This window comes from Rhizobium sullae, assembly GCF_900169785.1.
GTDB lineage: Bacteria > Pseudomonadota > Alphaproteobacteria > Rhizobiales > Rhizobiaceae > Rhizobium > Rhizobium sullae.
The window spans coordinates 1-57671 of record NZ_FWER01000028.1; the positions used below are offsets into that span (position 1 = coordinate 1).

At 59.8% G+C, this 57671-nt stretch carries 50 protein-coding genes and 6 pseudogenes (1 of these 56 running past the window's edge); 29 read left to right on the top strand and 27 right to left on the bottom strand.

Annotated features, from left to right (window positions below; translation table 11 throughout):
* Window positions 1-221 precede the first annotated feature (221 nt).
* From BN1800_RS22915 to BN1800_RS22930, 4 genes are read left to right on the top strand one after another with little or no spacing between them, the layout of a single operon-like run.
* Window positions 222-527, top strand: coding sequence for a sensor histidine kinase (locus BN1800_RS22915; protein WP_179213868.1), 306 nt, complete (start codon window positions 222-224; stop codon window positions 525-527).
* Window positions 524-1177, top strand: coding sequence for a response regulator (locus BN1800_RS22920; RefSeq protein ID WP_027511268.1), 654 nt, complete (start codon window positions 524-526; stop codon window positions 1175-1177). Before BN1800_RS22915 ends, BN1800_RS22920 begins: the two co-directional genes overlap by 4 nt.
* Window positions 1174-3519 (top strand): ATP-binding protein, encoded by a 2346-nt coding sequence (locus tag BN1800_RS22925; protein WP_087001341.1) that lies wholly within the window; start codon window positions 1174-1176, stop codon window positions 3517-3519. Before BN1800_RS22920 ends, BN1800_RS22925 begins: the two co-directional genes overlap by 4 nt.
* Entirely contained in the window at window positions 3510-3974 is a 465-nt protein-coding gene (locus tag BN1800_RS22930; protein ID WP_179213869.1) for a response regulator, read from the top strand. The genes BN1800_RS22925 and BN1800_RS22930 overlap by 10 nt, the downstream gene beginning before the upstream one ends.
* A 53-nt stretch (window positions 3975-4027) precedes the next feature.
* On the opposite strand, the gene BN1800_RS22935 is transcribed toward BN1800_RS22930, so the two are convergent.
* Both BN1800_RS22935 and BN1800_RS22940 read right to left on the bottom strand, forming a co-directional pair.
* Window positions 4028-4588, bottom strand: coding sequence for a hypothetical protein (locus BN1800_RS22935; protein WP_027511271.1), 561 nt, complete (start codon window positions 4586-4588; stop codon window positions 4028-4030).
* 131 nt (window positions 4589-4719) lie between these two features.
* Entirely contained in the window at window positions 4720-5364 is a 645-nt protein-coding gene (locus BN1800_RS22940; protein WP_027511272.1) for a transcriptional regulator, read from the bottom strand.
* Window positions 5365-5481: 117 nt separating this feature from the next.
* On the opposite strand from BN1800_RS22940, the pseudogene BN1800_RS22945 reads away from it, so the two are divergent.
* The 3 pseudogenes from BN1800_RS22945 to BN1800_RS42650 form a co-directional block, all read left to right on the top strand.
* Window positions 5482-6259 (top strand): annotated as a pseudogene (locus tag BN1800_RS22945) (acyl-CoA carboxylase biotin carboxyl carrier protein subunit); the annotation flags it as partial.
* Window positions 6259-6613 (top strand): annotated as a pseudogene (locus BN1800_RS22950) (MaoC family dehydratase); the annotation flags it as partial. The pseudogenes BN1800_RS22945 and BN1800_RS22950, both read left to right, overlap by 1 nt.
* Window position 6614: 1 nt before the next feature.
* Window positions 6615-6833 (top strand): annotated as a pseudogene (locus tag BN1800_RS42650) (CoA ester lyase); the annotation flags it as partial.
* Between the two features lie 36 nt (window positions 6834-6869).
* On the opposite strand, the gene BN1800_RS44000 reads toward BN1800_RS42650, so the two are convergent.
* The 6 genes from BN1800_RS44000 to BN1800_RS22985 all read right to left on the bottom strand — a co-directional run bounded on the left by BN1800_RS44000 (window position 6870) and on the right by BN1800_RS22985 (window position 12262).
* On the bottom strand, window positions 6870-7166 hold the full coding sequence (locus tag BN1800_RS44000) for a BA14K family protein (protein WP_084606528.1): 297 nt from the start codon (window positions 7164-7166) through the stop codon (window positions 6870-6872).
* 81 nt (window positions 7167-7247) lie between these two features.
* A complete protein-coding gene (locus BN1800_RS22965; protein WP_027511275.1) occupies window positions 7248-7604 on the bottom strand; it encodes a hypothetical protein in 357 nt (118 codons plus the stop codon).
* 75 nt (window positions 7605-7679) lie between these two features.
* Window positions 7680-8519 carry a DUF3313 domain-containing protein gene (locus tag BN1800_RS22970; RefSeq protein ID WP_027511276.1) on the bottom strand — a complete coding sequence of 280 codons (840 nt, stop codon included), beginning with the start codon at window positions 8517-8519 and terminating at the stop codon, window positions 7680-7682.
* A gap of 148 nt (window positions 8520-8667) precedes the next feature.
* Complete coding sequence (locus BN1800_RS22975) at window positions 8668-10122, bottom strand: efflux transporter outer membrane subunit (RefSeq protein ID WP_027511277.1); 1455 nt, start codon at window positions 10120-10122, stop codon at window positions 8668-8670.
* Window positions 10123-10262: 140 nt separating this feature from the next.
* Window positions 10263-11573 (bottom strand): HAMP domain-containing sensor histidine kinase, encoded by a 1311-nt coding sequence (locus tag BN1800_RS22980; RefSeq protein ID WP_027511278.1) that lies wholly within the window; start codon window positions 11571-11573, stop codon window positions 10263-10265.
* A 2-nt stretch (window positions 11574-11575) separates the two neighbouring features.
* Window positions 11576-12262 (bottom strand): response regulator, encoded by a 687-nt coding sequence (locus BN1800_RS22985; protein ID WP_027511279.1) that lies wholly within the window; start codon window positions 12260-12262, stop codon window positions 11576-11578.
* A 234-nt stretch (window positions 12263-12496) separates the two neighbouring features.
* Here BN1800_RS22985 and BN1800_RS22990 point away from each other — a divergent pair, with 234 nt between their 5' ends.
* From BN1800_RS22990 to BN1800_RS42660, 4 genes and pseudogenes are all read left to right on the top strand, one after another.
* Window positions 12497-13570: an efflux RND transporter periplasmic adaptor subunit gene (locus BN1800_RS22990; RefSeq protein ID WP_027511280.1), complete on the top strand. Its 1074-nt coding sequence runs from the start codon at window positions 12497-12499 to the stop codon at window positions 13568-13570.
* The gene (locus tag BN1800_RS22995; protein WP_087001342.1) at window positions 13570-16716 is read left to right on the top strand and encodes an efflux RND transporter permease subunit; all 3147 of its coding nucleotides are present in this window, start codon (window positions 13570-13572) and stop codon (window positions 16714-16716) included. Before BN1800_RS22990 ends, BN1800_RS22995 begins: the two co-directional genes overlap by 1 nt.
* A gap of 213 nt (window positions 16717-16929) precedes the next feature.
* A complete protein-coding gene (locus tag BN1800_RS23000; RefSeq protein WP_051336663.1) occupies window positions 16930-18066 on the top strand; it encodes a patatin-like phospholipase family protein in 1137 nt (378 codons plus the stop codon).
* A gap of 264 nt (window positions 18067-18330) precedes the next feature.
* A pseudogene (locus BN1800_RS42660) lies at window positions 18331-18563 on the top strand (IS66 family transposase); the annotation flags it as partial.
* A 163-nt stretch (window positions 18564-18726) separates the two neighbouring features.
* On the opposite strand, the gene BN1800_RS23010 reads toward BN1800_RS42660, so the two are convergent.
* The 11 genes from BN1800_RS23010 to BN1800_RS23060 all read right to left on the bottom strand — a co-directional run bounded on the left by BN1800_RS23010 (window position 18727) and on the right by BN1800_RS23060 (window position 27517).
* Window positions 18727-19803: a GlxA family transcriptional regulator gene (locus BN1800_RS23010; RefSeq protein WP_027511283.1), complete on the bottom strand. Its 1077-nt coding sequence runs from the start codon at window positions 19801-19803 to the stop codon at window positions 18727-18729.
* 20 nt (window positions 19804-19823) lie between these two features.
* The gene (locus BN1800_RS23015) at window positions 19824-20126 is read right to left on the bottom strand and encodes a hypothetical protein (protein WP_027511284.1); all 303 of its coding nucleotides are present in this window, start codon (window positions 20124-20126) and stop codon (window positions 19824-19826) included.
* On the bottom strand, window positions 20123-20848 hold the full coding sequence (locus tag BN1800_RS23020) for a CbtA family protein (RefSeq protein ID WP_027511285.1): 726 nt from the start codon (window positions 20846-20848) through the stop codon (window positions 20123-20125). Before BN1800_RS23020 ends, BN1800_RS23015 begins: the two co-directional genes overlap by 4 nt.
* A 12-nt stretch (window positions 20849-20860) precedes the next feature.
* A complete protein-coding gene (locus BN1800_RS23025) occupies window positions 20861-21049 on the bottom strand; it encodes a CbtB domain-containing protein (RefSeq protein WP_027511286.1) in 189 nt (62 codons plus the stop codon).
* A 59-nt stretch (window positions 21050-21108) separates the two neighbouring features.
* Entirely contained in the window at window positions 21109-21435 is a 327-nt protein-coding gene (locus BN1800_RS23030; protein WP_027511287.1) for a nitrile hydratase accessory protein, read from the bottom strand.
* An 11-nt stretch (window positions 21436-21446) separates the two neighbouring features.
* Window positions 21447-22064 carry a nitrile hydratase subunit alpha gene (gene nthA, locus BN1800_RS23035; RefSeq protein WP_027511288.1) on the bottom strand — a complete coding sequence of 206 codons (618 nt, stop codon included), beginning with the start codon at window positions 22062-22064 and terminating at the stop codon, window positions 21447-21449.
* Window positions 22065-22091: 27 nt separating this feature from the next.
* The gene (nthB, locus tag BN1800_RS23040) at window positions 22092-22835 is read right to left on the bottom strand and encodes a nitrile hydratase subunit beta (RefSeq protein ID WP_027511289.1); all 744 of its coding nucleotides are present in this window, start codon (window positions 22833-22835) and stop codon (window positions 22092-22094) included.
* Between the two features lie 26 nt (window positions 22836-22861).
* Complete coding sequence (locus BN1800_RS23045) at window positions 22862-23362, bottom strand: DUF1097 domain-containing protein (protein WP_027511290.1); 501 nt, start codon at window positions 23360-23362, stop codon at window positions 22862-22864.
* A 46-nt stretch (window positions 23363-23408) separates the two neighbouring features.
* Window positions 23409-24383 (bottom strand): CobW family GTP-binding protein, encoded by a 975-nt coding sequence (locus BN1800_RS23050; protein ID WP_027511291.1) that lies wholly within the window; start codon window positions 24381-24383, stop codon window positions 23409-23411.
* A gap of 667 nt (window positions 24384-25050) precedes the next feature.
* Complete coding sequence (locus BN1800_RS23055; RefSeq protein ID WP_027511292.1) at window positions 25051-26673, bottom strand: MFS transporter; 1623 nt, start codon at window positions 26671-26673, stop codon at window positions 25051-25053.
* Between the two features lie 13 nt (window positions 26674-26686).
* Complete coding sequence (locus tag BN1800_RS23060) at window positions 26687-27517, bottom strand: alpha/beta fold hydrolase (RefSeq protein WP_027511293.1); 831 nt, start codon at window positions 27515-27517, stop codon at window positions 26687-26689.
* Between the two features lie 260 nt (window positions 27518-27777).
* Between BN1800_RS23060 and BN1800_RS42665 the strand changes: the two are divergent.
* Together BN1800_RS42665 and BN1800_RS23065 are read left to right on the top strand one after the other, a co-directional pair.
* A pseudogene (locus tag BN1800_RS42665) lies at window positions 27778-27936 on the top strand (sigma-54 interaction domain-containing protein); the annotation flags it as partial.
* Window positions 27937-28134: 198 nt separating this feature from the next.
* The gene (locus BN1800_RS23065; protein WP_244564608.1) at window positions 28135-29130 is read left to right on the top strand and encodes a sigma-54 interaction domain-containing protein; all 996 of its coding nucleotides are present in this window, start codon (window positions 28135-28137) and stop codon (window positions 29128-29130) included.
* A gap of 8 nt (window positions 29131-29138) precedes the next feature.
* Here the strand turns inward: BN1800_RS23065 and BN1800_RS42670 are convergent.
* The 7 genes and pseudogenes from BN1800_RS42670 to BN1800_RS23100 form a co-directional block, all read right to left on the bottom strand.
* Window positions 29139-29261: pseudogene (locus BN1800_RS42670) on the bottom strand (sugar ABC transporter ATP-binding protein); the annotation flags it as partial.
* Window positions 29262-29531: 270 nt separating this feature from the next.
* The gene (locus BN1800_RS23075) at window positions 29532-31154 is read right to left on the bottom strand and encodes a GMC family oxidoreductase (protein ID WP_027511295.1); all 1623 of its coding nucleotides are present in this window, start codon (window positions 31152-31154) and stop codon (window positions 29532-29534) included.
* A gap of 161 nt (window positions 31155-31315) precedes the next feature.
* The gene (locus BN1800_RS23080) at window positions 31316-32212 is read right to left on the bottom strand and encodes a dihydrodipicolinate synthase family protein (RefSeq protein WP_027511296.1); all 897 of its coding nucleotides are present in this window, start codon (window positions 32210-32212) and stop codon (window positions 31316-31318) included.
* An 18-nt stretch (window positions 32213-32230) separates the two neighbouring features.
* The gene (locus BN1800_RS23085; RefSeq protein ID WP_027511297.1) at window positions 32231-33850 is read right to left on the bottom strand and encodes an ABC transporter ATP-binding protein; all 1620 of its coding nucleotides are present in this window, start codon (window positions 33848-33850) and stop codon (window positions 32231-32233) included.
* Window positions 33847-34782: an ABC transporter permease gene (locus BN1800_RS23090; protein WP_375714162.1), complete on the bottom strand. Its 936-nt coding sequence runs from the start codon at window positions 34780-34782 to the stop codon at window positions 33847-33849. The genes BN1800_RS23085 and BN1800_RS23090 overlap by 4 nt, the downstream gene beginning before the upstream one ends.
* Window positions 34779-35720 (bottom strand): ABC transporter permease, encoded by a 942-nt coding sequence (locus BN1800_RS23095; protein ID WP_027511299.1) that lies wholly within the window; start codon window positions 35718-35720, stop codon window positions 34779-34781. Before BN1800_RS23095 ends, BN1800_RS23090 begins: the two co-directional genes overlap by 4 nt.
* A 62-nt stretch (window positions 35721-35782) precedes the next feature.
* Complete coding sequence (locus tag BN1800_RS23100; RefSeq protein WP_084606530.1) at window positions 35783-37393, bottom strand: ABC transporter substrate-binding protein; 1611 nt, start codon at window positions 37391-37393, stop codon at window positions 35783-35785.
* Window positions 37394-37935: 542 nt separating this feature from the next.
* Here BN1800_RS23100 and BN1800_RS23105 point away from each other — a divergent pair.
* The 6 genes from BN1800_RS23105 (at window position 37936) to BN1800_RS23130 (ending at window position 44601) form a co-directional block, all read left to right on the top strand.
* Window positions 37936-39369 carry an amidase gene (locus BN1800_RS23105; protein ID WP_027511301.1) on the top strand — a complete coding sequence of 478 codons (1434 nt, stop codon included), beginning with the start codon at window positions 37936-37938 and terminating at the stop codon, window positions 39367-39369.
* Entirely contained in the window at window positions 39281-40633 is a 1353-nt protein-coding gene (locus tag BN1800_RS23110) for an NAD(P)/FAD-dependent oxidoreductase (RefSeq protein WP_084606531.1), read from the top strand. Before BN1800_RS23105 ends, BN1800_RS23110 begins: the two co-directional genes overlap by 89 nt.
* A 101-nt stretch (window positions 40634-40734) precedes the next feature.
* Window positions 40735-42264, top strand: a complete 1530-nt coding sequence (gene pdxR / locus BN1800_RS23115; protein ID WP_027511303.1) for a MocR-like pyridoxine biosynthesis transcription factor PdxR — start codon at window positions 40735-40737, stop codon at window positions 42262-42264.
* A 150-nt stretch (window positions 42265-42414) separates the two neighbouring features.
* On the top strand, window positions 42415-42633 hold the full coding sequence (locus BN1800_RS23120; protein WP_051336665.1) for a rubredoxin: 219 nt from the start codon (window positions 42415-42417) through the stop codon (window positions 42631-42633).
* 60 nt (window positions 42634-42693) lie between these two features.
* On the top strand, window positions 42694-43338 hold the full coding sequence (locus BN1800_RS23125; RefSeq protein WP_027511305.1) for an FMN-binding negative transcriptional regulator: 645 nt from the start codon (window positions 42694-42696) through the stop codon (window positions 43336-43338).
* A 30-nt stretch (window positions 43339-43368) separates the two neighbouring features.
* Window positions 43369-44601, top strand: a complete 1233-nt coding sequence (locus BN1800_RS23130) for an NAD(P)/FAD-dependent oxidoreductase (protein WP_165928329.1) — start codon at window positions 43369-43371, stop codon at window positions 44599-44601.
* Between the two features lie 63 nt (window positions 44602-44664).
* Here the strand turns inward: BN1800_RS23130 and BN1800_RS23135 are convergent, their stop codons facing one another.
* A complete protein-coding gene (locus BN1800_RS23135) occupies window positions 44665-45327 on the bottom strand; it encodes a nitric oxide reductase activation protein NorD (protein ID WP_087001343.1) in 663 nt (220 codons plus the stop codon).
* A 511-nt stretch (window positions 45328-45838) separates the two neighbouring features.
* Here BN1800_RS23135 and BN1800_RS23140 point away from each other — a divergent pair.
* From BN1800_RS23140 to BN1800_RS23185, 10 genes are all read left to right on the top strand, one after another.
* Complete coding sequence (locus BN1800_RS23140; protein WP_165928330.1) at window positions 45839-47011, top strand: PAS domain-containing protein; 1173 nt, start codon at window positions 45839-45841, stop codon at window positions 47009-47011.
* Entirely contained in the window at window positions 47008-48408 is a 1401-nt protein-coding gene (locus tag BN1800_RS23145) for a sigma 54-interacting transcriptional regulator (RefSeq protein WP_051336668.1), read from the top strand. Before BN1800_RS23140 ends, BN1800_RS23145 begins: the two co-directional genes overlap by 4 nt.
* A gap of 29 nt (window positions 48409-48437) precedes the next feature.
* A complete protein-coding gene (locus tag BN1800_RS23150; RefSeq protein ID WP_244564606.1) occupies window positions 48438-49496 on the top strand; it encodes an ABC transporter substrate-binding protein in 1059 nt (352 codons plus the stop codon).
* 70 nt (window positions 49497-49566) lie between these two features.
* Window positions 49567-50673: an ABC transporter ATP-binding protein gene (locus BN1800_RS23155; RefSeq protein WP_027511308.1), complete on the top strand. Its 1107-nt coding sequence runs from the start codon at window positions 49567-49569 to the stop codon at window positions 50671-50673.
* Window positions 50670-51539, top strand: a complete 870-nt coding sequence (locus BN1800_RS23160) for an ABC transporter permease (protein WP_037142533.1) — start codon at window positions 50670-50672, stop codon at window positions 51537-51539. The genes BN1800_RS23155 and BN1800_RS23160 overlap by 4 nt, the downstream gene beginning before the upstream one ends.
* Before the next feature lie 9 nt (window positions 51540-51548).
* Entirely contained in the window at window positions 51549-52343 is a 795-nt protein-coding gene (locus tag BN1800_RS23165; protein ID WP_244564607.1) for an ABC transporter permease, read from the top strand.
* Window positions 52344-52359: 16 nt separating this feature from the next.
* Window positions 52360-53865: an aldehyde dehydrogenase gene (locus tag BN1800_RS23170; RefSeq protein ID WP_027511311.1), complete on the top strand. Its 1506-nt coding sequence runs from the start codon at window positions 52360-52362 to the stop codon at window positions 53863-53865.
* A 102-nt stretch (window positions 53866-53967) separates the two neighbouring features.
* Complete coding sequence (gene gabT / locus BN1800_RS23175; protein WP_027511312.1) at window positions 53968-55275, top strand: 4-aminobutyrate--2-oxoglutarate transaminase; 1308 nt, start codon at window positions 53968-53970, stop codon at window positions 55273-55275.
* A gap of 185 nt (window positions 55276-55460) precedes the next feature.
* Window positions 55461-56576, top strand: a complete 1116-nt coding sequence (locus BN1800_RS23180) for an acyl-CoA dehydrogenase (RefSeq protein ID WP_244564609.1) — start codon at window positions 55461-55463, stop codon at window positions 56574-56576.
* On the top strand, window positions 56576-57671 hold the 5' portion of the coding sequence (locus BN1800_RS23185; protein WP_027511314.1) for a CaiB/BaiF CoA transferase family protein. Its footprint extends 74 nt past the window's final position; the window shows 1096 of its 1170 coding nt (coding positions 1-1096); the start codon lies at window positions 56576-56578; its stop codon lies beyond the right edge, outside the window. The genes BN1800_RS23180 and BN1800_RS23185 overlap by 1 nt, the downstream gene beginning before the upstream one ends.

Consider the following 57671-nt stretch of genomic DNA (forward strand, 5'->3'; position numbering starts at 1 on the left):
GGCGCAATCGGTGCCCTTCGTCCCGCGGAACTGGACGATCTCGGCCTCGAAGCAGCACTTCGCGCCCGCCTGGACGATATCCAGTCGGTCCAGCTTTGCTTTCATTCGGACCTGAACGGCTACCGCTTGCCCGGCGCGCTCGAGGTGAGCCTTNTATCCAGTCGGTCCAGCTTTGCTTTCATTCGGACCTGAACGGCTACCGCTTGCCCGGCGCGCTCGAGGTGAGCCTTTACAGAGTGGCGCAGGAGGCCTTGGCAAATGCCGTAAAACACTCCGGCTGCAGCCGGATTGACCTGCGGCTTACGTTGGACGAGCCGCAGTTTGTTACCCTCTCCGTCGCGGATAACGGCTGCGGCATCGCTGACGCTCTCGTCGTCAAGCAAGATGGAAGGGGCGTCGGTATGTCGGCCATGCGCGAACGAATGGCACTGATCGGCGGCTCCATATCAATCCGATCGGGTCCCGGCCAAGGAACGGTTGCCGTCGCTCGAGCGCCTATTTCCGGTCCCGCAAAGGAACTCGCTTGAAACGCTACCGAATATTGATTGCAGACGATCATGAGCTAGCTCGGTCGGGTCTTGTCGCCGTGCTTGCAAGCGCTCCCGACCTGGAGATCGTTGGCGAGGCGCCAGACGGCATGAGCGCGGTAACTCTCAGCGAGAGTCTCCGACCGGATATTGCCCTGCTCGACATACGGATGGGCAGCATGGATGGCCTCGAGGCCGCAGCGGAGATTGGAGTCCGATCGCCCGAAACCCGCATCATCATGCTGACCATGCATGACAGCGTGGACTATCTTGAAGCCGCCATCAAGGCTGGGGCCAGCGGCTATGCATTGAAGGACATACGGCGCGACGAGTTGCTGCAGGTGATTGCCAATGTCGCGGCGGGGCAGTCTTTCTTCAACGTCGACCTGATGCGTCGCCTGCTTCGGCGTGTTTCTCCCGAAACACCCGGTGAAACCACCATTGAGCGGCTGACCGTTCGCGAGCGTGAAATCCTAGTCCGGCTCACCACCGGCGAAACGAACAAGGAGATCGCCAAGTCGCTCGACATTTCACCCGGCACCGTTAAGGTGCACGTCGAACGCATCCTCTACAAATTACGGGTGGCCGATCGAACGCAGGCGGCGGTCATGGCGGTAAGGGCCGGCCTTGTGGATCGGGACCGCCTATGATCGCTTCACGCTTTTCCGCCTCCATCTCCAAGCGGTTTCTGGACCAGCCGCTTGCCTACAAAGGTCTTATCGTCATTGCCGTGCCGCTGATCTGCTTCCTGATCGCGCTGGCTTCGGTTTTCCTTGCCGACCGGGAAAGTCGCCGGGCGGAAAACTATGTGCGCGTTACTTTCGCCATCCAGTCAGATATCCTGGAGCTGCACGCACTGCTTGCTGAGGCGGCCTCGGGGGTGCGCGGTTTCCTTCTGACCGGCAACGAGGCGTTCTTGGCGCCCTTCAACAAGGCAAGCGTAGAACTGCCAACGGTGCTTTCCAGCATGCGTCCTTTGATCAGGGACAGCGAACAGCGTGCACGGCTCGACGAGATGGAACCGCTGGTGCGCCAGAAACTGGCAGGCCTCAGCGCCTTGCGTGACGGCAGCGGACGACCGGAAAAACCGGCCCTGGACGACATTCGCAAAACCCTCCTCGACAACAAGGTCTTGCTGGACACGCTTCGGACAAAGATCAACGAGATGCGCGAACGGGAAGATTTTCTTTTGGCCGCGCGCACCGGTGAAGCAGACGCCATCCGTGACCGCTCCAAATGGATCACTTTGGTTGGCGCCTTGTTCGGTCTGCTCGGGGGCGTCAGCGCAATTATGCTGATGTCGAACGGCATTGTTCGGCGCGTGGGCGCACTGCAGAAGGAGGCGCACAAGCTGGCCAGCGGACAGGATCTCCAATCGATTCCGGCAGGACGCGATGAGCTTGGCTCGCTTGCAACGGCCCTTCAGGAGGCAAGCCGCTTGCTCAAGGCGCGCGAAGAAGCTTTGCGCGAAAGCGAGGAACGGTTCCGCCTACTGGTCGACGGCGTGCATGACTACGGCATTTTCGGCTTGGACGAAACGGGCCGTGTAGTCAGCTGGAACGTCGGCGCTGAGCGGATTACGGGTTATAGGGCAGACGAGGTCATAGGCGGGCATTTTTCCAGATTTTATCCGGAGGATACACGCCAAACACATCCGGCGCAGGAACTGGCACAGGCGCTCGCCTTCGGCCGGGTCGAGAACGAGGGGTGGCGCATTCGCAAGGATGGAGAGCGCTTCTGGGCCAATGTCGTCGTCACAGAGTTGAAGGACGAGCATGGCAATTCACGAGGCTTCTCCAAAATCACCCGGGACATGACCGATCGAAAGAAATCCGAGGAAACCCTGCAGGCGGCACGCCGGGAAGCTGAGCGGGCAAGCCAGGCCAAGAGCGAGTTTCTTTCGCGGATGAGCCACGAATTGCGTACGCCGCTCAACTCGATCCTCGGCTTCGGCCAGATCCTCGAAATGGACATGGAAGATCCGGACGCTCAGTTTTCTGTCAGGCAGATTCTGACAGCCGGCCGGCACCTGTTGAGCCTGATCGACGAGATCCTCGACATGGCGAGGATCGAAGCCGGACGGATGGACCTGGTGCTCGACACTATCGATGCGGGGGAGGTCTTGCAGGAGGCCTTGGCGCTCGCCCGTCCTTTGGCAGAGGAACGAGCGATCGACTTGCGTCTCGACGATACGCCACTCGGGCAGACATTTGCGACCGCCGACCGCCGGCGGCTGTTACAAGTTCTTCTGAACCTCCTGTCGAATGCCATCAAGTTCAATCGCGCCAGCGGCGAGGTCAGGATCGTCGCGCGCGCAGTTGGCTCTGATGTGTTAGTGGTGGATATCTGTGATACCGGATCCGGCATTTCGGCTGAGGGCGTGGAACGGCTGTTCCGGCCATTCGAGCGGCTTGGAAAAGAACGCAGCACGACAGACGGCACGGGGCTGGGTCTTGCCCTGTCCAAACATCTCATGGAAGCGATGGGCGGACGATTGGATCTTACGGGAACGTCGGCGCAGGGAACGATTTTTTCTCTCCATTTGCCAATCGCAACTGAGGAAAGGATGGCGGAAGAAATGGGCCTGACGCATGCGGTTGTGTCGGTACCGGGCGACATCATGATTGCCAATGTACTATGCATTGAGGACAATCCTCAGAGCCTTAATCTGATCGAGAATGTGCTGACGCGCCGTTTTGGCTGCCGTGTGATGCCGGCAATGCTTGGTGAGCTGGGCCTGGCCCTGGCTCTGCAGCACAAGCCGGGCCTCATCCTTCTCGACCTCGATCTTCCGGATATGCGCGGCCTTGATGTTCTTCAGCGGTTGCGAAGCGATCGAAGGACCCGCGCGATCCCGGTCGTGGTAATCAGTGCCGATGCCACGGTGGCGACCCGGCAGAAGGCGATGATGGCCGGGGCCACGAACTATCTCACCAAGCCGCTTGACCTTCGCCTTTTTATAAAGTCCGTGGAAGCCATCGGATGCAATTGAACACGACTATCGAAATTCCCGCCGACGCAAAGGTCCTCATCATCGACGACGAGGCGGCCAATGTCGCCCTCATGACGCGCCTTCTGCAACGCGAGGGCTTTCAACGGCTGAGTTCTACATTCGACCCGCGCAGTGGGCTGGACATGTTCCGCGACATAAAGCCCGATATCGTGCTGCTAGATCTCATGATGCCGCACATTGACGGGTTTCAATTGCTGGAGGCGTTTTCCCGTCTTGTCGGTCCGCATAACTTTGTTCCCATCGTCGTGCTGACGGCGGACACGTCAATAACGACGCGACGCCGGGCATTGTCATTGGGAGCCAAGGATTTTCTCGTCAAGCCGCTGGACGCGGTCGAAACCGTGCTCCGTATCGTCAACTTGCTTGAGACCCGCTTTCTCTTTCTCGAGCTGCAACGACTGACAGGAGATATCGTTGACGGTGGTGTCCGATAGTCGTGCCGGCTGAGGGCATATTGGCCGGTCGGGCGCAGCGGTTAATGACACGTTCAGCGTTCGAACCGCTCCAGCATCCTCCTCAGTTGTGCATTTTGCAGCTGAAGCTTGCGCGCCAGCTGGTCCCGCAGCAGCCTGATCTCTTCATCAAGGCGGATTGCATCGTCAGAAACGGCCGGAACGGCTGGAGAGGGTGGCGGAACGGCTTCACCCCCTGCCGCTTTCTGGCCCCGGGTGCTGCGCTTTCGCGTTGCACCTTCGCCAGTCTGAGAGGGTTTTAATGCGTCGTGTTCGGCCGTACCGGCCTCATCGGACAAGGCCGGATCAGCCACCTCCACGGGCCTGGCGCCTTCGGTATCTGCCGCGCCATGGATACCGCTTGCCGTTTCTTCGGAATGATCCGGGCCCGCTGACACCGCCTCCGATTGATCGTGAAGGGCGGGTTTTTCGTCGACCCGAGGATCGGCGGTGTTGAGCCCGTTGTCGGCAGCCGTTTCAGTCGGTTTGGCGATGGCCAATACGTCCGGCTTCACGTCATCGGTCGGGCCGTGTTCTCGGCGCTGCTGACGTCGCGGTGACACAAGCCGGGCAAGAAGTTTCCATGGAGACGCCATTTTATTCGACCTCGTATTCTACCCCGCATGCAGGCTGCGAGCAAAAGCGTTGGCGGCGGGACTAGCCGCCGCCAAGATGTTCGTCTCGATAAGCATGAGAATGCGGCCGGCGCTTGACCGGCTGCTGCCAATCAACCGAGGTTGAGCCGCTTTCGCAGATCGGCATTTTCAGCACGGAGCTTCTCGGCCAGCAGCTTGCGCAGTCTTTGGTTTTCCTCTTCCAGCTGCAGAAGATCCGCAAACTCATCGACTGCCGCCACCGACGGTGCGGTCGCTGCCTGCACGGCCTTCGGAGCACGTTTGACGCTTGTCACACCCTCGTCAGACTTTGCCTTGCGTCCTCTCTTCGGCTTTCCAGCTGCGGCATTCGAAGCCGCTGCCGGCTGCGCCGAAACTGCGGCTGAGGCCGTCTCAGGCGCCGCCTTCCTGGCGCGAGGTTTGCGCTCCTTCTTCGGTGCGGGCGCCGCTACGGCCGGCGTCTCGGCGTCAGTCATCGTATTGTTGTCGTCGGCCATTATGGTCTCCTGTAAGGCCGATGCATTTGTCTCCTGCTCAATCGGCGGTGTCAACAACGCCGCCGCCTGTTGTTCTCCGGCGAAAGACATTCCGGTGCTGCCAACCTGGGAAGTTTCCGGCAGGAATGGCATTGCCTCGTCCTGCAGATCCTGCGCAACGGACTTGAGATCCACGTCTCCCCAGATCGAGTTCGGATTGGAATTGAGTTTTCGCCGACCAGATCTATACTCGACGGCAAAGCTGCGCTGGACTTTTTTCACTTTGAGAGGCCTTGGGTGTCTGCGGTGATGTTTCGGCGACGTTTTCAGCATCGCAACAAGCCCTGCAGATAACCACTATCGCCCCGGCGGTCCAGACCCCTGGCGTCACCCGGCCCTCTGCGACTGCCAGAAACAATCCTTGTCGATGGCGGCGTCGAGCAAGGGGATGAAGTCCCCGCCTTCTATGACCCGATGATTGCCAAGATCGTTGCGTATGGGCCGAACCGCGACGCCGCACTTTCGAAGCTCGCAGCCGCGTGTGCCGGCATCGAGGTCTGGCCGGTCACATCCAATGCCGGCCTGCTTGCCCGCATCGCCGTCGATCCGGATTTTTGCGCTGCTGAGTCCGATACCGGCTACCTCGACCGCCATGGCGATAGGCTTGTGGGGACGGCGCCGAGCAAAGCCGCGATCGACACCGCGGCTACTGTGGTTTCGAGAAATACGGATGGCTTCCCTGGTCCGCGCTTGCCGAGTTCCGCATCGCCGGCCTGGATGATAATAGAGTGCGCGTCAGTATCGGCGATCACCTCCTTCGGGGGCAATCAGGTCCGAAGCTTGAGGCAAATGCCGTCACGATCGGTGAAACGACGATGCTTTTCGACGCCGGCAATGCCTGGCCGATCAGCCTGCCCATCGCAAACGAAGTCGAGGCAAGTCAGAGTGCCAGCGATGGCGCGATCCTTTCGCCCATGCCCGGCCTCGTCATTTCGGTGGATGTCGCCGAAGGCAATCGTGTCGCCAAGGGGGACCGCCTGCTGACAGTCGAAGCGATGAAAATGGATCATTCGCTGCGTGCGCCCTTCGACGGCATCGTCGAAAAATTGCAGGTTTCCTCGGGGTCAGGGTCCCGGAAAACCAGCTGATCGTCAGCATTGTGAAGGAGCAGAATTGATGGCCGGCCGTTATTTCGACGAGAGGACGGTCGGCGACCGCATAGCCCACGACATCCGCCGCACGGTCACCAAGGCCGACAAGCTGCTCTTCACGACGCTCTCTCACAATCCGCAACCGCTGCATCTCGATGCCGACTATGCGGCCGGCGCCGAATTCGGCCGGATCATCGTAAACGGCACCTTCACCTTTGCGCTCACCGTCGGCCTTTCGGTCGGCGACATCACGCTCGGCGCGCTCGTCGCCGATCTCGGCTATGACACGGTGACGATGCCGAAGCCCGTCTTCATAGGTGATACCCTGCATGGAAACTGAGGCGATGGAGCTGCGTCGCTCGAACTCCCCTCCCGATGCCGCGGCGCGACGGCTTTTCCAGCGTGATGGCCATCCACCCAGCCAGGTCGAAGTGATCAATCACGCCTTCACGCCGGATTCATCCGAAATCGCCGGGGCGGAAAGTGGCCGCCGCCTTTGCCGCCAGACCCGACGCAGGCGTCATTCAGCTCGACGGACGCATGCTGGACCTGCCACATCTCAAGCTCGCGAGCCGCATCCCGGAGATATCAGGCCGATAGGGCAAACCGCACCAACGAAGCGAGAGCCGTGCCAACTCAATTGTAGGGGGAGTAGCATTGTCTGCGCGAGCCCCCGTAGGGCTGAAAACTATTATCATAGGCTGAATACGACCGATAACGGCGCGCGCACCAGTCATAATGTCTTCCGTCATATCGGATCGAATAGTCCTCAGCTGGCGGCGGAGGAGGCGGAGGAGGCGGAGGAGGCATGACAAACGGTGGCGGCCCTAGAGGACCTGGAATTGATGGAATGGGCGGCCCAACTTGCGCCATGGCAGCCGATTGCACTGCCAGCAGCAACGAGATCGCGGTGAACATCCGGAGATATTTCATCAGTCTTCCTCATACCCACGCCGTTCAAAAGCGTGATCTGTTTCCTGAACTTCGTTACGCGCCACAGAGGCAGGCTTGCCATCAACGGCTAAACTTCAGGTCCGGTTTTTCACCGTCCCATCCCTGAAGTCCGCCGGGAACCGACCGGAATCGAAGGCATCGTGTGCCCATCTTGCCGGATATGCACATCGCGTCGTCCTTGACCGTCCAGGTGATGGAGAGCGTGAATGGCAACGGGCCGCGAATGCTTCCGGTGCCGTCTTTCTTCAGAGTGAATTTGAGAGTCTTGCCATCCGGCGCAAGTGCCGACCAGGGCGCTCCATCGGCAAGGATTTCGGCGGCCTTCTCAGACGGCAGGAACTGTTCCTGCGCTGAGGACGACGGACTCGCCGCAAGAACTGCGATGACCGCCCCCGCAAATCGTAGATATCTCTTCATGTCGATGTCCTTTCATGATTGTTTGCTGAAGTACCGCAGTCGCCGGCGCTGCGGGTGATTGAGGACTGTCGGCAGCTATTGAGAGGCCGTCGCACCCTTGTCGCTCCAGCTTGGCGGCAAACCGAACTGACTGGCGACCGCCCCTTTGATACCGGGCGCAGCTCCAAATGCCTTGCAGGCATCGTATTTCGGCTCGCTGCCGAATGCCGCCTTGATCTTTTGCATCAACCGGGTGGACGACGTTCCCTTGAACGGGTCCTGACCCTTCACCAGCATGCGGCTGAAATCGGCGCCGAATGCTGATGAAAGGGAATAGGCATCCCCGACCGCGGATATCCGTGCCTTTGTCGTCACCATGTTCGCGCCGCGTGACCAGATCATCGCGGCCTGCTGAGAACCGTCCTGGCCGACCGCTTCGGCTTCTGCCGACAAACCGCCGAGACCGATCGGAATCCTCGGGATTGGAACGTGAGCCACAGAAGCGCCGAGCGTGGCGACAGTGGAGGTCGCGGCGATCGCCTGGTTCGTCGCGACGATGTCGGTGACCATCGCGTGGACAACGAGGTCCGCCGGCTGGTTTAGACCCATGACCTTGAACCGATTGCTGAGGCCCATACACAGCGCCCGGTCGACGGCGTTGGTCAGGAGTGCCAGGTCTTTGGCGTCGAAGGAGCCGCGAGCACTTTCCACCGTGGTGGGAACGATGCGCACTGTCTGCGCGGCGAGTACGACCGGCGAATTCACGCGCAATTTCGCCTTGGTCAGAGAGCCGCCCGATGCCACCATTCCCGTGTAGGATCCAAGGGACGTCCCTTCCTGTAAGGGGACGTTTGCGCAGGAGGAGAGCGAAGCGAAGAGGACGGCGCAGATTGCCGCCTGCACGGGAATTTCCACTGCTTGAACGTTGAAGGTCATTGGCGAATCTTTTGAACCGGGACTGTGGGTTCTGTTTTAGAGACGCCAACGTTAATGGCTGTAAAGCCTGTGTAAAGTTGAGTAAAATCGTGAAATCCAAGGTCCGCAGGCGCCGTTTGCCTTGCACCGCGGGTGGCCAGGTGGTCCATCAGCCCGACTTCGCCGCTCGCTCGGAAGCGACAGGCGCTTGTCGGGACAGATAGCCGGCACCCACGGCGACATAAAGATCCACATAATCCTTAGCAACTTGCTGCACGGTGGCTGCGAGGCTTGCCTGAGCATCGGAGACGGATCGTTGCGCGTCCAGGACATCAAGCAGCGACGAGGCGCCGTCTGTATAGCTCGTCGTTGAAAGCGCGAGCGCTTCCTGGGCGGTTTCCACCTGTCTGCGTAGCGGCTCCAACGTCTGCGCGTCATGGCGAACGGCCGACAGGGCGTTTTCCACCTCTTCGACCCCATTCAGCACCGCCGCTTTCCAGGCGAGATATTGGGTTTTGGCATCGGATTTTTCGATGTCGACATTCGCACGCAATTTGCCGCCATCGAAGATCGGCAGGTTGAGCGTCGGTCCGAAGGACCAACTGGTCAGGGTTCCACCGCTGGCACCGGATGATTTGACCCAGCTCGGCGAGATCGACCCGGATAGGGAGATCGACGGGTAGAGCTGGGCTTCGGCAGCGCCGATATCGGCAACGGCCGCCGCTAGATCGCGTTCGGCCTTGCGGATATCGGGACGGTTGCGGATGAGATCGGCCGGAATGCCGGCTCGAATGTCGCCGCGGAAGACCGGCTGGCCCGCACTCCTCTGCAGCTCATTCATCAGCGAGGCCGCCGGCATCCCGAGGAGCAAGGCGATGTGGTGGGCCGAAACGGTAAAGCTCTGTTCGAGGCCGGGGATATCTGCCTTCGTTGACCGAACAAGGCCTTCGGCCTGAACGACGTCAAGACGAGAGGCCGCACCTGCCTTGAGCTGCAGCTGCGTGAGTTCGTAGGTCTCCTGACGGGATTTCAAATTCGCCTTCGAAAGCGCGACGCGCTGCTGATAATAGCGGGCGTCGACATAGCTCGAGACGAGGTCCTTCAGAAAGGAGAGCTTCGCATCATCGGCCGTTGCGTAGGCGGCCCCAAGCGAGGCGATTGCGCTCTCTCTAGAGCGACGGTACTGGCCGAAGAGATCGAGCAGCCATGAAAGGCTGGCCTCGCCGCCTGTCGTATTCGTGGTGCCGATCGTCGTACGCTCAGAACCCTTCTCACCCGACACAGTGTGCGATGCGTCGACATAGAGGCTCGGCAGACCGCCGGCCCCGGCAACCGTGACATTGGCGGAGGCCGCGTTGATGCTCTCGATCGCCTGCAGCACATCGAGGTTCTCGCTGAGGCCCTGAGCCACCAGGCTGTCGAGCTGTTCGTCACGATAGGCCGTCCACCACTGCGCCGTCACGACATCGCCGTGGCTCTTGCCACCACCCTCTTTGAATTTAGCAGGAAGCGGCGTCTGTGGGGGGACGTGATCCGGGCCGCTGACGCAGCCTGCCAACAGAAGCGTGAGTGCCGATGTGGCGTAGCGGAGGGATGGTATTCTTGTGCAGAGCGACGGAGTCACTGGCGAGCTTTCTGAACCGGGATCGTAGGTTCAGGCTTAGCGGCGCCAACGTTAATGGCGGTAAAGACACTGTAAAGTTAGGTAAAGTCTGGTTGCACGTCTCGATTCCACCGAGCTGCGCGGCCTCGTCCACCACCGCCTCAAGCTTCGTCGAGTGGTCGCCAGGCGTGGTCGTCAGCCAAGCCATAGGGCATCGGTTTCCTGGGAAGCTCCAGGGTGATTGCCAGGCCACCGGTATCAGGCAATGACGCATGCACACGCCCGCCGTGGCGCTCGATGGCCTGCCTGGTGATTGCCAGACCCAGGCCGTATCCGCCTCTTGGCACAGCCTCTGTCCCACGTGAGAACGGCTGGAAGATCCGTTCCAGTTCGTCTCGCCTGACACCTGGTCCCTGATCCGTGACGCAGATTTTGAGGCGGTCGGCCGTCGCCTCGCAAGCCACTGATATGCGCGAATGCTCGGCCGTATACTTGAGGGCGTTGCGGACGACGTTTTCGAGCGCCCTGTAGATCAGCTCACCTTCGACCTCGGCGCGGAAGGTGCCCTCGACACTGGTTGTGATCGAGACCTCCCGTGCCTGGGCTTCGAATGCCGCGTCGCCGAGGATTTCGTTCAGCAGCTCGATGACATCAAGAGTGTGCGTCTTCAGCGGCCGGCTGGATCCCGCCGTCAATCTGGCAAGCGTCAGAACTTCGCCGACCAGCGCGTCCAGCCGTTCGACCTCCCGGTCCATGCGGTCCAGCATGGCGCCGAGTTTCGCCGGGCTCTGCCGGAGGACGCCGACAGCGGCCTGCAGACGGGACAAGGGCGAACGCAGCTCATGGGACACGTCATGGAACAGCCTCTGCTGCGCATCCTGCAGCTCCTGAAGCCGGGCGGCACTGGAATCGAAGTCATGCGCAAGCGCGGTGACTTCATCCTTCCGGCCGGCCATCTTGTCACCGATGCGGAAATCGAAGCGGCCATTGGCGAGCGCACTCAAGCCATCACGCAGATGCACGACGGGACGAATGAGGTATCGGGCGAGTGCGCCTGCCGATATCGTGCTCGAAATCAGGATCGTGAGCCAGGGCAAGAACGGGCCGAAGTTCTCGAAGGTGAACGTCGCTTGGGCCGGCAGGGAAATCTGATAGCAAACCCCGTCCTTCAGGACGGATCTTGTGTCGACGGCTTTTGGAACCGCACAAGCATCGGCTTTCGCGGCTTTGGAGATCGTCAGGCCAGGCGGAAGCGTCTCTTGGCTTGTGCGCACGAAATGCGCGGCGGCATCTTCGCCATCTCTCGCGAGCACGTTTGCTGTCAGGTTCAGGGCGATCGCTCGCCGCTCTTCCTCCAGTTCGCGCGCAAAAGGAACCCCTTGGAGAAAAATGACGAGCAGGAAGATCACGCCCACAGTCGCCGCCATCGTCAACCAGATCGTCGTGAAGAACTTCCAGAAAAGTCGGGGCATGGTCAGTCCACGAGAAGTTGATAGCCCTGGCCGCGAACGGACTGGATCCAGGATTGTCCATCCTCCCTCAGTCCGAGCTTCTGGCGAACGCTACTGATATGGACGTCGATACGGCGATCGAACGGGGTCAGCGGCTTGCCGAAGGCCCGCTTCGAAATGTCCTGCTTCGACACGAGCTGGCCGGCGCTGCGGGCGAGGACCTCGAGCAGGCTGAATTCCGTGCCGGTCAGTTCCAAGGTTTCGCCGCGCCATTCGGCGATCCTGCTGGCCGGATGGATCACGAGTTTTCCCGCCCTTATCGTGTCGGTCGTCGCGCCGGCTGACGGCTGACCAACCCGACGGAGGATGGCGCGCAGTCTCGCCGCAAGTTCGCCCGGCGAGCATGGCTTCGGCACATAGTCGTCGGCGCCGAGATTGAGACCCGATATCCTGTCGACGTCATCGCCCCTTGCGGTCAGCATCAGCACAGGAACCTGGCTGAGCTTCCTGATCCTTTGCAGAACTTCGATCCCGTTCATCCGAGGCATCATGATGTCGAGCACGATAATATCGACCGCATTGCCGGCAGCCGCCGCAATGGCGGCGCGACCGTCCGTATCCGTGACGACGTCATATCCTTCTTCGAGCAGATATTCCTGCAGAAGCGTCGTCAGCTCGGCATCGTCGTCGATGAGGAGAACCTTGTTCATTCACTTCGTCCGTCATTGATCCTGGTGAGCCATACAGCACAAACACAGCCGCGCGACCGAGTTTTACCTAACTTAACACTAACTTGACCGCACTTAACGTTCGCCCCGTTACTTATCCTGCCATGACATCACCGCGAGCCAGGATCGGGTGCCTCCACATGAGCTGCAACCCTTCATCGAGTCGGCGCAGATCGGGAAAAGGCACCAACGCCTTTGACCACAAGGAGTGGATCGTTGAGAAAACCGCCTGGAGTATTCGCTACCGCTCTTGTTGCGGCAACGCTCCTGCTTCCCCTCCGCAGCGCCATGACGGATCAGTCCGCGGCACCTGCCCTTACCGTCTCCCTCGTGGCACCGGCTCAGCGAGACTGGCCGGAGACCGTTCCCGCAAGCGGCTGGCTGAAGCCCTGGCAGGAAGCCATTATTGCTTCCGAGACGAGCGGCCTGCGCGTAACCGAAATCCTGGCTGAGGTCGGCTCCGTTGTTAAGAAGGGGCAGATACTCGTCCGGCTGTCGCAGGACAGCGTGCTGGCCGACCTTCGCAAGCAGGAGGCGGCCGTCGTGACCGCTCAGGCAAACCTGACAAAGGCGAAGGCCAATGCGGATCGGGCTCGGCAGCTTCGCTCTTCCGGCGCCCTCTCGGATGAGAAGATTATCGAATATTTCGCCGACGAACAGACGGCAACGGCAAGTCTTGCGTCCGAAGAGGCGGCACTCGACAGCCAGAAGATCAAGCTCGACCAGACAACCGTCACGGCCGTCGATGACGGCCTGATAACCTCGCGATCAGCCGAACTCGGCGCCGTCGTCTCATCCGGCACCGAGCTGTTTCGTCTGGTCCGCCAGCAGCGGGTCGAATGGCAGGCCGAGGTTTCGGCTCGTTACCTTTCACGCATCTCGGAAGGATTGAGCGTCGACATCGACGGGCCGGACGGACGTCTCCTTCAGGGCAAGGTAAGGCTCGTCGGACCTTCGATCAACACCAATACAAGCCGGGCGATTGTCTATGTGGCGCTTCCCCAGGATGTTCAGCCGCGCACCGGTCTTTACGTCACCGGCACCATCGAACTGACAACCACGCCGGCGCTGACGGTTCCGGAGACGGCGATCGTTTTCCGTGACGGGATAAACTATGTCTTCACGGCCGGCGAGGACAAGCGGGTAAGACGGGTGCGGGTCGAGACCGGCCGCCGCATCGACGGCGAAGTCGAGATCGTGTCCGGCATAGACTTCTCGGCGAGAGTGGTGACGTCGGGCGGAGCTTTTCTGTCGGACAACGATCTCGTGAAGATTGCGGGAGAAGGTTGATGAATTTTTCCGAATTTTCGATCCGCAATCCCGTACCGGCAATACTGCTTTTTGCGATGCTTGCCGGCGGCGGCTTGCTGGCCTTCCAGCATCTGCCGGTTCAGAACTTCCCGGATATGGACCTCCCGACCATCAAAGTTGCCGCGACGCTCGACGGTGCTGCGCCGGCGCAGCTCGAAACCGAGGTCGCCCGCACGATCGAGGACAATCTTGCCTCGTTGAGTTATCTCGACCACGTCACCACCACGATCACCGACGGCACGGTGTCGATCAGCGTGTCCTTCAAACTGGAGAAAGACAGCGAAACCGCCCTGAACGAGGTCCGCAACGCCGTGGACAGCGCAAAGGCCGATCTGCCGGCGCAGATGCAAACGCCAAGCGTCACCAAAGTCACCGTGCAGAATTCGGCGCTGGTCACCTATGCCATCCAATCTGCCGTCCTCAATGAAACCGAGCTTTCCTGGTTCATCGACAACGATCTGACCAAGGCGCTCCTGTCGGTACCGGGCGTCGGACAGGTCAATCGCATCGGCGGTGTCGACCGCGAAGTTCACGTCGACCTCGATCCGACGACGATGGCCGCATTCGGCGTGACGGCGACCACTGTGTCGGCGCAATTGAAGTCGGTTCAGGCTGATACTTCAGGTGGCCTTGGGGAGATTGGCGGCACCCGTCAGACGTTGCGCACGCTCGGCGCCGTAGCATCGGTCGATGCTCTGAAGGCGCTTAGAATTCCCCTGGCCAACGGGGAGCAGGTTCGCCTCGACGACGTCGCATCCGTCACGGACAGCTTCGCGGAGCGTTCTTCGATGGCCTATCTCGACGGCAAACCGGTGGTCGCGGTCGAGATCAAACGCTCGAACGGGTTTTCGGACAGCGGTGTCGCGGCCGATGTCGACACGGCAATGAAACGGTTCGCAGCCACGCACTCCAATGTGCAGATCGAGGAAGCGTACAGCACGGTCGGGCCGATCGTCGATAACTATAATGGTTCGATGCACATGCTGTACGAAGGGGCCGTCCTGGCGATCGTCGTCGTCTGGCTCTTCCTTCGGGACTGGCGTGCGACGATCCTGTCCGCCGTGGCGCTGCCGCTGTCGGTCATACCGACCTTCCTTGTCATGTATCTGGCCGGCTTCGGCCTGAATATCGTCACGTTGCTGGCGCTTTCGCTGGTGGTCGGCATCCTTGTCGACGACGCCATCGTCGAGGTCGAGAACATCGCCCGTCACTTGCAGATGGGCAAGCGACCGGTCGACGCCGCTCTCGAAGCCGCCAACGAGATCGGGCTCGCCGTTATCGCAACCACTTTCACGCTCGTCGCCGTCTTCCTGCCGACGGCCTTCATGAGTGGCATTCCGGGACTTCTGTTCCGCCAGTTCGGGGTTACTGCCGCCGTTGCGGTCCTTGCCTCGCTCGTCGTCGCACGCCTGCTGACGCCGATGATGGCCGCCTATTTCATGAAGGCCCATCCCACCGAGGAAAAAGACGGCCTGCTCATGCGCACATATCTCGTAATCGTGAAGGCGGCCATGAGCCACAGGAAGATGACGGTGGCCGTGACTGCCATCGTCGTCGGACTTTCGCTTGCCACCATCCCATTCCTGAAATCCGGCTTCCTGCCCGCTTCCGACGACGCGCGAGCTCAGATCACGCTCACCATGCAGCCAGGCGCCACGATCGAGCAGACGGACGCCACCACCACGAAGGCCGCCAATATCGTCGGCAAGCTCCAGGACGTCACGCATGTCTTTTCCGCGGTCGGTTCAGCATCCTCGGGCGGCGGCCCCGACTCCAGCACCACGAGCAGCGTCGGATCCGCCACTATTGTTGCCGTGCTGTCACCCATCGGCGAGCGCGATCGCAAGCAGTCGGAGATCGAAAACGACATCCGGCAGGCTCTCGCGGTCCTTCCCGGCGTGCGGGTCGCGGTCGGCAGCGGCAACGGTACGAAGCTGGAGATCACCCTTGCCAGTGATGATGCCAATGCGCTTGACAGCGCAAGCACTGCGCTCGAAGAGCAGCTCCGCACACTGCAGGGGATCGGCGCGGTGACATCGACCGCAGCCAGGCAGGCGCCGGAGATCCAGATCACGCCCGACTTCGCGCGCGCCGCAGCGCTCGGAGTGACCTCGAGCGCCATCGCCGAAGCGGTGCGCGTGGCGACGAATGGGGAATATTCCGCCGATCTGCCAAAGCTCAACCTGCCGCAGCGTCAGGTTCCGATCGTCGTTCGCTTCAGCCCCGAGACACGCACGAAGCTCGACGACATCAAGAACATGCGAGTGTCTGGAACGAACGGCAATGTCGATCTCGGATCGATCGCCGATATCCGGATCGGCGGCAGTCCGTCGGAGATCGACCGCATCGACCGAATGCGCAATGTCACCCTTTCCGTCGAACTCAACGGCCGCATCCTGGGCGACGTCAACGGTGAGGCGCAGGCCCTGCCGGCGCTCCAGCGCCTGCCGCCAGGGGTCATCCTTGTCGAACAAGGCGAACTTCAGCGCAGTTCGGAGTTGTTCCAGAGCTTTGGCCTTGCAATGGCGATCGGCGTCTTCTGCATCTATGCGGTTCTCGTCTTGCTCTTCCACGACTTCCTGCAGCCGCTCACCCTTCTGATGGCCCTGCCGCTCTCGCTCGGCGGCGCGCTCGTCCCGCTGGTGGTGACCGGAACCAGCTTCTCGATGGCGGCCGTCATCGGGCTGCTCATGCTCATGGGAGTGGTCACCAAGAATTCCATCCTTCTCATCGAATATGCGATCATGTCGCGCCGCCAGGGCATGTCGCGGTTCGATGCCCTCGTGGACGCCTGCCACAAGCGCGCCCGGCCGATCGTCATGACCACGATCGCCATGGCAGCCGGCATGCTTCCCGTCGCTCTCAGCCTGACGGGTGGCGATTCGAGTTTCCGCCGGCCGATGGCGATCGTGGTGATCGGGGGGGTGATGATGTCGACGCTGCTCAGCCTCATCGTCATCCCTGTCATCTTCACCTTCGTCGACGACCTGCAGGAGGCGCTCAAGCGCCTCGTGCGCGGGCGCGGGCCGGATCAGGAAACCGCTAACGACGAACCGCATGCATGCAACGATCACGCAGCGATCGCATTGAAGCCCGAGCTTTCGAAGCGAGGGCGTGTTCAGTGACGAACCCTTTTCTCCGCAAGCGACTGGCAAGATGACCCAGGTGAAGGCGATGCTTGTTGATTTCCGTGGCAACCTCTTCGGTCGCGTTCCCTCCCCCGGGAACGGGGCCGCGGGACGTAGACCCCCGCAGGCGGCCCTGGGCCGCCTGCGCGTCCTGCCACCTGTTGGGAGGCGGCCCGGTGATGGAACGGCGTGCCCTTGAAGAGGGGCCTCATGCGAGCACTTATCGCGCTTATTCCGATCGCCTTCATCTTGTCCGCATGCACGCAGACGCTGGATAGAGCCGTTAGCGCAAAGGAGGCGGAAAATGCTTCGGTCGCTGGGTATGGCGAGATTCGCTCCTATCTCGACGTCCGCCCCGACGAAGCTCCACGAAATACTCTCGACTGGGCGCCGGCGACCAAGCGGAATAGACTCGACGCTCTGATGATCTCGGGCGGCGGCGCGGGTGGCGCCTTCAGCGTCGGCGTTCTCTCAGCGTGGAGCGCCAAGAAGTCTCGCCCGCAATTCGATGTCGTCACCGGCGTCAGTACCGGTGCCCTGATTGCACCTTTTGCATTTCTAGGATCAGCTTATGACGACACCCTGATACATCTTTACACAAGCGGCATCGCCGAAGACCTTGTCCGAAGCAAACGAGCCGGCGGATTGTTTGGGCAAAGCTTGCTGAGAGCCGATCCATTGAGACGGATGATCGAACGCTCGATTACTCCCGCGATATTGCAACAGGTTGCAGCCGAACATCGCAAAGGCCGCCGTCTCCTTATCCTAACTACCAATCTGGACACCCAGCGTGCCGTCGTGTGGAACATGGGCGTCATCGCAAACAGCGGCCGGCCTGACGCGTTGAGACTGTTTCAGGACGTCATGGTGGCCTCTTCAAGCATACCAGGAGTCTATCCGGCGGTCATGATTGAGGTCGAGTCGCAAGGGCGCCATTTCAAGGAAATGCACTCAGATGGAGGGTCCGCGTCTCCGGTCCTCACGATTCCACAATTTCTGCTGACAAGTAGCACCCGTCTGGCAGCCAAAAGGCAAAGCGTCGATTTTTATGTGATTACCAACAACGCACTCATGCCGGAATATGTTATCACGCCGGACAAAACGCTGTCTGTGATCACAAGGGCATACTCGATCTTCGTCAAATCGCAGACACAGAGCGCGCTGACGGCCCTCTACAACTACTCCAAACTAACAAACGCACGTTTCCATCTCGCCTCGATCGACGTTCAAGTGCCCTATTCCATGCGCGATCCATTCAACACCAACTACATGCGCGCCGTTTTTAATCTCGGATATGCCGAGCTCTCCGCCGGAACTCTGTGGAGGAATAGACCGGTATTTCGGTGATAGCCGACTACGATCGGCCCCTATCCTGCACTCGAGGCGAGAACTTCGCACGACTCGCTGATCACCCGATCGCATGATGCCTCGCACAGGAAAATCGTAATCTTGATCTGACGGTTCTTTGGGTGCAACGAGGGTCATGGTAGCGCTATTCAGCTCACTGGTCTTGCCATACGCCCTCATGCTGATGACGCCGGGACCAAACTTATGATGTCCTTTGCATTGCTATGAGACCGTCATGGCATCGTGTGATCAGTGTAGCAAACACGGCCACGCAAGCGCTTCGCACCCCATCTTGAGCGCTTCGAGGCCGTTATCGAGCCGGAGGATCTGCCGGAGCATGCGGGCAGGCAGAAGATCCTGATTGAAGAAAATGTCTCTGAACGTCTGGATGTCATGCGGCGAAGTTCCGTGGCATCGTCATGCGCTGACTGAAGTATGCCTTCAAAAACGGAGACGGCGTCATCCAGGGCGGCTCCGGCACACATCATCTAAGGATCTAAGGCGGCATTCCAACCGAAGCGGTTTTGACCAAGATCGCAATTGACACTCGCGGCAGCATCGCCTGGGGCAGTTGCTGCGAGACAGTGTGATGGGACGACCATGGCGACGCTGGGGAACTCCGCGGAAGATCCTGCTGTTACTCGATGCCACGAGTCGAACTCAGACCGCTCGCGCTCCTTGCGCAGCGAGCGCGCCCGGGTGGGAGGTAGCTAACGCGATCTCCATCGCGAGAGCGCTCCCCGAGCGCCCTTGAGCGTCGCTGATCGGCGCGGCCAGCGATGGCTTCGACGACGTCTGGAAACGGCTCCTATAGTCGTTCGGACTTACGCCGATGGTCTTGGTGAAGACCCTGCGCATGGCATTCACGTCTGCGAAGCCGCAAGTGGTCGCGATCCTCAGAAGCGGCTGCGTGGTGTCCTGCAGCAGTCGTCTCGCGGCGTCCGTGCGGGCGGCTGCAACGAATTCCGCCGGTGTATAGCCAAGTTCCTTACGGAAGACCCGAGCGAAGTTCCGTGTGCTCATCCCGACCTCGTGGGCAAGACTCTCCACGTCGAGGTGGCCGTTCAAATTCGACAAGACGTATTCCTGCGCCTTCTGGATCAGCGTCGTTTCCGACATCTGGCCGACGAGATACGCACTGAACTGCGACTGCCCACCAGGTCTTTTCATGAACATGACCATATAGCGAGCGACGATCATCGCGGTGTCCTTGCCGTGGTCTTCCTCGACAAGCGACAATGCGAGATCGATACCTGCCGTGACACCGGCAGCCGTTATCAGAGATCCGTCGCGCACGTAGATGGCGTCGGCATCCAGATCGATATCGGGATATTCAGCGCTGAATTTCGCGGCGCATTCCCAATGCGTGGTGATCCTTTTTCCATCGAGAAGACCTGCGGCTGCGAGCAGGAACACTCCGGTGCAGATCGATCCGAACCGTCGGGCCGTCGGTACGCGACGCTGGAGCCAGGCGATGACAGCGGGGTCGATTTCGAAGAAGGCCGGGTCACCTGCTACGAGCAGCGTGTCGATATCCTCGTCCTCGTCAAAGATTGTCCGATCGGCCATGAACCGCAACTGGCCCGTTCCCGCCACGGAAGGGGCGCCAGTCGACATTATTTGGATATCGTAAGCGTCCATGTCTCCCAATCGTCTTGCCGCCTCCCAGAAGACCTCGGCAGGACCAACGATGTCGAGTGACTGCACGCCGGGTGGCGCGAGGATGACGATCCGCATGGCTTTAATCTCCTGGTTTGTCATTCGCCAAATTGGTCATGCAAGATCGCTGCCAGTCCCAGCACTGTCAGGCTGTTTCGGATCTGCCTGCTGTTGAGGTGGAAGTTGGATGCCTCATGCACATCTCCATTATCGATCTTCGCCTTGGCTGCCGCCTCAAACGCTGCGGCGTTTTGTTCGTAGAACTCGATACAGTCGTGTTGCATTGGGGGGTTCCGTAACATTGCGCGGAATGCTCTGCGATGAACGATGCAGTTGCCACCGTTTTCGGCGGCGAATTGCAGCGCATCGAGGTCCTCCCGCCAGATCATGCCGTTGCTCACGCCGCGCATTCGAAGCGGTTGAAGAGTGTCCCGCTCAACGACCCCAGGATCGCCCAGAACACGAGGCTGGTCATGACCGCCGCGGCACCGAATTGATGCCGGAGAGCTTCTGGCGTCAGCGCATGCAGTCCTTCCGGGGGCGCGGGCGCGCCGATCAGATGAGGCGCGGCGATCACCGCGATCGCAACCACGGCTGCCCATGGCTTTCGCTGGAACGCGATCAGTCCGATGCCTGCGGCAGTCGCCAGGGCGGTTCCGATCCACCAGAACTGCCGGTCCCCAAGCGGAGCGGAGGGCGTCCCTGGCAGCTCGGGCGGCAGGCCCAACATGGGAGCGATCATGACACATGCGAATCCTGCCAATCCCCAAAGCAGGCCTTCGCGCCACGTCACGGGTTTTCCGCGCATCGCGATAAGGCCGCACAGCACCAGCGCATATCCAATCGCGGTCAACACGTCGGCCGCCACCGTGAATGCTATTCGTTCAAACCCATCTGCGGGTTCCCAGCCGCCTTCTTCGTGATCGTGACCAGCTTCGTGGACGTGGGCATCCGCCATGGGAGTGACAGTGATCGCCCCGGACTCGGCTTCGCCCGCCTTTTCGTAGACCTCCGCCTTGGCGATCAACTGGCTTGTACCGGCAAACTGAACCGCGCTTACGGACACGCCGACGATGACGCCGGTAAGGGCGGCGGTGAAAACGATAGAGCGAAACAAAGACATTGCGCTGACCCCTCAGTGGCAAGGAAACGCATTGGCATGGCGGGTGTCATGCGCTGCGTTGTGAACGATCTCGATATGGGAAAACCCTACGAAGCCGACGATGATCATGCCAAAGCACACGGCCATCGCCGCCTGAAGAATTCTGGTTGCGGAGTTCGCCACGATGGGCGTCGAGATGGTTGATGATGCGGATACTGACATCTTTTGTACCTTTCGAGACGGGCGGCGTGCCCTTTGCGAAGTTTCTGTTGCTGATTTGATCAGGCCGCGAGCGCGGCCCGGATCTCTTCCAGATCGATGATGCCAGCCTTGACGACCGCCTTCTCGAGCGCCGCTAGGAACTGGTCGTAGTAGTTCCAGGTCGAACGATCGACAGGATGCGCATCCTCCCAGTCCTTGATCGTCCAGATGAGTTCGTCGCGGAAATCATCCCATTCAAAAAAGCCGTTCTTGGCGAGCGCCAGGGCCATTCCGAACGAGGACCGCTCCCACTCCGAACCGAAGCAGAGAGAGCCGTTGGCGCGAGGAGGATTGTCGGTCTTCCCCATCATCTCGGTGATTGCGAAGTGTTCGAACTGGGTCAGCATCATCGACGACCTCAAGCGGCCTTGGCGATGGCGACGCCCATCATTGCTTCGGGAGTGACGAGCGCCTCGAGTTCGGCCTCGGTCATTCCTTCCGTGCCAACAGGACGTTCAGGAACGACGAACCAGCGGATCTGCGCACTGGAATCCCAGACCTTGATTTCGATGGCCTCGGGGACTGGAAGTCCGAACTCGTTCAGAACGGCGCGCGGTTCGCGGGCGGCGCGGCTGCGGAAGGTCGGATCCTTGTACCAGTAGGGAGGCAGCCCCAGGACTGGCCAGGGATAGCAGGAGCAAAGCGTGCATATGATAAGGTTGTGCACATTCGGCGAGTTCGCGACTGCGCGCATATGCTCGCCCTCGGCGCCTGCCATGCCCTCGGGCAGGTTGAGTTCGGCGATCGCCGCCGGCGTGTCTGCCACGAGTCGGTCTTTGAAGGACGGGTCAACCCAGGCTCGGGCGACGATCTTTGCACCGTTAAAGGGTCCCATCTTTGTTTCGAAGAAGTCGAGGACCGTGTCGACGGTCTTGTCCGTGATAATGCCCTTTTTGATCAGCAGGGCTTCGAGAGCCTTGACCCGCGCGGCACTGTAGGCTTCGCGATCCTCGCGATATTGAAAGCGGTCGATCATGTGAGTGTGCTCCTATCGGATGGCGGGTCAGGCCGCCTGTTTGGCAGATGCTGCCGCGGGCGCTTCGAGGTAATGCGCGTAAAGATCGGCGTAGAGACTGAAGTTCTTCTCGGCGTTGCCGGGCCAGAGGTCTTCCGGTTCGAAGCGAATGCAGTAGACAGGCATAGCAGCGCCGATTCCATCAGTCCCGGTATCGCAGAGGTACACGTAGGCTCCGTCGTAGACTGTCTCGACGGTGCCGTTCTTGTTGCGGAGAAAGCCCGGAAGTCTGGTGTGCTCGATGGAGGGGACGTTCTTGATCGAAACGAAGTCGCCGACTGCGAAATCAAAGGACACATTGGTGTCGCGCTTCGGGCTGTCGCCTTCGACGAGATACTGCACGACTCGATCGTCGATGGCCGCGTCGCCGGCGGCCGGAACCGATTTCGACGGATCGTTATAGTATTCTTCCGTCAACGCATCGAGTTCTTTCGCGGTGATATATCCGTTGTATATGAAGTAGCCGGAAATGCCGCCAAGCCATTTTTCGTAATAGCGGAATTTGAAGTAGTCGAACGGGTTCAGGGATTCCGCACCCTTTCGAAGGTCCGCCCACGTCCAAACGGTCGTGAATGTGGACGACGTCCGTGGAAGTGGCAGTTGCGAAGAAAGCGCCATCATCGCCGTATGGATGCCGAAGATGCGGGTTTCCCAGGTCTCGACGAAGACGCGGGTTTCGGTACTCACGGGGCCAAGACCCTCAAGACCGCCTAGATAGTGTTGCAGTTTCATGACGTCGTCCTTTCTGCGTTGCGGAGTTAGGCGGTGACCGGCTTCTTGGCCGCCAGAAGATTGGTGCCCATTTCGGAGAGCAACCCGAACACGACGCCAAGCAGCATGGCTGCCATGGCAACAAGTGTTGGATGATTGATGCCGGAGGTCACAACGGTGGTGTTGGTGGCGGCCGTCGTGCCAACGAAGGAGGCGAAGCCAAAGACGATCGCTGGCGTAAAGTTCAGGATCGGAATTGAGGAAGCAAACACCATTGCCGACGTGCCGAGACCGACCAAGATGGCAGCGAAGATTGGATGGGCGAGACCGAACTGGATGATCAGGAGCGTCATTGTGGCAATGATGATGCCCGTCCAGTTCGAAATGATGCTCTTGATCAGTCCGCGTTGGCCGCCGCCGCAGGCGAAAAAGGAAGCCCAGGCGATGAACGTCACCCAGACGGGAACGGGGAATACCGTCGCGGTAATATATGTGTCGATCGCGCCCAGGATGCCAAGGCTGATCATTGCAGCAACGAGAGGGGGCATGTTCTGTCTCCTTAATGGACAAACGGTATTTGCGGAAATAAAGGCGTCAGGAAGCGAGCGCATGCCGCTTGGCGAGGCAGCTTCTGAAGCCCTCGCGCAAGCCGCCTTCGTCGAGATTGCGGCCGATAAAGACCATTTCGCTGAGGCGAGCTTCTGAGGGCTGCCAGATCTTGCCGGGACGTCCTTCCAGGGTCATGTGGACGCCATGGAGGACGTATCGCCGCGCCTCGCCGGCGAAGTTCAACACGCCCTTCATGCGGAAAAGATCGGTACCGATCTCCTGGACAAGTCGGGTTAGCCAACCGTTAAGCGCGGCCGGGTCGAGAGCTTCGTAGTCGCGGATTGCAACGCAGCCGATCGTCTGGTCGTGCTCGTGGTCATGTTCGTCCAGAATGTTTGGATCGATCGCCAGAATGTTCTTGAGATCGAAGGCGCCGATTCCCAGGATGTCGGCCAGCTCCACGTCGCAGGAACTTGTGCGGATGATCCGGGCCAGCGGGTTGCGCTTCGTAAGGTCGCGTTCGATTTCGATCAAACGATATTCGTCTTCAAGATCGATCTTGTTGAGCAAGAGGACGTCGGCGAAACTGATCTGCTCGACCGCCTCCTCCTGCGAAAGCTGGCGCGATATGTGACGGGCGTCGACGACCGTCACGATCGCATCGAGCTCCAGCCTTGCCGATAGAACCTCGTCGAGAATAAACGACTGAATGACCGGAGCGGGGTCGGCGAGCCCCGACGTCTCGATGATGAACCGATCGATCGGTCGTCCAGATGCGAGCAGGCTGCGGATGGCGGCGATCAGATCGTCACGGACCGTGCAGCAAATGCAACCATTGTTTAGCTCGACGATTTCGTCCTTTGTCTGAACGACGAGCTGTCCATCTATACCGACCTCACCATACTCGTTGACGATAACGGCGATATGCTCGCTGCTTCCCGAACTCAGGATCCGGTTCAGCAGGGTTGTCTTTCCCGCACCCAGAAACCCCGTCAGGATCGTCGTTTTCAACTTCGACATTGTCGCTTACTCCGTGCTGGCATAACTTCGCCGTCCCGCGCAAGGCGGGCCAGATCCGAGCCAGTTCTCGATTTACAGATGCTATTGTAGGCGAGCCGCTACGCTTGCTTGAGCGGCATTAAGGGGTAAAACCAGCCGGTTGCGCAATAGTGCCGAGGTGGGCATTTCCGGCCAAAATGATAGCAGAATCCGCCAAAATTTCGCACTCTGTAGCGGCTGCTGCTTAAATAAGCAGCATGCTTAAAAAACAGATAGTCTATGATTTTTTCTTAGCCGTCTTCTAAAACGCCCGGCGTGCACGCTCGCAACGCGTGGCGTCATTGGGGGTTGGTTCGGCGGATGAGCTTGGTGTTCGGAAGCATGACTTTCAATGCGTCGTTCAAATTTTTCGCCGATACCAATATCGCCCTCTGCCGGCAATCCATCCTAAGATCTACCTCTTCGAGCAGAGAGGTGAACGACGATCATTGCTGGATCTGCGAACTCACAAGTCGTGGCTGCGCCACAACAACGAGGTGTCCATGGTTTCCATGGTTCGCCTGACCCGCGCTGTGACCGAAGAGACCGGGCAAGCGCCCGGACTCTTCGATGCGGTTTTTAAGGGAGTTGGACGAGGAGCTGTATCCGCAGCCGTCCCCTGTGTGCGGCGTGTCTCCGGTTCTGAGCTTTATGTGTTCAGATCGCGCCCGCGCGTCTCTGGCAGAAGAAGCGCACCGATCACCGCCGTCAAACCGGCAAAGGCGACCGTGTACCAGAGGCCGCCGAAGATGTTTCCTGTCGTAAGCACTACTGCCGTTGCCACGAAAGGCGCAAATCCGCCGATCCATCCATTGCCGAGTTGCAGGGCAACCGAAACACCGCTGTAGCGTATGCGAACGGGAAAGAGTTCGACCAGAAGAGCCCCGAGTGGTCCATAGACCATTGTCGCCAGGAAAACCAAGGCAAAGAGGACCAGGACAACCATCGGACCATTCGGCTGGACCGGGGCCTTTGCCGCCGGCATCCCCACTTGCGTCAGGGCGTCAACGAGCTCGCCCTCATTCAGGGATTTCCCCTTACCGCCATTGATCTGGATTCGGAGAGGCTCGCCGTCAATCTTCACAATGTAGGGAACGGCACGCCCAGTCAGCGACGCCTTCATTTTTTGGCATTCCGTCGTTGCCTGCGGTCGGAAAAGTTGTCCGATAAAGGACTGATCGTGGTCGCAGTCATTGCCCGCCAGCACCACGGATGTTTTGGCGCGGAACTCCGTCAGCGCAGGATTGCCATAGGTCGCGAGCGCTTGGAAAAGTGGCATGATCAGCAGGGCCGATAAGGCACATCCCGTCACGACGATCCACTTGCGTCCGATCCTGTCGGAAAGCCAGCCGAAGAATAGGAAGAACGGCGTGCCGAGTGTGAGCGCCACGAGAAGGTAGAAGTTCGCCTGATCATGAGTCATCTTGAGGATGGTGGTCATGAAATACAGGCTGTAGAAATGGCCCGTGTACCAAATGACCGCCTGCCCCGCGACGACGCCGAAGATCGCCACCAGCACGAGGCGCAGGTTTCTGCCGTCACCGAACGTCTCGGCGATCGGGTTCTTCGAACCTTTTCCTTGCGCCTTCATTTCCTGAAAGACCGGCGACTCATGCAGCTTGAGGCGGATGTAGAGCGACAAAACCAAAAGCAGGATCGAACCGATGAAGGGTATGCGCCATCCCCAACTGGCAAAATCCTCAGCCGATAGCAGGGACCGGCAAAGAACGATCACAATGAGCGACAGGAACAGGCCAAGCGTTGCGGTGATCTGGATCCAGCTTGTCGTGAGACCCCGCCGATTGAGGTCAGAATGCTCCGCAACATAGGTCACCGCGCCCCCAAACTCGCCGCCGACAGCCAAGCCCTGCAGCAGGCGCAGCCCCACCAGCAAAGCAGGCGCCGCCCAGCCGATGGACTCGTAAGTCGGCAACAGACCGATGGCGGCCGTGGCAAGCCCCATGACCAGCATGGTCACGAGGAAGGTTTTCTTCCGGCCGACAAGGTCACCGAGCCTGCCAAAGACGATTGCGCCAAAGGGTCGAAGGACGAAGCCCGCGCCGAAGGTCGCCAAGGCCGCGAGCAACGCCGCCGTTTCGTTGCCCTTCGGGAAGAACAGCGTACTGAAGAAGGCGGCAAGGGAGCCGTAGATAAAGAAGTCGTACCATTCGAAAACGGTCCCGAGCGCGGCCGCAAATACGGTCCGTTTCGTGTTGCGGTCCAGATCGCGCGCTTGTGATGTGACCCGTGAAGTCACCTCTTGAACAGACATGTGAGCCTCCCAGTCAAACGGCTTGACGCGAGAGGCCTGCGCCACTCGACCGAAAAGAACGAGGATCGCAGTCCCCGAGAAAGCTCTCGAGGACATGGTTGAAGGCCTGAGGCTGCTCGAGCATCGGGAAATGACCCGCGTCCGCAATAACCTCAAGGCGGCCTTCCGGAATCCCCTCTGCGAGGATAACGGATTCGCCAGGTGGCGTGATGATGTCCTCATTCCCGACCACGACCAGCGTGGGGACGCCGATATCGCGAAGATTGGCCCGGCTGTCCGAGGCATTGAGCGAGGCAATCGCCTCCCGCGCCACGAAGGCCGGCGTCTGCGCGACCTCTTGTCTGGCAAATTCGACGAGTTCGCGGCTTGCCGAACTGCCGAACGACCGGTCGATGACATTCTGGCTTGCCTGGACAACGCCGAGGTCATCAATTGCCATGAGCACATTGTCGACGTTGACATCCTCTCCAAGTCCGTGGGGTGTGGCCCCGACCAGGACGAGCGCGCGGACACGCTCGGGGTGGGAAAGGGTGAAGCTCTGCACCACGGTTCCGCCCATCGAGAGACCGACGAGAATGGCCTCGTCGATTTCGAGTGCGCGATAGACCGCCAGGATGTCATTCGCGAAGGCCGGGATCGTGTAGCTGCGTCCGTCTGGTCGTGGCGATACACCGTGTCCTGGAAGATTGATGCGGATGACCCTGTAACGGGACGAGAACGCCTCAACTTGCTCCCGCCAAAATTCGGCGGTGGTCGTGAACCCGTGCACGAACACGAGCGGCGAACCTGCGCCCGACAGCTGGACAACCGTATCGCCAATCATCATGGTTTCGATATGCATCATTTCTGCTCCCCTTTCCGGTTTTACACCGGGAGCATCGCAAGGGTCGGGCCAGTTCGCGGCGTTCGAGGAGAACATTGATTAATGCGCTGGAAACATGCGTAAATTTCGAGGGGGCTTGGCCCCTCAGAAGGCGTTTATACGTCAGCCTCCAGCGCCACACTGTCACCTAAGGGAGACATAATTTGTCTCGCTTTAGAGACGATCAGCCGCTAGTGTACCGGTGACGCAATTCATCGGGGTTCCAACCAAGGCAGGCTTAGATGACGCTTCCGGAGTGGTTCTCGGGTTCATCGGAAGAAGCTGGGTTTCTTCGGCTTGTGCTCGATCATGTCTCGGACTGCCTCGTCGCGGTCGATACTGCCGGAACAATCGTCCTGATCAATGAGCCCTACTGCCGGCTGCTCGGAGGGGAGGCCGATGACTTCCTTGGGCGCCACATAACCGATGTGGTTGGGCCGCAGACTAAGCTTCATTTCGTTGCACGCGGGATCGGCACCCATGTCGGCTATCCGCTCGAGGTGCGGGGCCACAAATTGGTGACGAAGCAAGTGCCGGTGCACCGGGACGGCAAGATCATCGGCGCCGTCGGCCTTGCCCTCTTTTCCGACTACGATGCCTTGAAGAAGACCTACAGCCGCATATCGAAGGCGGAACTCGCCATTCCGCATAATCCCAGATCCTGGCAATCGAAGTTCAGCCTGAATGACATCATCGGCACGGGCGAGTTGATGGATTCCTATCGTGACGCCATCAAGGTGGCCGCTGCCTACGAGCTGCCCGTGATGATTTGTGGCGAGACCGGCGCGGGCAAGGAACTGGCCGCGCATGCGCTTCATGCACTGTCGGACAGGTGTGCCGGGCCGTTTGTGTGGGTCAACTGCGCGTCCATTCCCAGCGAGCTCATTGAAGCCGAACTCTTCGGTTACGAAGGTGGTGCTTTCACCGGCGCGCGCAGCCAGGGCAAACCAGGCAAGTTCGAGCTTGCCACAGGCGGCATGCTCTTCCTTGACGAGATCGGCGACATGCCGCTTGCGCTTCAGGGCAGTCTGCTGCGCGTTCTCCAGATGAACGAAATCGTGCGCGTCGGCGGCACCAATCCGGTCAGCATCGACTTGTGCATAGTCTGCGCGACCAATAAACCTCTTCTTGACCTGGTGAGAGCGGGCCGCTTTCGTGAGGACCTTTATCACCGGCTGAATGTGCTGTCGATAAACGTCCCTCCCCTGCGAGAAAGAGAAGACATTCCATATCTTGCCGAGCGCTTGCTTGCGCGCATCGCAGGCCGGCTTGGAAAGCCCACGCCAAACTTGACGGCCCAAGATCGCAAACTACTGCTCGGATACGCCTGGCCGGGGAACGTGCGCGAGCTGGAAAACGGGCTGACGCGGATGCTCATCACCGGCAAGCTTTCCATTTCTGTTACGGAACCTTCCTCAAACCCGGCTCAGCCAGCCCCAACGACGTCTCTCAAACAGAGAATACAATCCCAAACGGACGCGGAGATTCGTACCGCTCTCAAACAAACGCAAGGCAACAAAAGCCGCGCGGCCGAATTGCTCGGCATCAGCCGTGCACACCTCTATCGCCTTCTCAAGGAGCAAGGCGCCGAATAGCGTTGCTTCTGATCGTGCGTTACACAAACAGTGACGATTTTCAGCCTCTGGTGCAGGGCCTTAATCTCGGCCCGCATCTGCACCCCGGCGTCGAGATTGGATGACGGCTCGTCGAACAGAAAGACTCGGGGGCGCCCACGATCACGACCGCTGTCTTGAAAGAATGCTGAGGGACCACCGTCAGAGCGCCATAGCGCTTGGTGATATTGCGGATGCCCTTCTCCGAGCGATGGCACCAACCATGCCTGTCACGTCACGGAGCCCATGGTCAGGCCTTGCATCAAGTAGCCCCGCAGTTTGAAGGCGAAGACGATGACCAGCCCCAGAAGGTTAATACGGGTATTTGCTGATCGTGACACATACGAGCCCGCACAGTAACACACGGAAGCGGTGGCTGTGGATCAGGCGAGATCCTCTTCCACGATCATGGCTGCTCCCTTCGCGGCGATCATGGCCGTCGGAGTGTTCGTATTCCCGGACGTGATTGTAGGCATGATCGATGCGTCGATCACACGAAGCCGATCGACCCCATGGAATCGAAGGCGATCGTCCACCACGGCCATCGGATCGCTCGCCAATCCCATTTTTGCCGTTCCGACCGGATGGAAGATCGTCGTGCCGATGTCGCCGGCGGCCTTTGCGAGAGATGCCTCATCGTCGCCCACCGCGCGACCGGGAAGATATTCCTCGGGACGGTAGGGCCGTAGGGTCGGCTGAGCCATGAGCTTGCGGGTGACGCGGATCGCGTCGGCCGCCACCTGCCGGTCTTCGTCTGTGGAGAGGTAGTTGGGTCTGATCTCCGGTGCTTCGAAAACCGCACTCGATTTCAGTCGAACAGTTCCGCGAGACGTCGGTCGCAAATTGCATGCCGCCACAGTGATGGCCGGGAACCGGTGCAGGGGTTCGCCGAATTTTTCCAAGGACAGCGGCTGAACGTGGAACTGGATATTGGCACGCTCCTGCCTGGCGTCCGAGCGGGTGAATATCCCCAGCTGCGATGGTGCCATCGTGAGAGGTCCGCGGCGGCGCAGCGCATAATCGGCTCCCATCCACGCGCGATAAGCCAGCGAGTAATAACTTTCGTTGAGCGTCCGGATACCGTGAACTCTATAGATCGCCCGTTGCTGGAGGTGGTCTTGGAGGTTTCGCCCGACCCCTTGTCTGTCGAGGCGAACGTCGATGCCAAGCGGCGCGAGCCACTCGCCGGGGCCCACTCCGGAACGGTGCAGGATTTGCGTCGACCCGATCGATCCGGACGAAAGGATGACCTCGCCACTGGCCCGCACTTGCAAGACTTCGCCTCCGCGCGAGAATTCGACGCCGACCGCCCGACCGTTCTCGATGACCAGACGTTCGACGGTGACATGGGTTTCGAGGCGCAGGTTCGGGCGTGACAGCGCAGGTTTGAGGAACCCGCGAGCCGACGACCAGCGACGTCCACATTTCTGGTTGACGTGAAAGTAGCCGGTCCCCTCGTTGTCGCCTGTGTTGAAGTCGGGGACGCTTCGAATGCCCATATCGGCGGCCGCGCTGGCGACCGCGTCCAAAACCTTCCAGGAAATGCGGGGAGCCTCGATCCGCCATCCGCCGCCGGCCCCATGATGTTCAGTTTCTCCGAGGAAATGGTCTTCGAAGCGCCTGAAAACCGGCAGGACGTCGTCCCATCCCCAACCGTTCAGTCCCAACTGCCGCCAATGATCGTAGTCTGCGGCCTGACCACGTATCGATATCATGGCGTTGATCGCGGACGAACCACCTATCACCTTTCCGCGCGGATAGGCTAAAGCTCGGCCGTTGAGGCCCGGCTCCGCTTCGGTTTTGAACAGCCAGTCGGCGCGGGGGTTGCCGATCGCGAACAAGTATCCGACAGGAATATGAAACCAGATCCAGTTGTCCCGGCCGCCGGCCTCCAATAGTAGCACGCGCTTTCGGCGATCCTCCGAAAGCCGGTTGGCGACGATACAGCCGGCTGTCCCAGCACCCACGACGATATAGTCGTATTCGCCCTCGAGCACTTTCATCATAATTGTCCTCGCTCGCCGTCACTTCATTGCTGAAGGGGAGCCAATCGATGGCTCGCACCGTTCAGGCGAGTGTGCCTGGCGTCTGTCCTGCTTGTTTGTTCGATGGCCGCCCGAAGAGGCGGGGTGGATGATAGGATCAGGCGTCTGATGAGGTTCGCCCGTCAGCGAAGGCCAGAAGGAAGGCCGGCGAGCGCAGCCTCGACTTTCGCTCTTGCCGACGGCGCGAGAGGCAGGATCGGCCGAGGTGGCTTTGCGTGTATAGCGTGATTGAGCTCGGCTATCGTATAGACCACCCGCAGGCTTGAGAACTCTTTGAACAGCGACCAGACCGGCTCAAGCGTCGCGTTAAGTCGTCGGGCCTCATCAGCGTCATTTCGTTGCGCCGCACGAACCATCGAGAGGCAGGTGTGCGGAAATAGGCCCCCCAGGACGCTGTACCAGGTCGATGCGCCGGCGATCAGGCCCTCTACGGAATTCCAATCGCCGCTATAGCCGAGCGAGAAGCCGTCGCGAACTGCCGCCCTTAGCTCAGCGTGATGCGATTTGATCCCGGCGGGCTCGGGCGCCGGGCTTTTGACGGCCACAATGCGCTCGATCCTGCTCAGACGACCGATAAGCCCGGACGTGAACTTAAAATGGGTGGTGCCTGGGTTGTCGTATATGCAGAGGGGCAGTCCACTCTCACGTGCGACAGTGGAGAAATGCTCGAACACCTCGTCGTCGGTCAGTGGTGTGTAGGAGACGGGTGCGAGAAGGCCGGCCGATGCGCCTGCTGACCGTGCGTCCTGAGCCAACCGCACCGCGTCGTCCGTTCTGAGCGCGCCGATGCCGGCGATGATCGGTACAGGTCCCGACATATCTGCTGCAGTTTCGATGGCACGACAGCGCTCTTCACGCGACAGATACATATAGGTGCCGGTGCTGCCCAGAAGCCCGATGGAGTCAACTCGGGCATCCAGGAGCGGGCTGAGCACTTGACGAAGAGCACCCAGATCTACGCTGCCGTCGACGTTGGCCGGAGTAATTGGAAAAGCAGAGAGACCGTCTGGATATTTCATTTCGTAACCCTTTCGAGTTCATACCGGAGATGCGCTGGCGAATTCGAATGCCTGACCGGGAGCGGCTTCGAACAACGCTTTGGTGTACGGGTCCTTTGGTGTCGCAAAGAGCTCTGCAGTCGGGCCGTGTTCAATCACGCGGCCGCTTTTCATGACAAGGATACGATCGCAAATCTGAGCTGCGACACGCAGGTCATGTGTGATAAACAACATGGCAAGGTTGAACCTTCGCCGCACGTCTTCAAGGAGCTCGAGCACCTGCGCCTGAACGGAAACGTCGAGTGCGGAAACGGCCTCGTCGGCGATGAGGATCTCTGGATCCATCGCCAAGGCGCGCGCTATGCAGATGCGTTGCCGTTGGCCACCCGAGAATTGATGCGGATAGCGATCTAGCGAGTCGGGTGAAAGACCGACGAGAGACATCAATTCGCGCGCTCGGGCGCGCGCGTGGTCCGACGTGGCACCGAAATTGATTGGCCCCTCGACGATGGACGCTCCCACGGTGCGGCGTGGATTGAGGGATCGGTATGGGTCCTGGAAGACGATCTGACAGCGTTGGCGATGTGCCCGCAAATGCCTTTCAGGAAGATTCGCAATGTCCGCCTCGCCGGTAATGATCGCCCCGGACGTAGGATTGACGAGCCGCGCAATACAGCGCGCAACGGTTGACTTTCCGGAGCCTGACTCGCCGACAATGCCCAACGTTTCACCGGCTCGCAACCTGAAGTCGACGGAATTCACCGCATGGACCCCGGCGCCCTCCTTGATCAAACGGGGTGCGCCGTAGAATTTCGAGAGCTTGACCGTCTCCAGTCGGATTGGCCCGGTATTTTCGATTCGGTTCGGGGGATTGAGTTTCGGGACAGCGTCAATCAGCATCCGGGTGTACGGTTGCGCTGGCGATCTCAACACTTGGGAAGCGCCACCCTGCTCCACCAGTTTCCCTCTTTGCATAACAACAACGCGGTCAGCGATGTCGGCGACTACACCGAAGTCATGCGTAATGAAAAGCACACCCGTTCCGCGGCGCTGCTGCACCTCCGCGATAAGCTTGAGGATCTGTGCCTGCGTCGTCACGTCAAGCGCGGTCGTTGGCTCATCGGCGATCAACAACGCGGGATCAAGAATTAGCGCCTGGGCGATCATGATGCGCTGGCGCTGACCACCGGAGAGCTGGTGGGGATAGGACGCGTACATTCGTTGCGGATCAGGAAGGTGGACCGCTTCCATGATCGCGAGCACTTTCTCTTTTCGCTCAGCGGGATTGAGATCGGTATGGATTCGCAGGACCTCGTCAATTTGCTCGCCGCAAGGGACGACCGGGTTGAGAGCAGTCATTGGCTCCTGAAAGATCATGGCCATGCGAGTTCCGCGAAGCGCGCGAAGACGCGCGGGGGAGGCCTTGAGCACGTCTTCGCCCTGAAGCAAGATTTCACCTGCTCCCACCGTCAATCCTTTCGGAAGCAGGCCCATGACAGCGTGCGACGTGACGGACTTGCCCGAACCGGACTCTCCCACGACGCAAACGATTTCTCCTGCCCCAACCGTGAACGAGATGGCCTCGATCGCATGCGGGCGATCGGCGGACTGCGGCAGTTCAACTGCGAGATTCCTGATTTCAAGTAGCGGCACACTCATGCGCGTTTCTCCATCTTGGGGTCGAGCACGTCGCGAAGACCGTCGCCGAGAATATTGATTGCAAGAACCGTCAGGCCGAGAAAAATCCCGGGAAACAGAATATTGTGCGGGAAGAGCCGGAACAATTGCCGTCCCTCCGCCATGATATTTCCCCAGGTGGGTATTTCTGGCGGGATGCCGATGCCGAGAAACGACAGGATAGCCTCGACCAAGATTGCCGAAGCGCAGATAAAGGTGCCTTGGACAATCAAAGGCGCGACCGTATTCGGCAGGATGTGCCGGATTAGAAGAGGGAGAGTACGGGTCCCGACCGTAACGGCGGCCTCGACATAGGGTTCATGCCGCGCAGAGAGCACAACAGAACGGACCAACCGGACGACACGCGGGATTTCAGGAACTATGATGGCGACGATGACCGTCAGTATGCCCGCACTCGACAAAGAGACAAGCGCGATCGCAAGCAAAATTGCTGGAATCGCCATCAGACCGTCCATGATCCGCATGACGATCCTGTCGAGCCACGGGAAATAGCCGGCGATCAGACCGATCGCTAATCCGAGAGTGATCGACACGACCGCCACGGTGATACCGACGAGCAGAGAGACCCGGGCGCCGTAAAGAACGCGGCTGTAGACATCCCGCCCGAGCGAGTCAGTGCCCATCAGGTGCGCGACGGTTGAACGCGTCCCGTCGTCAAGCCGGTGACTGCTTTCCGCCATGGGGAAGCGGTTTCTGGCCGTTGGGTCGATCGCGATAGGATCGACGCTCGCTAGAAGCGGTGCGGCAAGGCCGACGACGAGCATCACGAGCACGATAATCAAACCCATCACAACAGAAGGGTTGCGGAGGAGTTTGTAAACGAGCGCGGAACGCACGCTGAGGGGCTTGATTTCCGGTTCAGGCAAGGAGCGGACTGAGGTGTGTGCGGTCAATGAGTTATCCTCGGGTCAAAGATCGTATATGAGAGATCTACGATCAGGTTGATCAGGACGTAGACAAAAGCGAAAAGAAGAATGATTACCTGGATCACCGGAAAGTCTCTGGCGAGCACTGCATCCACGGTAAGGCGTCCGAGGCCGGGTATGGAGAAGACACTTTCAGTCACGACGACACCGCCGATGAGCAGCGCGACACCAAGCCCTACCACCGTAACGATGGGCACGGCGGCGTTCTTAAGCGCGTGTCCGAAGAGCACTTTCGCTTCTGTCTGCCCCTTCGCCCGGGCAGTGCGGATGTAATCCTCGGAGAGGACCTCCAGCATGCTCGTCCGCGTCATGCGAGCGATTAGCGCGATGTAAATAACGGACAATGTTATGGCCGGCAGAACAAGGCTCTTGAACCAGGGACCGATCCCCCCCGTAATTCTCTGATAACCCTGGACGGGGAGCCATTTCAGTTCGATCGCGAACACGTAGACCAGCAGATACCCGATAACGAACACCGGGATCGAAAATCCGAGCACAGAGACACTCATGACAACCCGATCCACGATCGTACCTTGTCGATATGCCGCTATCGCGCCAAGCGGGATCGCGACCGTGACCGCGAGAAGAATGGTCACGACAGAGAGGGATAGTGTCGGTTCGATCCGATCCGAAATGAGGTCCCAGACCGTTTTCTTAAAAAAGAAGCTGTCGCCAAAGTTGCCAGTGACGATCTGACCGAGCCAAACGAAATATTGGGTGACGACCGGTTCTTCCAGACCGAGCTTCTGGCGAATCTCCAGGAGCTGCTGCGGTGTGGCATTGTCGCCGGCAATGATGGCGGCAGGGTCTCCAGGTGTCAGTCGCAGCATCAGGAACACCAGCGCTGCCACAACCAGCATTACCGGCACAGTCGCAGCAAGTCGACGAAGAGTATATTGAATCATGGGACATACGCCTTTCCAGGGAGGGAAGACGGTCGGCCTGATCGCCGGCCGACCGACTTTTCTCACTCGTCGATTTTTTCGATGTTCCAGAACACAGGCGCTGCTGCCGGAATCCATCCCGCCACATTCGATCGGGCGGCTCCCGGCAAGTTGAATTGCCCGAGAACGATATGTGTCGGACTTTCCGCCTCACGAAGCTGCACAGCTTCGGCAGTGCTTTTGCGTTCTTCCGGCGTGCCCGCGAGAGCAAATTGTCGACGCAGCTCCTCCATCTTCGGGTCGTTTGGCCAGCCGAAGGCCGCTTTGTCGCCCGAGGCATTGAAAAAGGCGCCCATTACGGGGTTCAGAACGTCGGCGGACGACCAATAGGTCACCATTGCGTTCCAACCCCCCTGGGACGGCGGATCCTTTCGAACGCGGCGCGAAAGAACGGTCTGCCAGTCCATCGACTGCATATCGACCACAAAGCCGCCACGCTCAAGAAGTGACTTTGCCACCGGTGCGATATTGGTCAGTACCGGGAGATCGGTTGAATGAAGAAGAACGACAGGTTCTCCTTTATAGCCAGCTTCTGCCAAAAGCTGCTTCGACTTCTCGAAGTTCGAATCAAGCTTGTCTTCCATGCCTGCGGTCGTTTCGAGCGCCGTTCCGCAAACGAACATGGCTTTGCATGTTGTATAGAATTCCGGATTGCCGATCGCCGCTTGGAGGAAATCCTCCTGATTCAGCGCATAGAGTGCCGCCTGACGGATCTTTGGATTGTCAAAGGACTTAACCGCCTGATTGAAACGCAAATTGTACTGATAGCCGTAGGGGTTCCAATCGACTATCTTTACCGATGGATCGTCCTTGAGCAGCGGAAAGAGGTCAGGCCCGGGCTGTTGGATGATGTCGATCTCGCCGTTGAGGAGTGCATTGACGGCCTGCTGCTGATCGGCAATCACCCTCCACTCCACGCGCTTGACTTTGGCGACCTTCCCGCCTGCAAGTCCCGATGGAGCCTCGGAACGAGGATTGTAGCCTTCAAATTTGGTGTAGACGGCCTTGTCACCGGGCCGCCATTCGTCGGCTTTAAAAACGAAAGGACCGGATCCGATGAACTCGGAAATCTGAGTGTTCGGATCTGTCTCAGCGATGCGCTTAGGCATCATGAACGGTACGTTCGACGACGGCTTACCAAGCGCGAAGACCAGAAGGCTCGTCGGCTCCTTGAGCTTGATCTCGAAGGTCAGATCATCCTTAGCATCGATGTTCGCGACGAAGGTCATCACGGTTTGCCCGAGGGCATCGCGTGCCGCCCAGCGCTTGATCGAAGGGATGATGTCAGCCGTTGTGACAGGCTGGTTGTCGTGCCAGAGCAAACCGGTGCGAAGCGTGAATGTGTAGGTGAGCTTGTCCTCACTCACGGTGTAGCGATCCACCATCTGTGGCTGAATCTCGCCGTTCGCGTCCATCGCAAACAGCGTGTCGTAAATCATGTAGCCGTGATCGCGGACGATGTAGGCCGTCGTCCAGATCGGATCGACAATCCGAACATCCCCCTGCATGACGACGCGGAGCGTGTCCTTGTCTTCCTCGCCCTCAGCGAGGACGAATGCCGGCACGGACATCATGCCGCCGGTAGCCGCGAGCGCGGCGATAAAGGATCTGCGAAGCATTTTCATTGATGGCATAGTTGGTTCCCCTTTTTTGTCTATGCGGCGTGAACGATTATGTCTGGATGCGCGCGACTTGGGCTTCGCGTTGGGCGGTCCCTCATGTGTGGGTTTCAGTGCCGGATGTCAGGCGTCGGACGGTCGTAGACGGACACGGTCTCCGGCGGCGGCGCCTCACCGGCTCTCGCCTTGCTCGTAGGATGTGGACGGGCCGGACATCGAACACTCTGGTTCATGAGCATCTCCGAATTTCAGTTCGCGAGATCATCACGTTCAATTGCTTTTCCGAGTAGGTCCAGAATCCCGCGTATTTGGCTCAGACGATGTGAAACTGGTCCATCGGCTCAAGTCCTGTTGCCGAACGCAGAAGGACCACTGGCTAGCAGAGCCGACAGGACCCGGTCCGGCGCTCGCTACGAATGATTCTGGACCGGTCGATTTAAAGCTATCTGGCGCTTCAAATCCTTCGGCGTCGTCAGTCAGATCGAAAGGCGGCTTCGTTTGTTCGGAGAATTCGCGGACGGCCGCGCGCCTATCTGCATGTCACCAAAGGATATCTCATGACCGATCTAGCATCTTTGTCCGCTCAGGCACTGACGCAGGGCTATCGTTCCGGGGAGCTTTCCCCGGTAGAGGTTTTGAGCGCCTGTCTCGAACGCATCGATCGGTTCGAACCGATGGTCAACGCTTTCGTTTTCGTCGATCGCGAGGGCGCCTTGAAAGCCGCCCGAGCCTCGGAGCGTCGGTGGCGGCGCGGCGATCAAAAAGGTCCTGCCGACGGCGTTCCGGCCACGATCAAGGACAATATTGCCTGGAGCGGATTTCCCAATCGGCAAGGCTCCTTGCTGACGGCAAAAACACCGGCGGCTTTCGATGCGCCGGCGGTCGCACGTCTGAAGGAGGCCGGCTGCGTCCTTCTCGGCAAAACAACGATGCCGGAATTCGGATGGAAAGGTGTGGGCGACAGTCCTCTGACGGGTATCACCCGCAATCCCTGGGACCTGTCGCGAACAAGCGGCGGTTCTTCCGCGGGGGCTGCCGTCGCGGCCCTGCTCGGCATGGGCGTCCTTCATCTGGGAACCGACGGCGCCGGCTCAATTCGGATTCCGGCGAGTTTCTGTGGTGTCGTGGGTTTCAAACCCTCCTACGGAAGGGTGCCGTCTTACCCCCTGTCCGCCATGGGTGGCCTCGCGCATGTCGGTCCGATCGCAAGGAGCGTCTCGGATGTCGCGACGATGCTGTCCGTCATCAGCCAGCCGGACCACCGCGATCCGACGGCATGGAACCTTGCGCCGCCGGACTATGAAGAAGTCTCCAATCAGGAGCTGAGCGGTCTGCGCATCGGTTGCTCTATTGACCTCGGCTTTGCAGACCATCTCGATCCTGAGATCGTATCTGCGGTCAAACATGCCGCTGCGGAACTTGCCAGGCTTGGCGCTTCAGTCGATGAGATAGACTTGGCGCTTGAGGATCCCAGGGACATTCTCGCGACCCTCTGGGAAGCCGGCGCGGCACTTCTCTTGCGGAACTATGCGCGTGGAGATTGGTCGCGTTGCGACCCTGGAATGGCACGCGCAGCAGAACGGGGTAGAGAGATCAGCGGCGCATGCGTGATCGAGGCACTGACGCGCAAGCGCGTGGAGCTGTCCGCCTCGCTCAGTCATATCTTTGAGAGCTATGACCTGCTTATCACGCCGCAGATGCCGACGGTCGCACTGCCGGCGGGCATGGATACGCCGCCGCGGGGCTTTGCGGGTGTCGACGAATGGGGGGAGGACTGGACCCGCTGGAGCCCGTTCACCTACCCGTTCAATATCACCCAGCTACCGGCAGTTTCCGTTCCCTGCGGTCACAGCAGCGAGGGTTTGCCAATAGGACTTCAGATCGTCGGTCCTATGCGGGCAGATGAGTTGGTGTTGCGTGCCGCGCGGGCGTTTGAGGCCGCCATGCCGCCGGCTGTCCTCGACATCGCTGGAGCTGGTCTGGGCGCGTAGGCTCAGATGCATTGTCCAAAAGGAAGATGGGAGGAATCCGGTGCCAAGAGGACTGATCATTGTCGGTGCGTCACATGCGGGCGTTCAGCTCGCGGCAAAATGTCGTGAGATGGGCTACCAGGAACAGATCACGTTGATCAACGGAGAACGGGATCTACCATATCAAAGACCGCCCCTCTCCAAAGCCTTTTTGACGCAAAACCTATCGCCGGACGACATCCTGCTGCGCCCGGATCGATTTTTCGCGGACGCAAATGTCCGGCTGCTTTCGGGAAAAAGATGCGTGAAGATCGACCGGCGGGAACGAGCCGTTGAACTCGAAGACAGTCGGCGGCTTCGTTACGACTCGCTCGTCCTTGCCATAGGCGCGCGTGCGAGGAGCCTGCCGAAAAGCTTCGGGGCAATCCCGCATGGCGTCGTCAACCTGCGCACTCTGGACGAGGCCCGGTTTGTGCGCGACGCGCTCCGGTCCCCTAAGCAAGTGGTGATCGTGGGAGGGGGGCTTATCGGCCTTGAAATGGCATCGACACTTTCGAGCATCGGCTGCCATGTTTCGCTGGTCGAGTTTCACGGGCGGCTCATGGCCCGTTCGTGCTCGCCGGGAATCGCGGAGGCAATCGAGCAGCTTCACCGCACTGCCGGCGTCAACGTCTACCTCGAAGCCGGGACTGCAGAAATCCACGCAATGGCCGGCCGTCTCCACGGTGTCACGCTCACCAACGGGCTTCGGGTTGAAACAGATATCTGCCTGTTTGCGACCGGAGCTTCCCCCAACATCGACCTCGCGCATGATGCCGGTCTTGCCTGCGGAAACGGCATCATCGTCGATCCGTTCATGAGAACCTTGGACCCCGATATCCTTGCTGTCGGTGACTGCACCACATTTCCAAGTGTGCAACTCGGCGTTCCTGTACGCCTCGAATGTATCCAGAACGCGCATGGACAGGCGGCGACAGCCGCGGCGACGCTGGTCGGGGCTCCCGCGCCCTATATTGTCCCCCCGGTGTTTTGGTCGAATCAGAGGCTTTGCAAGTTTCAGAGGGTCGGATTTCTGGATGGCGTCGATCTGACGGTAAGGCGTGAAGGGGAAGCCGGCGCTTTCTCCTTATGGCATTTCTCAGAGCGCCGGCTGCGCGCCGTCGAGAGCCTCAACAGTGTTCACGACCAAGCTTTGGCACGCCAGCTCCTTGTCAAACAAGCACCTGTCACGCCGGAGCAAGTCGCCGATCCTCAGTATGAGCTTCGCGCGGCGTTGCTGAACTAGGCACACATTCTCCGGCCAGTTGGCTGAAGGATCTTCATCTTCCGACGTCGTTGGTCTATCATCGTTGCTCACATTTCAAATAGGAAGTGGTCCAGAAAGTCATGGCGCGGCGGCAAGACCTAATCACGATCGCTTCGCTGCGGTCCTTTGATCGGACGAGCGGCCGCATCGGCCAGCAATTCGCGCAAGCGCTTCGTGATGCGATTGCGAAGGGGGAGTTGAAGCCCGGGGAGCGCCTACCATCGACCAGAGCATTGTCCGCTACTCTGGGAATTGCACGCGGTACCATTGTTGAAGCTTTCGACCAGCTCTATGCGGAAGGTTACCTGCAGACCCGCGCGCGAAGCGGCACGGTTGTCGCAAATGTCCATGAGGACGCGTCTGATCGCGTTTCACCGGAAATGATGCTCGACGCGCCCGCCGCAGAGCTTCCCCTGCCGACAAATGTTGCCCGGCTCGCTGCCGTCGCAACGGCATTGCGACCGCAGCGAGCGCAGCCTTTTGCAATCGCACATCCGGCCGGCGACGTCGCGCCCGACGACAAGTGGCGGCGGCTGGGGAACCGGGTTCGGGCAACGCGACCCGCGGCCCCTTCTGGATACATCGATCCAAAAGGGCTGCCGGAACTGCGCGCGGCGATAGCCGAGTATGTCCGCAAGGCGCGGGCAGTGAAGTGCACCGCCGATCAGGTCATCATCACCGCGGGAACGCAGCAGGGGCTGTTCCTGGCGGCAACGGTGCTGCTGACGAGGGGAGACGCTGTCTGGGCCGAGGATCCGGCCTATCCGGGGATTGAGGCCGTGCTCGGCAATTTCAACATCGCAATCTGTCGGATCCCGGTCGACGGCCAGGGCATCGACGTCAAGGAGGGCATCCTTCGATGTCCTGGCGCGCGCGTCGCCTTCGTCACGCCCTCCCACCAATATCCGCTCGGCATGCCGCTCAGCATGCCGCGACGTACGTCATTGCTTTCATGGGCTCGCAACAACAATGCCTGGGTCGTGGAAGACGACTACGACAGCGAACTGCGATACGCGGGATATCCGTTCCCTTCCCTCCAAGGGCTCGACCCATCCCGGGTCGTCTATCTCGGCACCATGAGTAAGATGCTGTTTTCATCGCTGCGCCTCGGTTATGCGATCGTGCCGGAGCCTTTGATCGATGCCTTCGCCGGGGCGCGCGCGATGATCGACCGCCATTCCCCCACACCCGATCAGCATGTCCTGGCAAGCTATATGCGCGAGGGCCTCTTCGAGGCGCATGTGCGCCGGATTCGCGGCGCGTATTCGGAAAGGCGAGACGCGCTGATCAAGGCTATTGAACAGGAACTCCCCTCGTGGGCGACCCTGCAGCCATCGGACCAAGGCATGCATCTCGTGCTTTGGCTGCCTCTCGGTATCGATGATGTGAAGATCGCCGACGAGGCGGGCAAGGTCGGTCTTGTCGTCAGGCCGCTTTCGCCAATGTTCGCCAATCCTCCTGCCCGTTTCGGCCTGATGCTGGGTTTTGGCGGATTCACCCCTGGCGAACTCCAAACCGCTGTGCAGCGGCTGAAAGACGTTCTCGATGCCTCCGTCGGAGCGATACGCGGACCGCTGTCCAAGCCCGAACACCTCGTAGCCGAAGCCTGAAGCCATCCCGAGCCCACACGGGATGCCATAACGGTTCGTGTGGTACAGCGAAAATAACGAATACTGGTCCTGTGAAATGGGCCAATTCGGATCAAGGATGCTCCAGACATCGAGCGAGCCGTTAGCGGCTCCGAGAAACTGGAGCATCCCATGAGCGACGACACTGTTCAGACGCTTGATAAGCTCATCGACGAGAACCCGCCCTTAAAGACGTGGCTTTGCGTCCTATGCGGTCTCGTCTACAGCGAGAAAGATGGCTGGCCCGACGACGGCATTCTGCCCGGGACGCGCTGGGCCGACGTACCGGAGGACTGGGCTTGCCCCGACTGCGGTGCTTCCAAAGCCGACTTCCAAATGATCGAAATTTAACAACAGTTCTAGCCCGGCATCGCGACAAGCGAGGCCAACTACTTGCGCCCAGGAGTTCACATGTACGTACCACCGCACTTTGCCGAAAACCGTCCAGAGGTTCTTTTCGATCTGATCGAGAAGAATCCGCTCGGCATCCTCGTCACAAACGGCCAAGCCGGCCTCGACGCCAACCACCTTCCGTTCGAGCTGAACAGGTCCGAGGGAGAAAACGGCACCCTCCACTCCCATGTCGCTCGCGCCAACCCTGTCTGGCAGGATGTGTCGACCGGCGACGAAGTGCTCGTCGTCTTCCGCGCCGCCGATGCCTATATTGCTCCCAACTGGTATCCGAGCAAGCGCGAGTTCAAGAAGCAGGTCCCGACCTGGAACTACCTCGTGGTCCATGCGCACGGCCGCGTCACGATCCGCGATGACGAGCGATATGTGCGTGGCCTGGTCGCCCGCCTCACCCGCACGCACGAGGCGGCACAGGCGGACCCCTGGAAGATGACCGACAGTCCCAAGGACTATATCGACATGATGCTGAAGGCGATCGTCGGTATCGAAATCGAGATCACCCGCCTGATCGGCAAGTTCAAGCTGAGCCAGAATCGCGAGGCGCGGGATATCCTCGAGGCGGGCGAGATGTTGCAGAAGCAGGGCGATGAGTTGATCGGCGGCAGCATGATTGCCTTTGGCACTGAAAAGGCACGTCAGTCCTGAGGCTAGGCCTGGTTTTTGGGGTATTCCATTGTGAACGCGCAATCCGTAGTTATCGTCGGTGCTGGCCATAGCGGTGCGAAGGCGGCAGCCGCCCTTCGCAAACATGGTTGGACCGGAGAAATCAGTTTGGTCGGTGATGAGCCTCACGTCCCATATGACCGCCCACCGTTGTCCAAGGCGGTGCTTCTGGGTAAAAAGACCAGCGATCAGTGCGCTTTCTTTCCCGCAAGCTGGTTCGAGGCAAATCAGATCGAGCTTCTGCTTGGTGAGACTGTTCAAAGCATCGATCGCTCAACCAAGAGGGTCTTGCTCAGTGATAGCCGGCGCCTACCATACGAGAAGCTTCTTCTGGCCACGGGCTCGGCAATCAACCAATTGGCGGTGCCGGGGGCGGAACTCGATGGCGTCTGGCCATTGCGCACACCGCAACACGCTGACGCGATCGCGCGTTCCTTCCATGCCGGACAGAAGCTGGTTGTGATTGGTGCCGGCGTCATCGGGCTTGAGGTCGCCGCAGCGGCGGTCGAGCTAGGGTGTGACGTTCACGTGTTGGAAGTTGCGCCTCACGCTATGGCGCGCAGCCTTCCACTAGACGTTTCGAGCGCACTTGTTTCCGAGCACCGTGGTCGAGGAGTGGACATTCGTTTCGGTGTGCGCGTTGCCGCGCTGGAAGGCGATGGCAGGGTCGCGGCGGTTCGGCTGGACACCGGCGAGGTAATCGAATGCGAAGTTGTAGTCTATGGTGTGGGCGTCAGGCCGCGAACGGAGCTCGCGGAAACAGGCGGACTTGCCGTAGACAATGGGATCATGACAAATGAGCTTCTGCAAACGGAGGATCCTGACATCTTCGCCTGCGGCGATGTCTGCAAATACAAGAGCGGGATTTTTGATAGGTTTTTACGGCTGGAAAACTGGCGAAATGCAGAAGATCAGGCCGATACGGCTGCGCGAAACATGCTTGGCCAAGGGAAAGCCTTCGACGAAGTGCCCTGGTTCTGGAGCAACCAATACGACCTCGCGCTTCAGGTGGCCGGTGTGCCGGCATACGGTTCTTTGACCGTCTCAGGCACTGTCGGTGCCGCAAGGCTCTTTTTGTCGCTGACTGAGCATGGTCTGCTGCGAGGCGCTTGCGCCTTGGGACCGGTACGGGATGTGGCGATGTCCATCCGAAAACTCAAGACGATGATCGCCGCAGGATTTATTCTGGATGTAGGGGCAAACGGGGAATCCGCGGTGCCGCTGAACGATCTTATCAGGGAATGACAATTTGCGGCGTCCAAAGCGGCCTGATCAACATTCAGTCAGCCGGCGACGTAGTTCATCTGGTCAGACGATAAAGGATAGTCGGCAGCTGAATTGGCAGTTGTCCGACACTCGCAATTGCTGCGGTTCCCCGCGTCCAAAGATCCGATCGGCACAAGACCTCCCGTCAGAATCAAGTGCGACGCAGAACGTATCGATTCCTTTGCGGTTCAGCGAATGGACGGCCGCTCTCGCGTCTTCCACGAGATACCTGTTGTCGTCGACGTCGACGTCGGATGGCTCCCCGTCCGTCACAACCAGCAGCAGCCGTCGATGACTCTGACGTTTCGCAAGATCCGCTCCTGCGTGGCGAATGGCGGCTCCCGATCTGGTCGAGAGGCAACTGCGAATGCCTGCAAGGCGTGACCTCGCGAAGGTGTTGTATGTTTCGTCGAAGTCCTTAATCCGGAAATACCGAACGTCCTCCCGGGTGTCGGAGCAGAACGCGGCAATTGCAAAAGGGTCGCCTGCAGCGGAAATCGTCTTGGCGAGAAGAGCGGTCGAAAATCGTTCCAGGTCGAGTACGGTATCATCTTTGCCGTGGATGCGGTCTGCTGTCGACTGCGATACATCCAGCAGGACAAGTACCGAAAAATCGCGGCTGCGACGCTCGGACCGGCCATAGACCCGGAAATCCGGCATCTCGCCGATGCGGTGTGAAATCGAGGCCTCAATGCAGGCATCCATATCGAGGTATTCACCTTCGTGTTGACGGCGAACGCGCTCAGCGCGACTGATCTTGGCAGAGCGTATTAGCGAGGACAAGCGATCGGCGATAGCCTGTGTCTCTGTCCGCGGCGATCGGCTGTCGCTCACGAGCGCAGCGAAGGGCAGCCTATCTCCGGCGCTCAAGGTTTATCGGCCAACTCCCATTGAGCGACACATTCCTTCACCAGCCACCGTCCGGCTGGACCGAGCGCCTTTCCCTTCCTGTAAGCAATGACCAGTGGGAAGGATGTGACCTTGCCCCATGATGTTTGGTTTCTCCGAGGAAATGGTCTTCGAGCCGCGCCAAATCGCAAGCGGCACTTCGCAAAACCGCATCACTACGCTGCGAATCTGCGCATGTATCGCTTGCAAATTTCGATTTTTCTCGGCCAATCCAGTTAGAGCATTGCAATTGCCACTGCCTGTGGCTGGATTGCTGCGTTTTCGCAGTCAGTCCTTCGAGCGGCTGGAGCGACCAAGGGGCCTCGGTATGAACGAACGAATGAACACGGCCTTCAACATGGACAGCCTCCTAATTGATTGGATCGATCTCGAAGGCCGTGTCTGCCGCGTCAACGATCGGGAGGCCAAGACGTTGGCGATCAACCCTCGATCGATAATCGGCACGCCGCTCGAAAGTGTCTATAGCGGCGAGTCCGCCTCCCTCATCCGCGCCATCGCCCGCGGCGAACAAACCGCCGAACAAAGCTTTCCGGTGTGGATGAATTCCAAGGCCCATGGCGACATGCCCATGGTGGCGAGTACCTTTGTCGACGGGCTGAACGGTCTTGCAGTCGTCAAGCAGCCGCTGACGCCGGCAGCGCTCGGTGTTGGCGCAGAGTTGGTGGAGCGGGTGGAAATCCTGTCGCAGATGATCGGCGCCGCCACCGATGCCTGCTGGTGCATCGAGTTTCTCGAGCCGGTCGACACATCGCTCGCGCAAGAGGAAATCGTCGAACAGATATTCAAGAACCGGAGCAGTTGGCGGGCTTGCAACGATGCCATGGGCCGCCTCTACCGACTGCCGGATGGGCTGGATTTCAACACGCAGCCGGTTTCCCGCTATTTCCCTGCAACCGAGATCAACCGGCAGATGGTACGCGACCTCGTCCGGTCGAACTATCGCCTCGACCATGCGCAGGCGGTGGACCGACGCCATGACGGAAGCGAGATGCTGGTGGAGAACGACTTCCGCGCGGCCATTAGGGACGGTTTGCTGATCCGCCTCTGGGGCACGACGCGCGATGTCGGGATGCACAAGAAGCGCGAACAGCAGCTTTACGATCGCGCCGAGACGATGCTCGACATTCTCAGCGCCGCGCCAGACCCGATCCTGGTGATGTCGGAGGACGGACTGTTGCTGGCCGCCAATCCCGCTGCCGAAACTGCATGGGGCCGACCCGCCGATCAGATGCTCGGACGGCCGCTCCAGCAATTCGCAGAGACGCGCAACGCGGTCGAAAGGCTGCGGCAAGCCGCACTTGCGGCGGAAGAGTCCGCTGGGAGCGAATGCGACCTCATCATCATCTCGGCCGATAATTGTCGGAACAACTGGCGCTTCCGGGCTGCGCGTATCGAGGGAGAGATGGGCCGATACGTCCTGACGGCCCGGAGAAAGTCGAAAAGAAGGTCACCTTCGCTTGCCCAGGAGGCGCTGTCGTGAAGTTCTATGCGAACGATATAAATGCATTCGCGCCGCGGGGGCTTCGTCCGGGCTTCGTCGACGATCCGCAGTTTCGTGGCTTTCTCGAAGCTTTGCCCGATGGCGCGGCCTTTCTGGAAATCGATGGCACGATCAAGCTCGCCAACGGCAAACTAGAGCTGCTCCTCAACCTTGCACGCGCGGACCTTGTCGGGTCCGAACTGGCGAAGCATGCCAAGACCGCCGGCCCACTTATCCAGAAGCTTGCCGCCGCGCTCCATCAACTGAAGCGGATCGAGGTCTCGGGCGCGCTCAACTCGCAAAGAAACGTGTTTGCGTCGCTCAGCATCCTGCGAAACCAGGAGGGTGGGGCCTACGGTGCGCTACTCACGATGCGAGAGGCGAACCGACAACATAGGCCGAACGAAGGGTCAGAGCGGTTTCGGTTCGAGACGGAGACCGGAGAGGTCGCAAGGACCGCGTACCACATAACGCCGCGGCTTCACGGCCTTGCCCGCAAGGGCGAGATGGCTCTGGAACGCGGGAGTGCAATCCTGCTGACGGGCGAGACCGGAACGGGCAAGACCGAGTTCGCAAAACGAATTGGACACTCCGACAAAGCCGGAGCCGTGCCGTTCGTCCATGTCAACTGTGGGATGCTCTCCGACGAGCAGTTCGATGTCGAGATGTTCGGGATTGAGCCTGGGTCGCCGCTGGACCAATCCACGCGCGGAAAGCTCGGTTTCATCGAAGCCGCCGACGGGGGGATATTGTTTCTGGACCAAGTCACCGATCTATCCGTCACGTCTCAAATGAAGCTCGTGTCCTTCCTGGAGACCCAAACCTTCAGCAGGGTGGGATCCATGCAGCGAAGGCGAGCGCGCTTCCGGCTTATCACATCTACGAACCTCGACCTGGGAAACAAGATCGCCGAGGGAGTATTCCGACCGGATCTCTTCTACCGCATCGCGGTTGTCACCATTGCCCTCCCGCCTTTGCGCGAGCAGCCCGATCTTGTAGAGGCTGTTGCCGATCAGATGCTTCGTCGCATCAATCTCATTCGGAAACCTCAGCTTCGGCTGTCTCCGGAATTCACCGATCTGCTTCAGGCGCACTCCTATCCCGGAAACTTGCGGGAACTGTCAAACATCCTGGAGCAGGCCGTGGCCTGCGCCGAGGGTGTCGCGCTTCCGGAGCATTTCATGGCACCCATACTCGCCCCCGCGCGCACCGAGCCCAAGCATATGGAGGTGCCTGCGCCTTCTGTGCCCGCGCACGCCAGCTTGAAAGACCTCGTCCAGGGATTTGAGACCTGGATCCTGGAAAAATCCATCGCAGAAAATGGAAGCAAACGAAGCGCCGCCAAGGCACTCGGAATCGACATCGCCACGCTCGTTCGAAAAACGAAGCGCAAATAATTAAACGCGATATACAGGGGAACAATATCATGAGCCTAATCAAAAAACTGGCAATCGGCGCATTGGCAACGATTTCCGCGCTGCCGCACATGGCCTCGGCCAGCGCAGGCGAGCTCAACCTGCTCACATGGGAAGGTTATGCCGCAGATAGCTTTATCACCAAGTTTGAAGCCGCATCCGGCTGCAAGGTCACGGCGTCCTATGTCGGCTCGAATGACGATTTTGCCGCCAAATTGGCTGCGGGTGGTGGAGTCTATGACATTATCACGCCCTCGCTTGACACCGTTCCAATGTTGCACGAAGCCGGCTTCGTAGACCCGATCGACACCACGAAGGTCGAAGGCTTCGACGGCATCTACCCTGAATTCTCCAAGGTGAGCGCGGTGGTAGTCGACGGCGAAACCTGGGCGGTGCCGCTGATTTGGGGCTCTGTCTCCCTTATCTATCGGCCGGATAAGCTGTCTTCGACGCCCGATTCGATCGGCGTCCTATTCGATCCCGCGAACAAGGGAAAGGTCTCCCTATGGGACGACAAGTCGGCGATCTACTGGACAGCACGATACCTTGGCTACGACAATGTTTTTGATCTCACGGACGAGCAGTTGGATGCTGTGAAGGCAAAACTGCTCGAACAAAAGCCGTTGGTTCGGAAATACTGGGCATCTGCTGGAGAGCTGACCGAACTCATGGCCAACGAGGAAGTGTATGTGTCCAACGCCTGGACCGGCCTGACGAGCAAAGACGTCAACGCCTTGAATAAGGGCTTCAACGTCATCGAATTCACACCAAAGGAGAAAGCCGAGGGCTGGATGGATTCGATGATGATCGCCAAGGGCTCTCCGAATACCGAATGCACATACAAGTTCATGTCATTCATGCAGTCAGCAGACGGGCAGTGCGGCATTGCTGGGGAGACCGGTTATTTTCCGGTGAACCCGAAGGCCGTCCAGGGTTGCATGAATGAGGACCTGAAGAAGGAACGTCAGGTCAATAACGTCGAGTTCGTCAAAAGCCTCGTGATGTGGGAGCAGCCGAAGCGCCTCGACAAGTACCTCGAGGTCTGGAACGCGGTTAAGGCGGGCCTCTAAGCGACCGTTGGGTCGGAGGGTGCTACGCGCATCCTCCCTTTCCTCTTACATCTGATATTTTGGAGAACGCATGAGCTCGCGTGCTATCGTGACGCTGAACGGCGTGACAAAGACCTATGGCCATTTCACGGCCCTACACGAAACGAAACTCGAGGTGGGTGAAGGCGAATTCGTTACCCTCCTCGGACCGTCCGGATGCGGAAAAACCACCACGCTGAGGCTCATTGGCGGTTTCGAGTATGCGAATTCGGGAACCGTGTCCATTGCTGGGCAGGATGTCACGAACGCTCCTCCCTACCGGCGTCCGGTCAACACCGTCTTTCAGGATTACGCCCTTTTCCCCCATATGACGGTTGCGGAAAACATTGCCTACGGCCTGTCCGTCAAGGGCAGCGCCGTCGCACCCGGGGAGCGGAAGCGACGCGTGGAGGAGACCCTCGCGATGGTCGGCCTGGAGACGATGGGCAACCGGGTGCCGGCGGCACTTTCCGGGGGACAGCGCCAACGCGTCGCCATGGCCCGGGCGATCGTGCGTCGACCGCGCGTGCTGCTGCTTGACGAGCCCCTGTCGGCGCTCGACGTGAAGCTCCGCGAAGGCATGCAGGTCGAACTCAAGCGGCTCCACCGGGAACTCGGCATCACCTTCCTGATGGTGACCCACGATCAGGCCGAGGCACTTGCGCTCTCCGATCGCATCGTCGTCATGAAAGAGGGAAAGATCGTCCAGGTCGGAGCGCCCACCGAACTCTACGACGATCCGGCCACTCCTTACGTGGCCGACTTCATCGGCGCTTCCAACCTGGTGTCGGCAAGATACGAGGGTCGAGATGGAGTATTCGATCTCCTTCGGCTGGATGACGGAACCCTTCTGAGGCGTATCGGCAGGGTTCCGTCCGCCGGCGAGCCTCTTCGCGCCGTCACCGCCGGTATCCGACCCGAGAGGATAAGACTGGACGCCTTCGATGGAGCCAACACCATGGAGGCTCGAATTATCGAGACGCTGTTCCATGGAGACCGCGTGCGTCTGGAACTCGCTTTGGCGGGCAACGCCGGGCGAATCTTTGCGGATGTCCCACGGACTGCCGGAACAGGGCGTCATCTCGAGCCTGGGGGGGCCATCGGCCTGTATGTAGACCCGGCCGATGTGATGTTATTTGCACCGGAGCTACGCACATGACCGTCGGCCGCCGCAATCTCGCAGCCTTCGCAGCCCTTTTTTCAATTCCGCTGGGCTGGGCGCTGATTTTCATGATCTTTCCCTACGCGGTCATGATCGCCGTCGGTTTCTGGACCCGCCAATTCCCTCTCTTTGTCCCTGATTTTCAGCGGGGCAACTTCGTCCAACTGTTCAGCGACCCCCAATACATCACCGTCATCCTGCGCACCCTCAAGATCGCCCTGCTCGTCACCCTTGGAGCGATCCTGCTCGGTTACCCGCTCGCCTATTTTCTGGTCTTCACGGTCAAGTCCCAAAAGTGGCGAAACCTTCTCTACATGTCCGTCATCGTCCCACTCTGGGTCTCATATCTCCTGCGGGCTTACACCTGGAAGATCATCCTGGGAACGAACGGAGCGCTCAATTCCCTGCTCCTCTCCTTCGGACTCATCGACGAGCCACTGACGCTGTTCCTCTACAATCAGGCGTCCATGGTGATTACTCTGGTCTACATCTTCGTCCCATTCATGGTGATGCCCCTCTTCACCGTGCTCGACAACATTCCAAAGGCACTGATCGAGGCTTCGGAAGACCTGGGCGTCGGCCCCTTCATCACGTTTTGGAGGGTGATCTTTCCGTTGTCCCTGGGCGGTCTCATAGCTGGTGCGACACTGACCTTCTGCCTCGCCTTTGGAGATTTCGTAGCTCCTGTGCTCGTTGGCGGCCCTGACGGCACCATGGTTGCCAACCTCCTTCAGAGCCAGTTCGGCGCAGCGCTCAACTGGCCGCTCGGTTCGGCGCTCGCAACGCTCGTGCTGATCCTCGTACTCGCCGTTCTCACCGTCTCAAGCCGGTTCGACCGGCGAGATCACATAGATATGAACTAGGAGGACGAGATGATGGCTTCTCTTCAATGGTGGCAGCGCGGCCTGGTCGGATTCAGTTTACTGGTGCTGATTTTTCTTTACGTGCCGATTGTCATCCTCGTGCTGTTTTCATTCAATGACAGCCCGGTGACGTCCTTTCCGCTCTCGGGCTTTACGCTACGCTGGTACCAACAGTTCCTGGCGAACAACCAGATGCTGACGGCGCTTGGCAACAGCTTGATCGTGGCGAGCTTCGCAACACTCCTCAGCGTGGTGATCGGCGTCACGGCGGCTCTGGCGCTCGATCGTTACAGCTTCCCGGGTAAGGACATTTTCCGCAACGCTATCCTGCTGCCGCTCAGCCTACCGGGCATCGTGACCGGGATTGCGATGCTGAACTTCTACAAGCAGATCGGCATCCCCCAAAGCCTCACCGCCGTGGTCATCGGTCACGCGACAGCGCTGCTTGGCGTCGTTGTCTCGCAGGTGATGGCCCGCCTCGCCAAGCTCAATCTGCGTCTCCTCGAAGCTTCGGCGGATCTCGGAGCGACGCCCTTCGAAACGTTCTACCGGGTGATTCTTCCCAACATTCGCACTTCGATCATCGGATCGGCGCTGCTGTGTTTCACGCTGTCCTTCGATGAAATCCCGGTCACCTATTTCCTCACCGGCCGCGACGTGACCCTTCCGATCTACATCTACTCGACCCTCAGGCGAGGCATCACGCCCGAAATCAATGCCGTCGGCAGCATCATCGTTGCCGCCTCCTTCGTGCTCGTCGTGCTCTCCGTCACGATGCTCAGAGACCAAACCAAGTCAAAGTAACAACAGGAGTACAGTCATGGACGCCTCAACCTACACGCGGGATTTCTGGCATGGCAAAGCCAAGTCCCTGAAATTCAGGACGCTACATTTCATCGACGGCGCATATGTTCCTTCCGCCGATGGACGGACATTCAACACGATCAATCCAGCAACGGGCGAAGTCCTTGCGGAAGTCAGCCGCGGTGGTCAGGCGGAGATCGATCGCGCCGTAAGCGTCGCTCGCAAGGCTTTCAAGTCCGGCTCCTGGTCGCGCATGGATCCGCGTGACCGCATGGCAGTCCTAGAGCGCTTCTCGACACTTGTTGAGGCGAATGGGGAAGAATTTGCCCTGCTCGACAGCCTCGACATGGGCAAGCCCGTCATGGACATGATGAACATCGACATCCCGGGTTCGGTTACGTCCCTGAAGTTCTTCTCCGAAACGATCGACAAGATTGAGGGAGCGGTGACCAACACGTCGGCCAGCGCCCTCCATTACATCCTTCGCCAGCCACTGGGCGTCGTCGGCCTCATCGTACCGTGGAATTATCCCTTGATGATGGCGGCCTGGAAGCTCGGTCCTGCCCTTGCGACAGGCAACTCCGTCGTCCTCAAGCCGGCGGAGCAATCTCCGCTTTCGGCAAACCTGCTGGCCGAACTGTTTATCGAAGCCGGCGGCCCGGCCGGCGTCTTCAACGTCATCCACGGGCTGGGAGAAGAGGCCGGAAAGGCTCTCGGCCTGCACAATGACGTCGACAAGATCGGCTTTACCGGGTCGACCGAGGTGGGCAAGCTCCTGATGGTCTATGCCGGCCAGTCGAACATGAAGCGGGTCTCCACCGAATGCGGAGGAAAGACGCCGCAGATCGTGCTCGGCGACTATGATGATCTGGACACCGCGGTCACCTATGCCGTCAACGGTATCTATGGAAACCAGGGCGAGGTCTGCAACGCCGGTTCGCGAATTCTGGTGGACAAGAGCATCCACGACGACTTCGTGGAGCGCTTCTCCGCCCGCACCAGGGAGAATTTCGTGCTCGGCGACCCGCTTGATCCTTCGACGACGATCGGGCCGCTCGTTACCGCGTCGCATCAACAAAGGGTGCTGCAATACATCGACGTCGGCCGTAATGAGGGCGCTGCCCTGAAATTCGGCGGCGGCACGCTTGCGTCCTCGCCGATGGGGGCCTTTGTCGAACCGACTCTTTTCACGGGCGTCAACAACTCCATGCAGATCGCACGTGAAGAGATCTTTGGGCCGGTCGCCACGATTATTCCCGTGGACGGCATCGAGGACGCCGTGGAAATCGCCAATGACACCGTCTACGGCCTCGCGGCCTCGATCTGGACCCGCGACGTCGGGAAGGCGCATCGCTTTGCGCGCGACGTAGAAGCCGGCGTGGTGTGGGTAAACTGCTTCGATCACGGCGACATGACGTCGATCTGGGGTGGCTACAAGCAGACGGGCAATGGCCGCGACAAGTGCCTCGAGGCGCTTACCCAATACACCCAAACCAAATCGGTATGGGTGCACCTCGGCTGATCGCCACAGCGACATTGCCTGGGCAGTGGCTTCTGCCCAGGAAAAATGAACACGCGGCTGAGCCCGCGCACACTCCGATCAACGAATCCCGGAAAATCCAAAATGACTGCCTCAGCAGACTTGCACTCCCGTCAGAAGGCCGCCGTCGCCGGCGGCGTTGGAACACGTAGCATCTTCGCGCAAAGGGCCCAGAATGCCGAACTTTGGGACGTGGACGGTAAGCGGTTTATCGATTTCGCCGCCGGTATAGCCGTCAACAATACGGGCCATCGCCATCCGAAAGTCATGCGGGCGGTCGCCGCTCAAGCGGAACAATTTACACATACCTGCTTTCACGTGGCCCCTTATGAGGGATATGTTAAACTCGCGGAGCGGCTGAATGGGATTGCGCCAACCGGCACGGAAAACCGCACTATGTTGGTGACCACCGGGGCCGAAGCGGTCGAAAACGCCATCAAGATCGCCCGCGCCTATACGAAGCGCCCCGGCATTGTCGCGTTCTCAGGCGCTTTCCACGGTCGCACCATGCTTGGCATGGCGCTGACCGGCAAGGTCATGCCCTACAAGAAGAACTTCGGCCCCTTCCCGGCCGATGTCTACCATGCGCCGTTCCCGAACCAATTCCTCGGTATTTCCACGGAAGAGGCGATTGCCGGACTCGAACGGCTGTTCGCTGCCGATATCGACCCCGAGCGCATCGCAGCCTTCATCCTGGAGCCGGTTCAGGGCGAAGGCGGTTTCAATGTCGCGCCTAAGGAATTCCTGGTCCGGCTGCGCGAGCTAGCTGACAACTATGGCATCGTGCTGATTGCCGACGAGGTTCAGGCTGGCATGGCGAGAACGGGGAAAATGTTCGGTTTCGAACATGCCGGCGTGAAGCCGGATCTCGTAACCATGGCGAAGGGCCTCGCAGGCGGCTTTCCGCTGTCGGCCGTCACCGGCAGGGTTGAGATCATGAACGCCGCCCACCCGGGTGGGCTCGGCGGTACCTATGCGGGAAATCCGCTGAGTGTCGCGGCGGCCAATGCGGTACTTGATGTCATAGAGGACGAGAGACTCTGCCAACGCGCGGCCGAAATCGGCCGTTGCATCACCGACCGCTTGACGTCTCTCGCATCGCGGCAGGGCATGGAGCGAATTGGGGACGTACGTGGGCTTGGGGCGATGATCGCCTTCGAACTTGTCGAGGATCGCCAGACTAAGACGGCGGCGCCTGCAATCACGAACGGCATCGTCGCGGAAGCTGAAGCGCGCGGCCTCATACTTCTCTCATGCGGAACGCGCCTCAACGTAGTCCGTTTGTTGCCGCCCCTTACGATTGAATGGGACGTCCTCTCGGAAGGCTTGGACATCCTCGAGGCTTCAATTGAAGCAGCACTGTCGGCGCCGTCAGGCTCCGTTGCCGTGTAGACATGTAAGGCTGGATAGAGCGGTCGCCGTGACAGTATCGGAAGCCGCCTCGGCATCATCGCACTTCATTCGAGGAAAAATCCGTGACCGCAGATTTCACCAGAGCCACGCCTTCATACCAAACGAGCGCATTCGCTTGGGACGATCCCTTCCTGCTCGAGGATCAGCTCGCCGAGGAGGAGCGGATGATCCGCGATGCGGCCAAGGCCTTTGCCGAGGCCGAACTCATGCCGCTCGTTCAGGATGCCTATCTTGAGGAAAAGACCGATCCGGGCATCTTCCGGCTGATGGGCCAGGCGGGTCTTCTCGGCGTGACGCTGCCGGAAAATTATGGCGCGGCTGGCGCCAATTACGTATCCTATGGTCTCGTGGCGCGCGAGGTGGAGCGCGTCGATTCGGGCTACCGCTCTATGATGAGCGTGCAGTCGTCGCTGGTGATCTACCCCATCTACGCCTATGGCTCCGAAGAACAGCGCGACAAATACCTGCCCGGTCTCGTCTCCGGCGAACTGATCGGCTGCTTCGGGCTCACCGAGCCGGATGCCGGATCCGATCCGGGTTCTATGAAGACGCGCGCCGAGAAGATCGAGGGCGGCTATCGCCTGCGGGGCTCAAAGATGTGGATCTCCAACGCGCCGATAGCCGACGTCTTCGTCGTCTGGGCGAAGTCGGAGGCGCATGGCGGTGAGATCCGCGGCTTCATCCTCGAAAAAGGCATGAAGGGCCTCTCGGCGCCGAAGATCGGCGGCAAACTGTCGCTCAGAGCCTCGATCACCGGCGAGATCGTGCTCGACGGCATCGAGGTAGGCGAGGACGCGCTGTTGCCGAATGTCTCGGGGCTCAAGGGGCCGTTCGGCTGCCTCAATCGAGCCCGCTACGGCATCTCCTGGGGCGTGCTTGGCGCTGCGGAGGATTGCTGGTTCCGTTCCCGGCAATACGGCCTCGATCGCATCCAGTTCGGCAAGCCGCTCGCCGGCACGCAGCTCTTCCAGAAGAAACTCGCCGACATGCAGACGGAGATCACGCTCGGCCTGCAGGCCTCACTCCGTGTCGGGCGGCTGGTGGATGAGGGCAGGTTCGCACCGGAGATGATTTCCCTCGTCAAGCGCAACAATTGCGGCAAGGCGCTCGACATTGCGAGGCAGGCCCGCGATATGCATGGCGGCAATGGCATCCAGATCGAGTACCACGTCATGCGCCACGCGCAGAACCTGGAAACGGTCAACACTTACGAGGGCACGCATGACGTCCATGCGCTGATCCTCGGCCGTGCACAGACCGGCATTCAGGCATTCTTCTGATGGCTGCTCCAAACAGTGCCCCCCTCGCCGGCCTGAAGGTCGTCGAGCTTGCCCGCATCCTGGCCGGGCCCTGGATCGGACAGACGCTCTCCGACCTCGGCGCCGAAGTCATCAAGATCGAGAGCCCACAGGGCGACGACACCCGCACCTGGGGACCTCCCTTCATTGAGCAGCCGGACGGCAAGGGCGGCGCCGAAAAGGTGGCAGCCTATTTCCACGCGGCAAACCGCGGCAAGACTTCGGTCACCTGCGATTTCGGCAAACCCGAGGATCTCGCCCGCGTCAAATCCTTGATCGCGGAGGCGGATGTCGTGATCGAGAACTTCAAGGTCGCAGGGTTGAAGAAATTCGGCCTCGACTACGCCAGCGTCGCCGCAATCAACCCCCGCATCGTCTATGCCTCCGTGACCGGTTTCGGCCAGGCGGGTCCGCGGGCGCGACAACCGGGCTACGATTTCCTGATCCAGGGCATGTGCGGCATCATGGACCTGACCGGCGAACCGGACGGCGAACCGCAGAAAGTGGGCGTTGCTTGGATCGACGTCTTTACCGGCCTCTACGGGGTGATCGGCATTCAGGCGGCACTTGCCGAGCGGGAGCGATCCGGCCTAGGCCAGCACGTCGACCTGGCACTGCTCGATGTGGGCGTTGCGGTGCTTGCCAACCAGGCAATGAACTATCTTGCGGGCGGCAAGGTGCCCCGCCGCATGGGCAATGCGCATCCCAATATCGTGCCCTACCAGGTGTTTCCCGCCACTAACGGTCATCTGATCATCGCCTGCGGCAACGACCGGCAATTTGCGGCCCTGTGCGGCATGCTCGGTCTTAATGGCATTGCGGAAGATCCGGCCTATGCGACCAATCCGGCCCGGGTGGAGAACCGGAAAGCGCTCAGCGCCCTAATTGCGGACAAGACCAGGCTGAGGCCGAAGGCGGAGCTAATTGCCGCGCTCGAGAAGGCCGGCGTTCCGGCAGGCCCGATCAATACAGTTGCGGAAGCGATCAACGAGCCACAAATCCAGGCGCGGGAGCTGCGCATCGATCCCGCAGGCTTGCCTGGCTTGCGGACGCCCATCCTTCTGTCACGCAGCCCCC

Coding starts and splice junctions, on each gene's coding strand:
- BN1800_RS23030 (WP_027511287.1), bottom strand. CDS start 21,435: ATGCTGACCCAGTTCGAACACTTCGCAATCACCGAGATGATGGGGAAG.
- BN1800_RS44000 (WP_084606528.1), bottom strand. CDS start 7,166: ATGAAATATCTCCGGATGTTCACCGCGATCTCGTTGCTGCTGGCAGTG.
- BN1800_RS22995 (WP_087001342.1), top strand. CDS start 13,570: ATGAATTTTTCCGAATTTTCGATCCGCAATCCCGTACCGGCAATACTG.
- BN1800_RS23000 (WP_051336663.1), top strand. CDS start 16,930: ATGCGAGCACTTATCGCGCTTATTCCGATCGCCTTCATCTTGTCCGCA.
- gabT (WP_027511312.1), top strand. CDS start 53,968: ATGACTGCCTCAGCAGACTTGCACTCCCGTCAGAAGGCCGCCGTCGCC.
- BN1800_RS23150 (WP_244564606.1), top strand. CDS start 48,438: ATGAGCCTAATCAAAAAACTGGCAATCGGCGCATTGGCAACGATTTCC.
- BN1800_RS22970 (WP_027511276.1), bottom strand. CDS start 8,519: ATGACCTTCAACGTTCAAGCAGTGGAAATTCCCGTGCAGGCGGCAATC.
- BN1800_RS23165 (WP_244564607.1), top strand. CDS start 51,549: ATGATGGCTTCTCTTCAATGGTGGCAGCGCGGCCTGGTCGGATTCAGT.
- BN1800_RS23135 (WP_087001343.1), bottom strand. CDS start 45,327: ATGGATGCCTGCATTGAGGCCTCGATTTCACACCGCATCGGCGAGATG.
- BN1800_RS23095 (WP_027511299.1), bottom strand. CDS start 35,720: ATGATTCAATATACTCTTCGTCGACTTGCTGCGACTGTGCCGGTAATG.
- BN1800_RS23170 (WP_027511311.1), top strand. CDS start 52,360: ATGGACGCCTCAACCTACACGCGGGATTTCTGGCATGGCAAAGCCAAG.
- BN1800_RS23050 (WP_027511291.1), bottom strand. CDS start 24,383: ATGTCGAAGTTGAAAACGACGATCCTGACGGGGTTTCTGGGTGCGGGA.
- BN1800_RS23055 (WP_027511292.1), bottom strand. CDS start 26,673: ATGTCTGTTCAAGAGGTGACTTCACGGGTCACATCACAAGCGCGCGAT.
- BN1800_RS23140 (WP_165928330.1), top strand. CDS start 45,839: ATGAACGAACGAATGAACACGGCCTTCAACATGGACAGCCTCCTAATT.
- BN1800_RS23180 (WP_244564609.1), top strand. CDS start 55,461: ATGATCCGCGATGCGGCCAAGGCCTTTGCCGAGGCCGAACTCATGCCG.
- nthB (WP_027511289.1), bottom strand. CDS start 22,835: ATGAAACTGCAACACTATCTAGGCGGTCTTGAGGGTCTTGGCCCCGTG.
- BN1800_RS23020 (WP_027511285.1), bottom strand. CDS start 20,848: ATGTCTTTGTTTCGCTCTATCGTTTTCACCGCCGCCCTTACCGGCGTC.
- BN1800_RS23110 (WP_084606531.1), top strand. CDS start 39,281: ATGAGTTGGTGTTGCGTGCCGCGCGGGCGTTTGAGGCCGCCATGCCGC.
- BN1800_RS22925 (WP_087001341.1), top strand. CDS start 1,174: ATGATCGCTTCACGCTTTTCCGCCTCCATCTCCAAGCGGTTTCTGGAC.
- BN1800_RS23075 (WP_027511295.1), bottom strand. CDS start 31,154: ATGATGAAAGTGCTCGAGGGCGAATACGACTATATCGTCGTGGGTGCT.
- BN1800_RS23120 (WP_051336665.1), top strand. CDS start 42,415: ATGAGCGACGACACTGTTCAGACGCTTGATAAGCTCATCGACGAGAAC.
- pdxR (WP_027511303.1), top strand. CDS start 40,735: ATGGCGCGGCGGCAAGACCTAATCACGATCGCTTCGCTGCGGTCCTTT.
- nthA (WP_027511288.1), bottom strand. CDS start 22,064: ATGATCGACCGCTTTCAATATCGCGAGGATCGCGAAGCCTACAGTGCC.
- BN1800_RS22980 (WP_027511278.1), bottom strand. CDS start 11,573: ATGCCCCGACTTTTCTGGAAGTTCTTCACGACGATCTGGTTGACGATG.
- BN1800_RS23105 (WP_027511301.1), top strand. CDS start 37,936: ATGACCGATCTAGCATCTTTGTCCGCTCAGGCACTGACGCAGGGCTAT.
- BN1800_RS23025 (WP_027511286.1), bottom strand. CDS start 21,049: ATGTCAGTATCCGCATCATCAACCATCTCGACGCCCATCGTGGCGAAC.
- BN1800_RS22930 (WP_179213869.1), top strand. CDS start 3,510: ATGCAATTGAACACGACTATCGAAATTCCCGCCGACGCAAAGGTCCTC.
- BN1800_RS23085 (WP_027511297.1), bottom strand. CDS start 33,850: ATGAGTGTGCCGCTACTTGAAATCAGGAATCTCGCAGTTGAACTGCCG.
- BN1800_RS23100 (WP_084606530.1), bottom strand. CDS start 37,393: ATGCCATCAATGAAAATGCTTCGCAGATCCTTTATCGCCGCGCTCGCG.
- BN1800_RS22935 (WP_027511271.1), bottom strand. CDS start 4,588: ATGGCGTCTCCATGGAAACTTCTTGCCCGGCTTGTGTCACCGCGACGT.
- BN1800_RS23155 (WP_027511308.1), top strand. CDS start 49,567: ATGAGCTCGCGTGCTATCGTGACGCTGAACGGCGTGACAAAGACCTAT.
- BN1800_RS22965 (WP_027511275.1), bottom strand. CDS start 7,604: ATGAAGAGATATCTACGATTTGCGGGGGCGGTCATCGCAGTTCTTGCG.
- BN1800_RS23125 (WP_027511305.1), top strand. CDS start 42,694: ATGTACGTACCACCGCACTTTGCCGAAAACCGTCCAGAGGTTCTTTTC.
- BN1800_RS22985 (WP_027511279.1), bottom strand. CDS start 12,262: ATGAACAAGGTTCTCCTCATCGACGACGATGCCGAGCTGACGACGCTT.
- BN1800_RS23010 (WP_027511283.1), bottom strand. CDS start 19,803: ATGCGGATCGTCATCCTCGCGCCACCCGGCGTGCAGTCACTCGACATC.
- BN1800_RS23060 (WP_027511293.1), bottom strand. CDS start 27,517: ATGATGCATATCGAAACCATGATGATTGGCGATACGGTTGTCCAGCTG.
- BN1800_RS23045 (WP_027511290.1), bottom strand. CDS start 23,362: ATGCCCCCTCTCGTTGCTGCAATGATCAGCCTTGGCATCCTGGGCGCG.
- BN1800_RS23160 (WP_037142533.1), top strand. CDS start 50,670: ATGACCGTCGGCCGCCGCAATCTCGCAGCCTTCGCAGCCCTTTTTTCA.
- BN1800_RS23080 (WP_027511296.1), bottom strand. CDS start 32,212: ATGAAATATCCAGACGGTCTCTCTGCTTTTCCAATTACTCCGGCCAAC.